The following is a 57,671-nucleotide window of genomic DNA, read 5'->3' as shown; positions in this document are numbered from 1 at the left end:
CCGGAGGAAATGCCGCCCAAAACACCACCGGCATTGTTGGAAAGGAAGCCTTCTGGCGTCATCTCATCCCGGTGCTCTGTCCCTTTCTGCTCGATGCAATCAAAACCGGCACCAATCTCCACACCCTTGACCGCGTTGATGCTCATCAGGGCGTGAGCAAGATCGGCATCCAGACGATCAAAAATCGGCTCACCAAGACCTGGAGGGACCCCCTCCGCAACCACATTGATGCGGGCGCCAATCGAATCCCCTTCTTTACGCAAAGCATCCATGTAGGCTTCCATCTCGGAGACCTTGTCTGCATCCGGACAAAAGAACGGATTCTGGTGAACCTGCTCCCAATCCAGCTTGTCTGCCTTGATCGGCCCTAACTGGGAAAGATAACCCCGCACTTTGATCCCGAGGCGCTGCTCAAGAAACTTCCGGGCGACGGCGCCGGCAGCAACCCGCATGGCGGTTTCCCTGGCGGAAGAGCGACCACCCCCACGATAATCCCGGGCACCGTACTTGTGGTGATAGGTGTAGTCTGCGTGAGCAGGACGGAACTGGGCAGCAATCTTGGAATAGTCCTTGGAACGCTGGTCGGTGTTTTCGATAATCAGACCAATCGGTGTGCCCGTGGTTTTGCCCTCAAACACACCAGACAGAATCCGAACCTCGTCCGCTTCACGACGCTGGGTCGTATGCCGGGAGGTACCGGGTTTGCGGCGATCCAGATCTCGCTGCATATCTTCTTCCGACAGCTCCAGGCCCGGAGGGCAACCGTCGATAATGCAGCCCAGGGCCGCGCCGTGACTCTCACCAAAGGTGGTGACGGTGAACAGCTTTCCGAATGTATTTCCCGACATAATTCAGCACTTTATACAGGTTTTGTAATTTGAAATCTTAGCTTCTTCGGGCCTGCCATTCACGCAGATCCCGGGCAGTGACCAGGAATACCCCATCACCACCGTTCTCGAATTCCAGCCAGGTTAACGGCAAATCCGGATAGGCATCATCCATGGCACCCCAGGAATTGCCAACCTCCACAATCAGGAGTCCGTCGTCGGTAAGGTAATCGGCAGCCTGGGCAACAATGCGGTGCGCAATGTCCAGCCCGTCGTCTCCGGCGGCCAGACCCAATTCGGGCTCATGGTGATACTCGGCCGGCATGTCTGCCAGATCTTCCGCATCGACATAAGGCGGATTACTGACGATCACGTCGTAGCGGCCTTCAATATTGTCGAAAACATCCGACTGAATCGCGCGCACGCGGCTCTCCAGTCCATGAAGTTCAATATTGGACTCTGCTACGGCTAGGGCATCCGCGGAAATATCAGACAGATCCACTTCCGCCTCATCAAAAACGGTCGCCGCGCCAATACCGATACAGCCGCTGCCGGTACACAAATCCAGAATTCGTTGAACCTGCGTTGAGCCCAACCAGGGCTGGAGGCCGTTCTCCAGCAGTTCGCCGATTGGTGAACGGGGGACCAGAACGCGCTCATCAACGTTGAACGGCATTCCCATAAACCAGGCTTCACCAAGCAGGTAAGCAATCGGAATACGCTCGTTGACCCGACGCTCCACCCGCTCGAGAATCAGTTCCCGCTCTGAACGTGTCAGTCGCGCATCCAGGAACAGATTGTTATTTTCCAGCGGCAGATGCAGGCTGCGCAATACCAGCTGAACGGCCTCATCCCAGACGTTATCAGTGCCATGGCCAAAGTAGATTGGCGAAGCCGCAAAACGGGAAACTGTGAACCGGAGCAGGTCACGGATGGAGTGCAGGTCGTCAACGGGACTGGTCAAAACTTAGCTTCCTGATCTGGCTAATGGTGCGCGGCATTATACGCGCATTGCGGCGCGGGCTGCAGCTCTTGTGGCTCAGAGAGCCAGTGGGCCGGAGCTGCTGCGGCTTTGTTCAAACCGGTCCAGAGCGGCCAACATCCGCTCCCGGCCCAGTTGTATCAGCTCCGGGGCCTTGTGATAGTCGTAGCTTCTGCAGGCATTCTTGGGAATGTTAACCAACAGATCCGGTGGGTAGCCGGCAATCTTGTACTGCACTAACGCGCTTTGCATGGTCTCGATGGTCAGGTTCATTACGTCGAATTTGCCAATGCCCAGCTTGTCCCAGTCAATGGTCTCGTGCTCGTCACGATGCCTGGACCGCCCCGATTCGTCTTCACGCTTTTTCTCGGGTGCTGTTTTCTTTGCCATTTCCCGGCTTATTTTCTGTTCCGGCGACTCGCCCCTTTCCGGTTTTCGGGAACCCAGCGTTTTCAGGGTATCCCAATCAAACCAGCGGGACGCCTTTTCGCGAATGGCATCGACCCATTCCTCCATATCGCTACTGGTTTCTTCCGGAGCAAACGCAGCGTCTGGAATGCGCCTTTGTTGATCATCCTCACCGCTCAGGTTAACGGCCATCACCAGATCTGCATGGGCTGAGATGGTGGGAATAATAGGCAATGGATTGAGCAGTGCGCCATCCACCAGTACCCGGCCGTTGAGCACCAGAGGCGTCACCACGCTGGGTATGGCAATGGAGGCGCGGATAGCCTGGTCCAGCGGGCCTTCCTGAAACCAGATTTCCTTGTGGGCCAGAAGATCTGTTGCTACGGCGGTGTAAGCAATGGGCAGATCCTCAATACGCGTATCGCCCAGAATATCCCGCACCACCGAAAAGACTTTCTCTCCACGAATAGCGCCGACGGAAGTGAAGGTCACATCCAGCAACCGCAAGACATCAAACTGGCCGAGCCCGGTCACCCAGTCCTTGTAGTCTTTCATCTTGCCGGCACCGTACATGCCACCGATCAGGGCGCCCATGGAGCAGCCGGAGATGGCAACAATCTCGTACCCCCGCTCCTGCAGGACTTCAATCGCGCCAATATGGGCGTACCCACGCGCCCCACCGCTCCCAAGGGTCAGCGCAACGGTTTTGCCCTTGCCCGGCAACGGCTCCATGCGTTCGGTGCTGGCCGGCGCTGATGCCGGAGAAATGCCAGAACTGCTCACCACCGACGTGACGCCGTCCTGTGCGGCTGCCGTGCTTCCGGAAGTTTCCTTTTCCGGGCTGTCCTTATCTGCCATTTCCCTACCTCTTGATAACCAGAACCTCAACCCGGTTACCCTGCCGGGCCGGGTCATTCATCTGGACGGCCGGCCCAACCGGAACAATGCGTATCTGACTTCCCGATATCCCCGATTTACCCAGCAGCGCGGCCAGGCTTTCCGCCGCAGCGCGAGAGCGCTCCAAAGCCGCTTCGATCGGCTCGTCCTGCTCGAGATCGGTGAACGAGGCCAGCACCACTTCCGCATCATCGCCAGCCCAGTCATTCAGGGTTCGCCGATCATCCGCTGACCACTCAAAACGAAACGTCACTCCGCCGGACCAGGGGATCACCAAAGGCCCCTGAATCGGGCCAGCTCCAATGGTATACCCGGGAATGGCCGCACCGAAACCAACATTCAGATGCTCAACCCAGACATACTCCCTCAGGTTACCTCTTGTCACAGTGTAGACAAGGGTCAGCCATTGCTGTCCGTCCTCAGCCGTTGTCGCCGCAACCAGGTAATCCTGGGTGGCGTCCCGTCCCAGCAGTCGGGATTGCTGGAAAATCTGGTTGGCCCAGACATTACTGCGGCCACAGGCGATGCCGGCACACTCAAACAGAATCTTTGCGCCACCAGCAGACAATTGCTGGAAGTAATGGGCCCTCGCAGCCTGACGTGTGGCGTCACGAGAGATTTCAAACAGCTGACCCTGACCCTGCACCGGCAAGCGAGCCATGGACTCGGAGCGGATTTCATCACGAATTTCCCGAACCGGACTAAAAAGCACCAGGTGGCCAGCAGACTGTATCTCGACCGTGGATTCAAGCGTTGATTGCGGAAAAGGGGCTGGCGCGTCTTCAGGCCACGCCGCCATTGCAGGAATGGACAAACATAACGACATAAGGCCGGCCAGCGCACCGACCATCGAGGAATTACCACGATCAATCATGTAAGAGAAACCTGTTAATCGCTTCGGCAACGGGAGTCACCTCCCCGTCAAGATGACAATGATGCCCACCGGGCACATCGACTGTTTCAAGGTTGGGGACCAGATCGGCACGACTATCGAGCCCGCCGCGGGAAACCAGCAACCCTTCTTCTGCCCTTACGAATAAAGTGGGTGTCTGGATGGCCGACAAAGACGCCCTCACCTGTTCTTCGGTCATCATCAACGGTGTCGGGTGGCGTAAACGGGCATCCGTGCGCCATATAAACCCGCCAGTTTCCGTGCGCATGTTCCTGGGCACCAGCGTTCTTGCCGCCTCGGGGCTCAGGGGGCTCAGCCCGCCCTCACGGATTCGGGCCGCGCTCTGAATATCCGGATAGACCGCCGGAGCAGCCGAACCAGCCCTGCGTTTCTGTAATGCCCGCCGCAACTGAGGGATCGTCTCACGTGCTGGCCGACTGAGCGCGCCCAGACTGTCAATCATCACCAGTCTGCGCACCCGTTCCGGGAATGCGGCGGCGTAAAGTGCGCAGACGATCCCGCCCAGAGAATGCCCCACAAGATCCAGAGGGTAACGTTCGTTTTCAGGAAAATGCCGTTCCACGAGTTCGGAAAGATCGCCGACGTAGTCCATTAGCCAATAGCTGTAACCCGGCGGCCGGTGGCCCGAGTGTCCGTGCCCTGCCATATCCACCGCATGTACCGTGGTGTTCTCGGCCAACAACGGCGCCAGTCGGGCAAAGGACATGGCGTTGTCGAGCCAGCCGTGCAGAAGGATAGCCGGTGGTCGAGAGCTTTCCTCGCTGGAGTTCGGCCAGGTCAGACCCGAAAGAGTTATGTTATCCAGGGGCCAGTGCATTTCATGGCAACCGGCCTGTGGTTCTGGAACGCTACCGGGTAACGAGGTCTCCGTCATTCGGTAGCGGCCTTACATGGTGTGAGTGGGACGATCGGAACTCAGCGAGCCGGCCAGGTAGGATTCAATCTTGGTGCGGGCAGTTTCGTCATCGCCATTGAACTGGACGCCGATGCCTGCGGCACGGTTTCCCTGAGCGCCCTTGGGGGTAATCCAGATGACCTTGGCAGCAACTGGAATTTTCTCCGGCTCATCCATCAGGTTAAGCAGCAGAAATACCTCATCGCCCAACTGATATTGCTTCTGAGTAGGAATAAACAGGCCTCCCTGACGGATATAGGGCATGTACGCCGCATAGAGAACCGCCTTGTCCTTGATCGTCAGGGTTAGAATACCGCTGCGTGCTCCGAATCCGGGCCCCATATCAAATACCTTTTACGCAAATTTACTGATATTTCGCAATGATAGCAGTTGAACCTGAACAACGCTCACGTTGTCTGCCGCTTCCGGGGCATCAACTCCCGCCAGGCCAGTAGAAGCTGGGTGGCTTCAAGCTCCGGGCTGGCATTATATACGCCCGCGCTCCGGCTTTCCCGAACCCGGTCCAGCAACTGATGAGCGCGCCACGGCGGGTTGGACCTGGCCAGATAGCCCAACATGTCTGCCGTCTCCGGGTCCTGAACCTCGCCCCCGGCACTGCACCGAGCCAGGTCGGCAGCCCAGCTTTCAAACAACCATAATGTATCGTCCAGCCCCAGCGTTTTGAAGCGGCGGGTGGCATCCCCCACCGTCATCTGGCCTTTCATGAACTGCCGAAATGCTTCAAAAGCTTCATCCCTCTGTGGAAGAAACTCACCGGTGGCATACTCCAGCGCCAGCCTGGGGGCGTTCCCCGCCAGCATCAGGCTTTTGGCCAGGGTTTCCGGCAACGGACGGGCTGATTCCTCTAATTCTCTTACCCGGGCAGCCAGCCATCGCCCGGCATCCTCGGTATCCGGTAACGGTATGGTCAGGGCCTGGCAGCGGGATCGTATGGTGGGGAGTACCGGCCGCCCGCTTTCCTGAAGCAGCAACAGGGTCACATCCGGCAAGGGCTCTTCCAGGGTTTTCAGCAGGGCATTGGCGGCGTTTATGTTGAGCTGATCCGCCCGGTCGACAATGGCCACCTTACGGTGCGCAACCTGGGGCGACGCCACGGCAAACGTCGAAAGCGCGCGAATCTGATCCACCTTTACCATCCGGGACTTCTCCGGCGCATACACACGGACATCAGGATGACTGTTCGCCGCAATCAACTGACACTGGCGGCACTGACCACAGGGTACCGGTGCTCCGATGTCGAGTCCGACCGGCTGGTCGCACAATAGCAACCCCGCAACGGCTTCTGCCCAAGCCCTTTTCCCGACACCACGCTCACCTACGACGAGCAGCGCGTGGGGCAACCGATCCTGGGCAAGGCGTTGCTGAACCGTGCTCCAGGCGCGGCCGAGCCAGGGCATGTCCTTCGCAATATCAGTCATGTCGGAGCGTCCGTGAAGCGGGTTCAGGTTTACGGCGCAACTGCCGTTTCATCGTTTTCAATAGCCGGGTAAGCCTGCGCGCTTCGTGCGCGGAAGCTTCCTGAGTTGAGACCGTATAGTAATGGCTGTTTACCGCCCGGGCAAAAAGACGGGCGGACGATTCAACTTCCGGGCGCGCCTCCGACAAGCGTTCTGCCAGTGTCGCCGGGGTTTCACCGGTACGGACTGGCACTCCCACCTGCTCACACAGCCGATGCCAGGCCACAACTACCCGGCCGAAAGCATCCTTGCGGGCGCCCCGGCGAACCGACAGAGCCGAGACAACACCTGCAATGAGCAGTGCAGCACCAACCACACCAGCCGTCAGGTAACCCAGCTCCTTGAGCCCGAAACCACCTGGCAACCGGGACATCAGATCCATCTGGCTCTGGCCCTGGTAACCCACCACCCAACGCTGCCAGTTATAATTGATGCGATCGAGCTGGAGCGACGCCCATTGCAGAACCGCGATATTGCCGTAGCGCTGGGGCGAGGTCAGATCATTTTCGAGGAAAGAGCCCTCATCGGCGACCGCATCCCGCAAGCCGGATTCGATCCGGCTTGGCGCAATGGCAGCTGTCGGATCCACCCTCACCCAGCCCTGACCTTCCAGCCAGACCTCCACCCAGGCGTGGGCATCGTACTGACGGACAATGAGGTAATCCCCACCAGCCCCGGCGTCGCCGCCCTGATAGCCGACCACAATTCGGGCCGGAATCCCGGCTGCCCTGAAAACAAAGGTCGCCGCACCGGCATAGTGAGCACAAAAGCCCCGTTTTTCATCGAACAGCAGCGCGTCAATACCGTCGTCCGGCATGGTGGGGGGGCGCAACGTATAAAAGTAGGCTTGCTCCCGAAAACGCCGGAGCAACGTGTTGACGACCTCGGAATGGGACAGGCCTGCAGACATTTCGCGCGCCAGCTCCCTGGCCCGGGGGTTGCCGGACGAAGGAAGCTGGAGATAGCGCCGCGCTTCTGCCGGGGAAAGGGCCTCAGCCGGCTCTGGCTCAGAGGAAACCTGGGCCAGACGATAACGCACCGGGCTGTCGGCCGGGCGCTGAAACCGGAACAAATCCTCCGGCGTGCTTACCACGTTGCCCGAGACCGCTACCGAATTTTCCAGAGAGAACGCCCAGCGCTCATCTGTCGGCTCCATCAGGATATCGTATTCATTACTTTGCAACGGCCCGACACCACCGTCGTTGTCTACCCTGGCTGGCCGCCGGAAACCGTCGGGGTCGCTCTGGCGCCAGGTTTCATCATCCAGATAGTCGAGAATCAGACCCCGCCAGTAACGCTCCCGATACGGTGGCGACTCGCCCCCGAAGGTTACCCGGAACGCCCTTTCACTACTCTGGGCCAGATTGGAAATGTCGCCTGGTCGCATGGTATCGGAAATCCCACTGCGGGCCTGGCCGGACACCAACGGAACACTCCAGAGCGGCGCCATGCGTGGGAAAAAGACAAACAGAAGGACAACCACTGGCAGCGTTTTCAGTAGCAGCAAACCCAGGCGCTTCCAGCCAGCCCTGAGACTACCGGGTAGATCCGGTGCATTGAGAATCTGGAGGCCCACCATCAGGCACCCAATGGCGGCGAACGTCAGCAATGCCCAGGCAATGTCCTGTTTGAACAGGAAGTTCACGGCCGCAAGGTAAACCTGAATAAAAAACAACACATAGAAATCCCTGGCGGACCGGGTTTCGAGCCATTTCAACCCAACGGCCAACACAAAGAACGAAGCGGCGGTATCCACGGTGAACCGCCCCTGCACTGTGGCCGCATAAACACTAATCAAAGTCACCATGATTCCTGTGCGGAGCAGTCGCCCTGGCAGTTTCACGCGGCCCTTTTGTGCCAACCAGCGCCAGCCCGCCAGCACAGCACAGGCCGCGATGAGCCACCAGGGCAGCCGATCCCATTGGGGAACCAGCAGCAGTGCAAAACTGGCAATCAACCACAAAAGCGCGTTACCGGGGATGGCTTCGATGGATGCCTGTTCTGCCGGTTTTGCGGAGAAAACTCTGGCTATGGTCGATCTCATCCAGACACTCCCGCTTTCGCATTTTCGGCCTGACGGGTACCAAAAGGCTGACCACCGGGATCCCTTGGCGGTTGCTCGCCCCACACCGCTAGCGCGCGCAGGCAACGCTCTCCATGCAGGGAGCCAGTGTCCGGCTCAATGGTATCGCCGGGCAAACTGAGACCGAACCTTGCGTTTTTCTGAACCCGGTCTGCCACCATCCAGGCCAGATAACTCAGCCGCAACTCGGTATCAACACCCGGAAAGGCATGAAAATCCAGCCAGTGCGGACTGCCCTGCTCGCCCTGCCAGTCGGCCACAATCATCTGGCCTGAGCGGGCAAAGCGTTTCCACATGACCCGCTGACTCATATCGCCTTCACGCCAGGGCCGAAGGTCGGCATTGTCCTGGCCGGCCACAGGCGCAGACGACGCGGCCTCGCTACCATCCTGCACGGTTCCGGCAGCATCGGGTGCCGCCAAAGGCCTGGGAAAGGCCACTCCGGCAGACGAAGGACGCAACCAGGACCAGGCCTTTAAAAGCCCGAACGGAAAACGGGTTTCGATACGGATCCGATCCGGACGAAGATAGCCGCGATGGGCAGACGGCACTGGCAGCAACACGTCCCGGGATTCACCCGCCGAAACATGCACGCTCTCAACCGATGAATCCTCAACCGACAGGCTCAGGCCAAGGCCTGGATCCTTACCTGCAGTCACCCGCAGTACAAACGGAATGTCGTCACCCGCCCGACCTTCACCGAGACGGACCAGGGCAACAGAAAGACCGGACAGATTTCTGTGGGTCTGGTGCATGGCTCCCACAAACAAGGCTCCGAGAATAAACGTAAGCAGATAGATAAGGCTGTTCTGGTAATTGATCCCGGTAATCAGCATGACCAACAGCAACAAGCCGTACACCACGCCGGCCGCGGTGGGCAGAATGAAGATGTTCTTCTGACTGAGGGTCTGGCTGTCTGCTCTCGGAATTCGGCGATTGATCCATCGTCGCCAACGGGCGTTTAAAGAATTTCGCATCATGCTCCTGCGACTGGGTTCAGGCCCAAAAGTTCAAGGAATGTGGTTGCAAGTAATCCGGACATAAAACCACAAAAATAATGGTTCCTTAACTATTTACCCTCGAGCACCGGATTCTGATCACACACCAGGCACTTTACGGTTGAAAAACTGTCGGACAAACCGAATACTCAAAAGTAATAGTATGAAGCGTATTGACTGAAGCAGTACACTCAGCAGCGCCTCTTTTGAACCGATTCAGCATGAGGCAATCCCAAATGCGTCGCAAACTGCTTGCAGCCGCAATCACGGCCACCACTCTCACACCGGCCTGGGCCGGCGTGCAAACCATGACGTCCGACGAGATGGTAGAAACCTACGTGGAGGATTCCGCCGTTATTGTTGTCCCGCGCCAACAACAGAAGTCAGAGGCGGATCGGGAAAAGATCATCCGCGCCCTCACCATCTCGCCGGGCGAGCCCGTTCTGAGCGAAGCTGAAGAGGAAGCGTATCGGGAAGCTCTTCAGCGTTATCTGGATGAGGGCAAGAAAGATGCGCTCTCCGATGCCGAAGAGGAGTTCCTGCGCAGAGCCCTGCTGCTTCCGGTCGACGAACTGGCCAGAGCACAGCCACCTGCGGACTTCACCCCGAGGACACTGCCCATTATCTTTGGTCAGCAACCGGAAATTCCGGACGAGCCCTTCACCCAGACTTTCCTGAATGATCAATTGGGCATTGGCTTCGATGGCCAGAATCTGAATTTCAGTATCGGTAATCCCCCGGGCATTGATCAGATCCAGATCCCCGAAGCAATCAACGAAGGCCCGATTACATTGACCCCCCGCCCGGGCGGAGGGTTTGACCTTTCCATTAAGGTGCCCGACCAGTAATTACCCAATCCCTGAAACGAAAAGCGGCGACCAGAACGGTCGCCGTTTTTTTGTCTGCTGATTCGGTCAGACAAAAAAACGCCCCGCGGTGCGGGGCGCTATCACCACTTTAAGGTGTCAGGTCAACTTACTGGTGACCATAAACCTTCATAGTGGTGTTGGTCACAGCCAGGTTGTCTACACGGAAAGAACCGATAGACTCACCGCCGATCTCAACCGCGCCAACACCGATGTCAGCTACGAACTGAGGAATGGTGATCTCCAGAGCGTCGCCACCGGTGGCGGCAGAGGTGCCCTTGCCAACAGTGATCTGCGCTTGGGCGAACATGCTTGCTGCATCAACTGGTCCACCGCTCTCGAAGTAAGTAGCGCCGTAAACGGTGAGGTCACGTACGTTCACACCCAGGAAGTCCACGTCCATATCCATGTCAGTCACGTTGAAGCCAACGTTCATGATCAGGTTGTCAGTGGCGGTATCCACACGGATGTTCAGCAGGCCGAGGTTACCCTCGATACCGATGTTGCTGGCCAGCAGAGTGGAGTCACCGCTGCCGTCAGTGGCGTTCAGAGAGGCAGAACCAACAGCCATGGCGAAGTCGATCGGAGCGCCAGAGATGCTGTGAACATCAATGAACGCGTCACCGTCGGCTTCTACGTCGATGTCGATAACCAGGTCATCCAGCATGCCGGATACGCCAGTTACCGCGCCGTTGGCATCACGCTCAACGGAGCCGCCACCGATGGAGATGTCGTTAACTGCCAGGTAACCTTCGTCAGTGTAGCGGAACTCACCGATGGAAACTTCGGTTTCCAGTTCGATGGTCACACCGGCCTGACCGGTCACGTTACCCATGGTGGTGTCGTCAAGCGCTTTCAGATCAGCTTGAGCGGCAAAAGGAGCTGCAGCAACGGCCGTTGCCAGTGCGATTTTTTTCAGGCCTTTCATAACGTTCTCCTAATTGGAACAGTTTGTTGTTATTTCCATCTCATGCAGACTGTTTGGTGTACTTTTGTATCTGCACGGCTACAGAGTACTGCAGAGGTAACTGAATGTTCCGTGACCACCTTCACGTAATCGATACTTGGATTGTCGGACACAAACCACTATTCAGCCGGCTCTTCATCGACATTGATGTTGAAGATCTTGTTCTCCATCTCCACAACCACCTGCTCGCCAAAAAACGCTTTACCTTCATCAATGGTAAAAGGCACCAGTTGGGCCAGCGTTGGTCCGAAGATATGCTCCATCTCGACCACCAGTACCCGGTCCGCCTCCGACTCTTTATTGGGATTGGCCGTTGTGTAGAACACTGCGGTCGCGCCGATCTTGCCTTTCTTTACCAGTGCAACGAGCGAACGCCGGAGTACCTCAAGGGCAACATCCGCCGGCATTTCCTCAATCTGCTTGATCCGAATCGTTTTGGTCTTGTCTCCAGTGTCGGTTACCACGGCAAACGGTTTTACCCCGCCAGTCACCACGATCCGGTTTTCAAGGTCATCGACCCCCTTCTGGTACATCCGCTCAAACTGCTCCTGAATCATCTCCTTGATTTCAGTTTCAGACGGCTGCTGGGCATTGGCGTATCCGGGTGCCATCAGCAGGGGAACCAGAAACATCAGGAAGGTCATCAAACGGGATTTTAGCTGTGTCATACCTACTCCACTTTCCTCTGAAAGCTCGCGCAACAGGAGCGCACGGCTTTTACATTGTTTTTATGCTGGGGGTGCCCTGCTATCTCGGTTAGAATAGCCACCGGCTTTTTCTCCCCGTCCCAACAGGACGCTATTTCATTAGATCAGTGCCGCCGCAAACGCTACAACGCTGTTTTTGTGGCCTGTTTATCATTTCAGCAAGATTCCGGAGGACCCTTGGGCCGGGCAACAACGCGGGAACTTACCCGGGCGACCTACCACCAGCTTATGATGCATGCCTGCCGGGCACCCGATTTCGTCTTTCTGGGTAGCACAGGCGATAGCGCCCGTCGCGGCACCTTATGTGGCTTCTCGGCCATGGCCGTGTGCTCGCAGGAACTGACTGGTGACAGTTCGGCCCCCATTGATACCGCCAGTCTAGCCCGGGAAATGGAAGAGCGGGCCGCACCATTTCAGGTAGAGCGCGGTACCGACCCGAATCATCTCCCTGGTGGCTGGATCGGCTATCTGGGGTACGAGCTGGGCTACGCCCGGGAGCGGCGACTGGCTCAACTGCGCCACGCCTCCACTGTTCCGTTAATGCATGCCGGGCTCTATCTCTGGACCGCTAGTTTTGACCGGAATAGCGGCCGCTACTGGCTCTGGATTCACCCGGCATGCCCTGCTTCGATTCAGGACCAGATTGAACAATGGCTGTCGGCCCCGGCAAACCACCAGATGCACTGGCATATGAAAGCCCCGTTCGCTCCGGCGCAAACGCCAGAAGAATTCAAATCGGGTGTCGAAGCCGTCAAGCGCTACATAGAAACTGGCGATTGTTATCAGGCCAATCTGTCCCAGGCATTCACTGGCCGATTTTGCGGTGATCCATGGCTGGCCTTCGAGAAGCTTACGGGCGCCAACCCGACGCCCTACAGCGCCTTCCTGAGAGCCGGGGACGGCTCGATTCTTTCCATATCACCAGAGCGGTTTCTGAAAATAGATCAAGGCATCGTCGAGACCAGCCCCATCAAAGGTACACGCCCCCGGGGCTCCTCGCCGGAATCCGATATCAAATTGGCGAATGAACTTCAGGCATCCGAGAAAGATCGAGCCGAAAACCTGATGATTGTGGATCTGTTACGGAATGATCTCAGCTTACACGCTGAGGCCGGAAGTGTTCAGGTGGAGCAACTGTTTGCCCTGGAGTCCTACGCCAATGTCCACCACCTGGTCAGCCATATCAAGGCCCGGTTGAAGCCGAAAGTCAGCCCGCTTCAGGCGTTGTTTGATGCCTTTCCTGGCGGCTCCATCACCGGCGCTCCGAAAATCCGGGCGATGGAAATCATTCGCGAACTGGAACCACACTGGCGAGGGCCCTACTGTGGCTCTGTCTTCTATTACGGACTTGATGGCCGGCTGGACAGCAACATCGCCATACGAACGCTGCTCTGTGAGGCCGACGGAACCATTCGGTGCTGGGGCGGGGGTGGCATTGTGACGGATTCGGACCCGGAAGCGGAGTATCAGGAAACACTCACCAAGGTCAAACCGCTGATGGATTTTCTGGAAAAGCTGAAGCTCTGATCTGCGCCGCCGCCTTGCAGCCGCAGCGCAGATCAGCGATTCGAAAGATCAGGCGCTGTGAATCGCGCTCGCCTTCAAAAATTCCTGTTTCAGATCGTCAAAATTGTGCACCGCCGGGAACTGCGGGAACTCATCAATAACGTTCTGGGGCGCGTGGAACAGAATGCCCGCCTCTGCCTGGCCGAGCATGGTGGTATCGTTGTAGGAGTCACCAGCGGCAATCACCCGGTAGTTCAACAACTGGAATGCACGCACAGACTGGCGTTTCGGATCCCGCTGACGCAGCAGGTAATTGGTGATCTGGCCACTCTCCGCCACTTCCAGTTTGTGACACAACAACGCCGGATAACCGAGCTTCTTCATCAGCGGCATGGCGAACTCGTAAAAGGTATCCGACAGAATCACCACCTGGAAACGCTCACGCAGCCAGTCGAGGAATTCCCGGGCGCCCGGCAGCGGGTCCAGAGTACCGATGACTTCCTGGATTTCCGGCAGCCCATAGCCGTGCTGATCCAGAATACGCAGGCGCTGCTTCATCAAGACATCGTAATCAGGGATATCCCGGGTGGTTGCCTTGAGTTCTTCAATGCCGGTTTTTTCTGCAAAGGCGATCCAGATTTCCGGGATGAGTACGCCCTCAAGGTCAAGACATGCGAGTTCCACAACGGTCTCCTGAACGATAAATAAAAAGATGAGGCACCTGCGCCCCGGTTGGTGGGCGTATGATATGAAAAAGCGCGGCCAAATGCATCGTGTATCCGGTGTTGCCCATCTTTGATGGCATAAAGATATAGATCCTCATTCCTTCAGGGCATTAAAGGTTTGCTGCTAAGCTAGCCACACAAGTTATTGGTACAGACTGGATGATTATGACTGATATCGACTCTCTCCGGGCCGAACTGGATGGTCAAAGCCCCAGGGCGATCCTGAAAGCCGCCCTCGCCCACTATGGCAACATTGCCATTTCGTTCAGTGGCGCCGAGGACGTCGTGCTGATCGAAATGGCTCACAAACTGACCGACAATCTCAGGGTGTTTACCCTGGATACCGGCCGACTGCACGCGGAAACCTACGAGTTTGTCGATCGGGTGCGAAAACACTACGGCATCGATATTGAAGTCCTGTTCCCGGATGCCAAAGAAGTTCAGGACATGGTCAACCGCAAAGGCCTGTTCAGTTTTTACGAAGAGGGTCATTCGGAATGCTGTGGTATCCGAAAGGTTAACCCGCTGCGCCGTAAGCTTGCCACGCTGGATGCCTGGGTTACAGGCCAGCGTCGGGACCAGAGCCCCGGTACCCGGAATGAAGTGCCGGTGGTCCAGCTGGACACCGCCTTCTCAACTGATGCAAAACCACTGATAAAATTTAACCCGCTGGCAAACTGGAGTTCCAAAGAAGTCTGGGATTACATCCGCATGTCTGAGGCGCCCTATAACCGGCTACACGAGCAGGGCTTCGTCAGTATTGGTTGCCAGCCTTGCACCCGCCCGGTGCTCCCTGGCCAGCACGAGCGCGAAGGACGCTGGTGGTGGGAAGAAGCCACACACAAGGAATGTGGTCTGCATGCCGGCAACCTGATCGGCAAGTCTGGCTGAACGGCCCGAAGCTGCGCCCACAAAAAAGCCCGCGTCGCCTTAACGGCCCGCGGGCTTTTCATTGGCCCCAACCTCAGTAGGTTGGTAGCTCGATATCCTTGAACAGCTCCTGAATCTCGGAACGGCTACCCTGGTGGGCCACGGCTTCATCCACCTTTTGCTTGGTGAGATGGGGCGCGAACCGTTCCATGAAGTCGTACATATAGCCCCGCAGGAAGGTGCCTTTACGGAAGCCAATACGGGTGACCGAGGGCCTGAACAGCTTGCTGGCATCCAGCGCAACGAGATCGGTATCCACCTTGGGATCGAACGCCATACTGGCAATAATGCCGACACCCAGCCCCAACCGCACGTAGGTCTTAATGACATCGGCATCAGCTGCAGTGAACACCACTTTCGGGGTCAGTCCCCGTGACTGGAATGCCTCATCCAGCTTGGACCGACCGGTGAACCCGAATACGTAGGTAACCAGAGAGTACTCTGCCAGTTCTTCAAGCGTCAGTTCCTGACCTTTTGCCAGAGGGTGATCCTTGGGAACGATCACGCAGCGGTTCCATTTATAGCAGGGCATCATGATCAGATCGTTGAACAGGTCCATGCCTTCAGTGGCAATGGCAAAATCCACCGCCCCGTTGGCGGCCATCTCTGAAATCTGCATGGGTGTGCCCTGGTGCATGTGCAAGGACACATCCGGATACTCCTCAATAAAGCCCCGGATGACCGGCGGCAAGGCGTAACGCGCCTGGGTGTGGGTGGTCGCGATGCTCAGGTCGCCTTTGCGCTGATTACTGAACTCCTGGGCAATCTTCTTGATGCCCTCTACCCGACGCAGAATCTCCCCGGCCTCCCGGATAATGATCTCGCCGCCCGGGGTAATGCGGGTCAGGTGCTTGCCGCTGCGGGCAAAAACCTCGAGCCCCAGCTCGTCTTCGAGCAAACGAATCTGTTTGGAGATGCCCGGCTGTGAGGTGAACAGACTCTGGGCGGTGGCGGACACGTTGAGGTCGTGGTGCGCAACTTCCCAGATATAACGCAGCTGTTGTAATTTCATTAATTCTGTCGCTCCCTGGATTTCCGGCCCTGAGTCAGTGCCTCAGGCTCAACTCGTGAACGCTGGTGGATTCATAACCGGATAATACGCATAAAGGATCAATTTTTCATTCTTTTTTGGTATACAAGGCAATCTGTATTCAGTGTAGACCAAATCTCTGGTTTCGCTGGCCCGACAACACCTTGCGTCAACACAGCCCTTGACTTGTGTGTGACAAAGCACACAATCGCTAATCAAACGTGCCCAGATCCCGGGAAGCCATGCTGCTGACAACCAAATTCCTCCGGCCAACACCCGATTCCAGAGCCGTTCAACGTCAACGGCTGGACGCCCTGCTGCAACCGGAATCCGGCAAACGACTGAATCTGGTTATTGCTCCGGCGGGTTATGGCAAGACCACACTGGTCAGCCAGTGGTGCGCCGGCAACAGCATGCCCACCGCCTGGCTCTCACTGGACGAGCAGGACGACAAGCCAAGGCAATTCTGGCAGTACGTTATCGGTGCCTTCGAGCATGCCGGCCTGATCGGACTGGAAGACTGTAAGAAACTGCTGGCCAGGCAGGATGACGACGAACTCACACCCGCCATTACCGGCCTTTTGAATGTTCTCGCGGCAGATGGCAATGCCTGGTCTCTGGTGGTGGATGACTACCACGTTATCAGTAACGACACCCTTCATCGCCAACTCGCGTGGTTTCTGGACTATCTGCCACCCGGTATCCTGGTGACCCTGGCGTCACGAACTGAGCCACCGCTGCCACTGGCCCGCTGGCGCGTCCGCCGCCAGGTTCAGGACATCCACCCCGGTCTGCTGGCGTTTTCCGAAGAGGAATGTCAGGAATTCTTCTGCAGTACGATGGCCATGGAGCTGTCCGAGGACGACATTCGGTCGATATGCCGTAAAACCGAAGGCTGGGTCGCCGCCATGCAGCTCTCAGCATTGGCCGGCAAGAAAGAAGCCGTCCTGCCCGGTCAGGCCCTGGGCTCACCGGACAGCCGACTGATTTCCGATTATGTCCTTACAGAAGTGCTTGAGCAGCTTCCCGAAGATCTGACGGACTTCCTGCTGGAAACGGCTTGTTGTCCGCGCTTATGCGCCCCTTTGTGCAATTCCGTCAGGCAACGCCAGGACAGTCAGGAAAAGCTGTCCAGCCTTCTGTCCCAGAATCTCTTTCTGATCCCGCTGGACAACAGCAACGAGTGGTTCCGTTACCACGACCTGTTTCGGGAAGCCCTGTTACAGCGAATCCAGAGTGCCGCCCCCTCCCATGCCTCGGAACTGCAATCCCGAGCCATTGACTGGCTACTGCGCCATGGCCATGTCCAGGAAGGGATTGTCCAGATTGTCCGGCGCAACGATACAGACCATCTGGCGGCGGTTCTGGCGGAACACGGCAACAACCTGATTCATGGCGGCTATCACCTTCCTGTACTTGAATGGCTGGATGCTATCCCTGCTCACAAGATTCAGGACAGCCCACAACTGCAGATGCTCAGGATCTGGGGGCTGTTTTTCGCAAACCGGGTTGAAAGCCTTGACCCGCTTCTGCTGGAAGTTGAGGACCTGCTGGACCGCCGCGTTGCCGATTCCCACCCGGACGCGGAAGGCGCACTGGCGTTGCACAGCGAGATTTCCCTGGTGAGATCCTACCTGGCCCGCACCCGCAACGATGAGAAAAACGCCTCGGATCTTACCCGACAGGTACTCAAGGACATTGATCAGATCAGCATTCCCCTGAAGTCCGTCACCTATTACGGGTTGGGCCTGGATTATTTCGGCAAGGGCGAACTCAATGATGCCGAGGAGGCTCTGGAGTCTGCCGTTCATTATGGCCAGGTAGAACGCAAAGCCAGTACGGTTCTGTCATCCGGCGGTCTGCTCGCCTGGATTCAATACCACCGTGGCGATACCGATCTTGCTCTTGAGACGACTGGGCGAGTACGACAATGGGTAGACGAACACTATTCCGACCCCAGCCAGCCGAGATTGATCTCCTGCTGGCAAAACAGTGCATTGACAGAAATCTATCGCGAGCGAAACCAGATCAGCACCGCCGACGGATACCTGGCCCCCCTGCTCGATCATGTACGAAAGGGTACCGAACCGGGCCAGCATGTGGTGATCCAGTACGTACGGGGACACCTCGCCTTTACCCGGGGTGACCTGGAAACGGCGGTTGAGGCACTGGAAGATGCCGTGACAACCGGCCGGCGCCGGAGGGAACACATCGTCTTCGAGCCGCCTGCCGCGTCCGCCTTGTTGGCACGCTGCTACCTGGCCTCCGGCCACGCCGACAAGGCCCGCGCCTGTTTGCAACCCGCTCTGGACGAACCAGCGACCAATCCGCTTAACCGGGAGCAGAACCAGATTGCCCTGGCCCGGGTGCAGAATGCACTGGGCGAATATCAGCAAGCCCAGGACACCCTGTCCGCTCTGATTCCAACGGCGGAACGCAACGCCCACAACCGGCATCTGGTGGAGATTCTTCTGGTGTACGCCGAGGCGCTGGCCCACGAGGGCCGTGCCGACGAGTCCGATGCCATGCTGGAGAAGGCATTGGACCGGGCCGAAAACGCGGGTTTTCTGCGCCTGTTCGCGGAAGAGAGCACTGCCCTGCGGGACATGCTTCTGGATTTTCCCAGACTACGCACCCCGGGCCGGTGGAACCGGGAGTTGCTCGCAATGCTTCGGGAACTTGCTGCAGAGCAGCCTGGCGAACCGTCTTCCAATGGTGCCCAGGAAACCAGTCGTACCAACGAGACTGCCCGTTCGGGGGGTGAGGCTGCAAATGTTCTGGCGGAACCGTTGAGCCAGCGTGAGCAAGAAGTGCTTGTGCTGATCCATCAGGGACTGTCCAACAAAGAAATCGCTGAACGCATGTCCGTTGCCCCGGCAACCGTGAAGGCGCACATCAGGAATCTGTACGGCAAGCTCGGAGTGAGCCGGCGCACCGAGGCGCTGGCGAAAGCAAGGGAGGTGGGGTTGCTGGAGGATGTCGCCAAAACGTGACAGACCGCACATTTGACCTCAATTAAGCCTGGTCACTACGCCCTTTGGACGATCCGTTTACGCCCCTTTAAGCCCTATCATTTAACCATGGTGAGGTTAACGCCTTACCTCGAAATCTGAAATTCAGGCCTTCAGACTTCTTGTTCCGCGTTGTTTCGACGCCCGGGTTCGTTAAGAACCCCTTCCATGAGAGCCACCCCTTGCGGGCTGGCTCTTTTTTTATGGGTCAATTTACAGGCATGAGAGAAATCTAGTGTTCAATGATGCGGCGAAACGGCGGGAGTGCATCCAATAGCAACTGCCCGTAGCGTCGAGCCACAATCCTGCGGTCCAGAATGGTCACCCGCCCCGTGTCCTGTTCCGTTCGCAGCAGGCGGCCAACGGCCTGCACCAGTTTGACAGAAGCGTCCGGCACTGTGATTTCCATAAAGGGATTGCCCCCACGTTGGGTCACCCACTCGGCCAGACTGGCTTCAATGGGGTCATCCGGTACCGAAAAGGGCAATCGGGTGATCACCACGTGGTGCAGATAGCGCCCCGGCAGGTCAATGCCCTCTGCAAAGCTGGCCACACCAAACAGTACACTGGGCTTACCTTCGTCAACCCGGCTGCAATGCACCCTGAGCACCTCATTCTTGGCCATATCGTCCTGGGTCAGGATAAGTTCCGGGTACTCAGGCGCCAGCGCATCACGAACCTGCTGCATCTGACGGCGCGACGTAAACAGCACCAGTGTCGCCTTTTCTCCGGCCCAGAGCTCCGGTAAACGCTTGACCAAGGCATCGGCGAAACCATCGTCGGTAGGCATCGCGACCATGGCCGGCACTTCCACCGTCGCCATTTCGGCGTACCGGAAAGAACTGGGCACTACCAGATAACGGCTGGCCTCAGGCAATCCGGCTCGTGAACGAAGGCGATCAAAGCGCCCGAGCGCCGTCAGCGTGGCGCTGGTGAGCACCGCTCCGTAAGCCCTCGACCACAATCTCGAATAAAGCAGGTTATCGGCCAGTACCGGCGAGCTGAACAAGGTAATCTCTTCAGCATGGTCCCAGCGCTGGCGCACTGCCCACCTTGCCGCCGGTGGGCCTTTACGGGCAGGAGCTTCGACCACCGGCTCCTCTTCATCACTGACGATGGCGACACCTTCGCTCCAGGCAATCCACAACCGCAGCTGATCTTCCGCCCTGGCATGAAAGGAACCTACTACCGGGTACCAGGAATCTGCTGTGTCCCGGTCCAGCTCCGGATCCTTGCGCTCATCGAATGCGCTCTGGAGTTCATCGACCAATGTTCCGAGGTGCCGACAAAGCCCTGCCGTGGCGATTCGTGTTTCCCCAGCCAGTTCGGCCAGCTTCTCGGGCAAGGCACCATCCGGATACCGCCACTGGGCACTGCGGCGCTCTTCGTTAAATTCCCAGCCGGTATTCTGCTCAACCTCTTCGTACAAGCGAGTGAGTGCCAGATCCAGATCCCGACCCGCGGCACTGATCTTTTCAACCGCTTTGGCGGCCTGGGAGCCCGCTGGAAGCCAGGGCTGCATCTTCACCAGCGCCTGGGAAAGCTGTTTCAGCCATTGCCGGGTGGAGTTCAACGGCACCGACGCGGCGAAATGGTTCAGGGCCTTGTCGGGCAGATGATGGGCTTCATCGAAGATGAACAGCGCGTTCTCCGGCTCCGGAAGAATGGCGCCACCGCCCAGGGCCAGATCCGCCAGCACCAGGTCGTGATTGGCCACCACCACATCGGCATCGTCCAGATCCTTGCGGGCATCAAAGAACGCACAACTGTCAAAGTAGGCGCAGTGCCGGTTGGTGCACTGGCGATGATCAGTCGTCACCTGACGCCAGATTTCATCGGGAATCTGTTCCGGCCAGTGATCCCGGTCGCCGTCCCAGTCCCGGGAACCATAACTGGCAAGCATGTTTTCAAAGGTGGCCCGGCTACGGGCTTCGTCGTCTACCGGCTGATCCAACAGGAACAACGGCATGGTATCGCTGTCACCATGGCCCTCATCGTGCAGCCTCGCTTCCAGTCGCGACATACACAGGTAACGACCACGGCCTTTGGCAAGAGTCCAGCTGAAATCCAGCTTGCTGTGTTTACGCAGGTCTGGCAGATCTTTCAGAACGATTTGATCCTGAAGCGCCACCGTGGCGGTGGAAATCACCAGAGTCTTGCCAAGGGCTTTCGCCACCGGAATGGCGGCGATGAGGTAGGCCAGCGTTTTACCTGTACCGGTACCAGCCTCCACCACGCAGGTAGCCGGCGGGGAAGTGCGCTGGCCATCGTTATCGGTGATTTCCCCCATATACCGGGCAATCTCCGCAATCATCAAGCGCTGGCCATAACGGGCACGGATATCCTTGCCCGCCAACACATCCCGATAGGCTTGCTGAATCTGCTGTTTAACGTCCTCTGTCAGCGCCATTATCTCGGGCTCACCCAGTCACGTACGGTACCTACACGGAAAAACTGGCCGTTCTTGCTGAGCACCACGCCGTCTTCGGTAATACGTTCTACCAACAGCGGCCCAAAGCCATCTCCCGGCCTCAGGTAATGGCCATTGATCATGACACGACTGGCGGAGGGATCGGATGCAAATATGTGACTGTTAAAGGTCAAATCAGGGACACTCTTCTGAAAAGAAAGGGGTAGTTCCACAAGGTGAGGCACCCTGCCCTGCGGCACCCGTTCCGTCAAGGCAGATTGTGGCAACGGCTGACTTTCGGACCGACTTGGAACAATGACGACAGGTTCGTCCCAGGACTGCTGGTTGACGCCGGACTCATCTGACATGGCATCATCACCTGCCTCAGTGACCACGCCCGTACCTTTTGCCTGAGACAGGTCCTGCCCTCCGGAAACCCGGACCGGATCCGCTATTTCAGTCTCTGGAAGCGGCTCAGGCTCAGGCTGAGCCGCCGGCACATCGGGTACCGGTTCGGACTGTTCCTGGGCTACAGCAGGAGCCTCCTGCACCGTCACGATCTTTGCGTCTCGCTCCGGCCAGAACAACCAGGCAAGCACACCCGCGTTCACTAACAAGGCCAGTGCAATCCACACCACGGCCGATACCGGCTTACGTTTGGGGCGGTATACCATCTGTACCGGTTGTCCGAGATCAGGCGCTTTGCCCTGTCGGCGCTCCGCTTCGGATTTTCGGAGCGCATCGAGAATATACGACATACGCTACCCGCTCCTGGCCATCACCGACGAAACCAGACGTGGAATATTCTCGGCCAGATCGTTGTTCATCTGGATAATGGTCATGGCGCCTGCAATACCATCCACAGTGAGCCCACGTTTTTCCTGATACCAGCGCACCTGGTCCGTCATCTCCATACGCTTCACCCGGGCTGCCTCCTGCCCACCACTGCTCAGACGCTCTGCAAGCTCCATCATCCGGGCACCGATCCATAACTGCTGGCCAGAGTCATCGCCGTAGAAACCATCGCCGGTCATGAATTCAGGAATTCGCCAAAGTACCCTGAAATCACCGTACCAGTATTCCTCAATCTCGCGAAACGGCACTTGTTGGCTGCCCACCGGCGTCGCAATCATGGCCAGCTCACCATCCAGCTGTTCCACAACTACCTGGCGGGTACGACCGCGTTCATCCCTTAACTGAAGGATGGCCGGCCGATTGATAAACTCCAGGCTTCTCCGACTGCCCTGGCGTTCAAGGCAGGCCAGCCCTACCGTTGCGGCGTAATCACAGGCGATCGGGTTGGCCGACGGTTCATAATTCTTGCCCCACAGATCAAACAAAGCGCCGAAGGCCTCAGCCAACGACTGGGTGTGCTGGTTGAACACGAACCCCTGCGATGTTGGCTCCGGTGCCACGATTTCCGGCTGGTCAGAATCTGATACCGTTTGCGGCTCAGGCTCTGCCTCCCGTTCAATCACACCTGCAACGGACCGTTCGGCCTTGGGCTCGGCGAGTGCCGGGGTGGGTGAACCAGGAAGTTCAAGCAGCCACAAGGTGCCAATGATGGCCAGTATGACCGAGGCGACAACCAACCATACATGACTGCCCCGGCTTCGGAACGTCCCGCCGGCCGGGGCCATCGCCAGCCCGCCATTGACCTCTTTTGCCGCTTTGCGAATGTGGGTGACGGAGATCAGATGATCTCCCTCCGCATAGGCGCCGAGCAGTGCCCGGTCGCTGATCAGATTGATAAGCCGGGGTACGCCCTGACTTTCCCGATACAGTCTACGGACCGCCCCGGGGGTAAAAATATCACCCCGCATACCGGCAACATTAAGCCGGTACTGCAGATAGGCAGGCAATTCCTGCCGGTCTATTGCATCCAGGTGGTAGCGTGCCGTGACCCTTTGATTAAGCTGGCGAAGTTCCGGCAGAGCCAGGATCTCCTGCAATTCCGGCTGGCCAAGCAGAACAATCTGCAGCAGTTTCTTTTCCGAGGTTTCCAGGTTGGTCAGCAGGCGCAGCTGTTCGAGCACCTCAGCGGAGAGGTTCTGGGCCTCATCAATAATCAACACCTTGTGCCGGCCCGCAGCGTGGGCTTTCAACAAATCCTGGTTGATGCTGTCGACCAGGGTTTTGATACTGGCATCAGGTTGATGCGCTATTTCCAGTTCATCACAAACGGACGACAACAGTTCCCTGGCGGACAGGCGCGGATTCAGGACCAACGCAATATCCACATGTGCCGGCGCGTTTTCTATGAAGCAGCGACAAACCGTGGTTTTACCGGTGCCCACCTCGCCAGTGATCACAATGAAACCGCCCTGCCCCTGCACACCGTACATCAGGTGCGCCAGTGCTTCCTTGTGGCGATCGCTGAGGTAGAGATATCGGGGGTCGGGAGCGATTGAAAATGGCGGCTCACGAAAGCCGAAGAAATCGTAGTACATGGTTCCTCAGGGCCTGGCCGGGGTATCACCGCTTACCAGTTTGAGTTCCGCTGCGCGCCGGTTTTGCTGTTTCAGGCGGCGAACGCAACGCTCCAGGGTTTTCGAGATCCGTGCGTGGGAGCGGATCATGGATATCTTGGGCCAGGTCGCCCGCTCACCTTCCAGAATCATCTCACGAACATACTCAGGGCTCGGGTTGGCAAGCATACGCCGAAAATGTCGCAGGGAATAGTTTGGTGCGATGGTCACATCGCCGGAGTATCGCTGAGCCATAATGGTATACATCTGGCCGGAAAGCTGCCGCAGGATCTCTGGCCGAACACGTTTTCGAAGGTAATCGAATACGCCTTGCCCGTGGAACTGTATCTCGGATTTCAGCAAGTGGGACGGCAGATTGGTCAGCGACAGTTTTTCATCCTGGCCACGATCCGTCAGAAACGGCACCACGTGAGGGTTGGTCTGGCTGACAATGGTGAAATTTACATCATAAAGGTGCATCAGTCGTTCAATAGGCAGATCGCTCACAACAGAGCCGTCCACAAACTTGAGCCGCGGCATGTAGGGCAGCGAATTACCGTTAAGATCTTTTTTCATCAGCGTTACTGGCGGGAAAATACCCGGTACAGCCGCACTGGCCAGGGCGGCACTCCACACCAACAGGTACGGTGACGTGTAACCGCACAGCAAGCGGGCTTTCTGATGCGCCTGCACCGGAGACACACTGATATTAATACTGCGCCCCGTGCGCTGGTAGGCTTCCTCAAAGGTATAGTCGCCAATATTCTCCCGCAGGCATCGGCGCAATGTGTCCTGGTCCATCAGACCGGTTCCGCGCATGGCGCTTAACAACCCCCGCCATTTCCATGCTTTCAGGTTATGGCTTTCAGGCACCAGCATTTCAGGAATTTCAGCATCGGTATGAACCCCCAGAATGCCGGCGATAATGGCGCCGATGCTGGAGCCGGCAATCACCTGCGGCAAAAGGCCTTTCTCCCAGAGCGCCTTGATAACCCCAAAATGGAACATGCCCAGACTGGCGCCACCACTCAACAGTAAGGTGGGCCGCCCGTAGCTTGTCAGGGTGTCGCGGAAAAACTGCAGTTTGTCATACACCGGGAAACCAGGGACCGGGTGGTCACACAGGTAATCCAGCGACTCACAGACCTGAGTGATGTATTCTTCAATCAGGTGTTTGGTACCGACGCGGGAGCGGGTGTACAGCGCCGGATTCCCCATGTTGCCAAGGTCGTGATGCAACCCTTCCCTGAGCGCGCGCTTCAGGCGCTCGAAGTCATTCTGTTGGCGATACTGCTTGAGATTGGACAGGCGATCATAGATCAGCTCGTAATGGTAAAGATCGGAGGCAAAATCCTCTTTCCATTCGGCATTGCCCTCAAGAAAATCCAGCTCCAGTGCGGCCGCTTTCCACTGTTCATAATTCGTGGCCTGCGCCAGCATTTTTCGGAAACGGGTTATTCTCGGGTCCTTGATCACCTGTCGCCTCCCGGCTTGTACACTCAGAAATCGTCGAGCATCAGATCGTCATCATCACTCGCGAAAGGATCTTCGGTGATCTTACCATCGTTAATCAGGAATTCACGACGCTGAAGGAAGGCATTGCGCATAAACGTGTACCGATCCCCGGAAATGAAATTCTCCGCCGGGATCAGGTCTGCTCGCTTATCCACAATCTGGAGCATTCGCAGGTAATACCATTCGGGGTTCTCGACCGAGTCCCACGCCGAAGGCAGCATGAACCCGTCCGCCGCCATACCCGTGAAATACCGGGGCGTGGACGGCCCAAGCAACGGCAGCATCAGGTAAGGACCGGAATCCACTCCCCAGGTTGCCAGGGTCTGGCCGAAATCCTCTGGCCGCTCGGGCAGCTCGAAGGCGTTGGCAACATCAAAGAAACCACCAAGGCCGAAAACCGTGTTGTAGGTAAAACGGCCAACCGCCACAACCGCAGACTCACCCTTCAGCTGCAGAAGGCTGTTGGTGAAGTTACGGATTTCGGTCAGGTTATTGAAAAAATTGGTAATCCCCCGGTCCACCAGATCTGGTGTGACGGTGCGATAGCCCTTGGCTACCGGCCGGAGAAACCACCGGTCAATAGCATCATTAAAGGCGAAGACCTTTCGGTTCCAGTTTTCATAGGGATCGCCGGTTTCAACCGGCATAGTCTGTTCACCCGGGGGCTCCTGGAGATTCTGGGCCGTGGCCGGATTAAAGACCGCCAGGGCCGGGAAAACTGCGATGACCATCCAGGATGACCAGCGCCGGGACTTACGCTCTTTCATGTCGCTCTCTTGGGTTGTTTAACCTGTTCAATTTCGTCAACAATACCTGCGCTTTATTATTATTTTTCAACCTTCCGGAGGAAATCCGATGTCAGTACCGGGAAATCCCGTCAGCTCCCTCGCCATGGCACTGCGATGGGGTGATATGGATGCATACGGCCACGCCAATAACACAGTTTACTTTCGTTTCTTTGAAGAAGCCCGGATTGTCTGGCTTGCCTCACTGGAACTCGGTGGTGCCGAAGACGCCACCGGGCCGGTCATTATAAAGACCAGCGCCACATTCCTGAAGGAGCTGACGCACCCCGCCACTGTGGTGGTGGAAACTTACGCGGACAAGGCCGGAAATACCAGCCTGGACACTTACCACCTTTTGAAAGACAAGGATACCGGAGATATCTACGCGGAAGGCTATGCGAAAATCGTCTGGACGGACCGGGCGACACGCAAATCCACCCCGCTGCCAGACACCCTGCGGGCGCTGGCAGCGAGATAAACAGACTCAGCGATGGCGAACCACCACGCTGCCAATGGAATAGCCGGCGCCGAATGAGCAGATTACGCCCAGATCGCCGGCTTTCAGATCGTCCTTGTATTTGTGGAACGCGATTATGGACCCTGCGGAACTGGTGTTGGCGTATTCGTCCAGAATCACCGGAGCCTCTTCCACACTGGCATCACGGCCCAGCACCTTGCGCGCGATCAGCTGATTCATGTTCAGATTGGCCTGATGCAGCCACATCCGGGTGAGATTACCCGGGCTGAGGGAAAGGGATTCCAGATGGCCCTGAATGGTCTCGGCCACCAGGGGTGAGACTTCCTTGAATACCTTCCGGCCCTGCTGGATAAACAGTTTGTCTGGCTTGCCAATGCCGGATTCATCGGCACGATTGAGGAAGCCGAAGTTGTTCCGGATGTTATTGGAAAACTTGGTTTTCAGGCGAGTACCCAGAATTTCAAAACCCTGGCCGGCTTTAGTGTCTTCCTCACGCTCAACCAGTATCGCCGTGCAGGCATCACCGAAGATAAAGTGGCTGTCCCGATCCCTGAAATTCAAGTGGCCGGAGCAGATTTCCGGGCTGACCACCAGCACCGAACGTGCTGCACCATTTTCGACCGAGTTGACTGCCGCCTGCAGGCCGAAAGTGGCAGAACTGCACGCCACGTTCATATCGTAGGCAAAGCCTTCAATACCCAGGGCTTCCTGCACTTCAATGGCGATGGCCGGATACGGCCTTTGCAGGTTGGAACAGGCAACAATGACGGCATCGACATCGGCCGCCGTTTTGCCCGCCTGGGCCAGGGCTTCCTTGCTTGCAGCGACGGCCATATCGCACTGAACCGACGGTTCATCGTTGCTACGCTCGGGGATAGAGGGTGTCATCCGGTGGGGATCAAGAATACCTTCCCGATCAATAACATGCCGGCGCTTGATGCCAGAGGCTTTTTCAATAAAGGCAGAGGACGAGGGTTGCAGGGCAGCGACCTCACCACGGGCAATTTCGTCGGCATGCTCGCTGTTGAACAGCTCCACGTACTGATTGAACGCTTCAACCAGTTCATCATTCTCGATAATGGCGGGCGGCGTATACAGGCCGGTTCCGCTGATGACGGCTTTAATCACAATAACCCCACGTCACAATTATAAAAACGGTTTCTGACATCACAATGTCAGAAATACTAACACAGTCCGGCGGAATTGCCCGTGGGACTATCGTCCAGTGGCCCTGTTATGGTGCATCCGGCAAGGTTATATGCGGGTCTTTTCCCATTGTTTATCCAGCCGCTTCGCCGAAACCGTCATTACCGTGCCCAGTTGTTGGGCAAAAAACGACACCCGGAACTCCTCCAGCATCCATCGGTAGGTTTCCAGTTCGGGGTCTCGCACGCCCTGCCGCTTCTGCTGCTCCAGTTTGGCGGCATACCGGGCCCATAATGGCTCAATGGTGTGAAGAAATTCCCGCTCACGCCCCATTTCCCGCGCCATTTTTTCCAACCGGATGTCCGCCGCTTCAAAGTAGGTGCCGAACCGTTCCAGCCACTGAGCCGGGGTATTGACCAGGAATCCCGGGTACACCAGATGTTGCAACTGGAATTTGAGGTCGGCCATGCTTGCCGCCAGCGCCAGATTGATCTTGCCCTTGAGCTGTTTCGCGACTTTCTGGTAGCCGTTCATAGCCTGAAACAGACGCTCGTCAGCAGCTTCCAGAGCAGGAATGAAGTCCCCCCGGTGGCGGTCGAACAGCTCTGCGAACGCCTGTTCGGTTCTGGGCAGTTGATCCGCCAGAAAATGCTGCATAACCGTCGACAACACCAGATCATCCAGCAGTCCCTTTGCCTGGCCGATCGGTGCAAACATCAACGCAGACTGCTTGAACCGGGGCAGCTTTCGTTCAAGATCCGCCAGGGTATTGCCGAACCGGTTCACAATCAGCCGCGCAACGCCGCGACGATGGGTATCCTCTGCGGTGAGCTTGTCCAGACAACGAGAAGCCCGCACCTTATTACCCAGATCTTCCAGAGCCGGGTAAACCGTGACCTGCATACCGCCTTTTTCTGTTTGAACCTGCTCCGGGAAGGTGCCGAATTGCCAGTCGGTGTATTCACCCGCCTGTTTTTTCCCGGGTTCATCTCTCGTCGCCGAGGCCAGCGCTTCTTCGGCCCGGCCCTCCAGTCTGGCCTGGAGCTCATCGGTGTCTCGGCTTTCGGCGATGACCTTGCCTTTATCGCCGGTCACCCTCAGGTTCATCCTCAGGTGGCGGGGCAGTTCCTCCTCCGGCCAGGCATCCGGATCAATCTGGACCCCGGTCATTCGTCGCAGCTGTTCACCCAGTTTGATCGCCAGAGGCTCGTTGCCCGGCTGCAGGTTGGCCAGAGCCGCGTCGACAAAGTCCGGCACCGGCACAAAATTCCGGCGCAACGCTTTCGGCAATCCCTTGACCAGGGCAATGCATTTTTCCCGAAGCAACCCTGGCACCAGCCACTCCAGACGCCGGGCGGGGATCTGTCGCAAAGCCATCAAGGGCACGTTGAGGGTGACACCGTCGCGCTCACTGGTGGGTTCAAACTCATAACTCAGAGGGTATTTCACCCCCTCCCATTCCAGGTAGTCGGGGTACTGCTGGGCCGAGGTCTCATCCAGAGGCCTTTGCAGAACGTCGGCCTCTGTCAGCTCCAGCTTCTTCAATTCTTCGGCAGATAATCCTTTCCACCAGGATTCAAAATGTCGGCCACTAACGATATCCGATGGCAGTCTCTGGTCGTAGAAAGCCACCAAAACTTCATCATCCACCAGAAGATCCCGCCGCCGGGTTTTCTTCTCCAGATTCTCGACGGTATCCAGCATTTCGCGGTTACGGGCAATGAACGGCGCCCTGGACTGAAAATCCCCCTCAACCAGGGCACGGCGAATAAACAAATTCCGGCACTCGGCGGGGTCTACCTTGGCGTAGGGAATACGGCGCTTGGGGACCACATCCAGGCCATAAAGTGTGACCTTCTCGTACCCCATCACCTGGGCACGCTTCTGCTCCCAGTGGGGTTCAAAATAGTGGTGCTTTACCACGTGGCCTGCCAGCGGCTCCACCCATTCGGGCTGAATGGCCGCCACCATTCGGGCAAACACCTTGCTGGTTTCGACGATCTCGGCCGCCACAATCCACTTGGGTGCCGTCTTGCCGACTTTGGAGCCCGGGAAAATCATCACCTTCCGGTTTCGGGTGGCCAGATACTCCCGCTTTTCCACTTTCACCGCCACCTGGCCAAGCAAGCCGGCCAGAATGGCTTTATGCACTGCGTCGTAGTTGGCCGGCTGGTTATTCAATGTCAGCTTCTGTTCCCGGCAGATCAGGGTGAGCTGGCGGTGAATGTCCCGCCACTCACGCATTCGCATCCAGCTCAGGAAAGTTTTCTGGCACAGTTTCTTGAGCTGGTTCTGGGACAATTCCTGGCGCTGCTCTTCGAACCAGTTCCAGATATTCAGCAGGGTAGCGAAATCCGATTCCTTATCGTTGAACGGTGCGTGAGCCTGGTCGGCCGCCTGCTGCTTGTCCTGTGGGCGTTCCCTGGGGTCCTGAACGCTCAGGCCGGCAATCACAATCAACACTTCCGCCAGACTGCCCTGCTCTGCTGAGGTCACCAGCATACGGGCTAACCGGGGATCCAGTGGCAATCGGGCCATGGTGCGCCCGAGCCTGGTGACACGCCTTTTGTCGTCGACGGCGCTGAGTTCTTCCAACAGTTTGTATCCATCGTTGACCTGGCGACGGTCCGGCGCCTCAAGAAACGGAAAATGCCGGATCTCACCCAGCCCGGATGTCGCCATTTGCAGGATAACGGAGGCCAGGTTAGTTCTCAGGATTTCGGGATCGGTGTATTCCGGGCGGTTCAAAAAGTCCGTTTCGTCGTACAGACGGAAACAGATCCCCGGCGCCACACGGCCACACCGGCCTGCCCGCTGGTTGGCACTGGCCTGGGAAATCGGTTCAATTGGCAGTCGCTGTATTTTCGAGCGCACACTGTACCGGCTGATGCGCGCAACGCCGGTATCAATCACGTAGCGAATACCGGGCACGGTCAGCGAGGTCTCAGCCACGTTGGTGGACAACACAATCCGCCGTCCCTTGTGGCCCTGAAACACCCGGTTCTGTTCCTGGTTACTCAGGCGGGAATACAACGGCAACACTTCGGTATGACGCAGGTCAGCGTGGCGCAGCACCTTGCTCACGGCCCGGATCTCCCGCTCGCCTGGCAGAAAAACCAGTACATCCCCCGGAGGCTGCTTTTCCTGCCGTTCATGCTGTTCAATCTCGTCCAACGCCGAGAGGACACCGTCGGTCCAGCCCTGATCCCTGTCGTCCTCGTCCCCAACCAGGGGTCGATATCGAATATCTACCGGAAAGGTACGACCGCTGACTTCGATCACCGGGGCTTCGTTGAAAAACTCGCTGAAACGCTCCACCTCGATGGTGGCCGATGTAATGATGACTTTCAGATCCGGACGCTTCGGCAACAGTTGCTTGAGATAGCCGAGCAGAAAATCAATATTCAGGCTGCGCTCGTGGGCCTCATCGATAATCAGCGTGTCATAGCGATCCAGAAAACGGTCATGCTGCACTTCTGCCAGCAGGATGCCGTCGGTCATTACCTTGACCCGGGACGATTCCGAGGTGTTGTCGGTAAACCGCACCTGGTACCCGACCTGCTGGCCTACCGTCTCACCCAGTTCTTCGGCAATCCGGCTGGAAACACTGCGCGCGGCGATACGCCGGGGCTGGGTATGGCCAATAAGCCCGCGGATGCCGCGCCCCAGGTTCAGGCAAATCTTCGGAATCTGAGTGGTTTTACCGGACCCGGTCTCACCAGCAATGATCACCACCTGATGGTTTTTAATGGCATCACTGATGTCCTCGACGCGATCGCTGACCGGCAACCCTGCGGGAAAGGTCGCAGGCTTGTGCAATGCCTGACGCTTACGCACCTTGTCGAGCCCCTGATCCAGCCATTGCGCCATCTTTTCCAGGTCCTTGTTACCAGGGTTACCCTTGCAACGGCTTACACGGCGAATGATGCGGGCGGCCTCCTGCTGGTTACAGGCGTCCAGCTGGCTCATCATCGCTTTGACAGCGGCCCGGGAATCAACGGGAATTTCGGAACGAGTGTTGTCAGTCATTAACAGCTGCAGGCTCATCAAAAGATAGGTGGAACGTCAGGGCGAAACAGTCTAACGAAAACCGGAGCCAAGAAACACAAAGACCCCGCCGAAGCAGGGTCTTTGGTTGGTATGCGGGCCTCGCCTGTTACTTGGCGTTGGCCTCGTCCCGCAGCTCACGGCGCAGGATCTTGCCTACGTTGCTCTTTGGCAGTTCATCACGGAACTCAAAGTGCTTGGGTACCTTGTAGGCGGTCAGACGCTCCCGACAGAACTCCTTGATTTCGTTAGCGGTTACACCTTCTTTGGTGGGCACTACATAAACCTTCACCGCTTCACCGCTCTTGGCATCGGGAATACCCACGGCCGCACACTCCACCACTTTCGGGTGCGTGGTCACGACATCTTCGATTTCATTCGGGAACACGTTGAAACCGGATACGATGATCATGTCTTTCTTGCGATCCACAATCCGGATGTAACCGTCTTCCTGAATCAGCGCCACATCACCGGTTTTCAGGAAACCGTCATCGGTGAACGACTTCTGGGTATCATCGGGACGCTGCCAGTAACCGCGCATCACCTGCGGGCCTTTCACGCACAGTTCGCCCGGCTCGCCGACCGGTGTTTCGTTGCCGTCGTCATCAATGGTTTTAACCACAGTGGACGGAATCGGCAGACCAATGGTGCCGATCTGGATGGCGCTGCGGGGATTGAAGGTAACCACCGGAGAAGTCTCGGTCATGCCGTAGCCTTCGCTGATTTCGCAACCCGTCACACGCTGCCACATTTTAGCGGTATCGCTGGTCAGGGCCATACCACCAGAGGCAGTCAGCTTGAGGCCAGAGAAGTCCAGATCCTGGAAGTCCTCGTTGTTGCACAGGGCCACAAACAAGGTATTCAGGCCAATAAAGGCAGAGAACTTCTGCTTCTGCAGCTCTTTAACGAAGCCAGGGATATCACGCGGGTTCGGAATCAGAACGTTATGGGCACCTGCTTCCAGCATAATGCCGCAGTTCAGGGTGAAGGAGTAAATGTGGTACAGGGGCAGCGGCGCAATCACCACTTCCTTGCCCTCTTCCACCTGATCTTCCAGCATCGGCCGGACTTGCGTCAGGTTGGCCACCAGGTTGGCGTGAGTCAGCATGGCACCCTTCGCAACACCAGTGGTACCGCCGGTGTACTGCAGCACGGCCAGGTCATCCAGCTTGATATCGACCGGGGTAAACTTTTCACGGGCACCGGCGCTGAGTACCGCCGGCAGCTTATGAGCACCCGGAATGTTGAACGCCGGAACCATCTTCTTGAGGTGCTTCACCGCGGCATTCATCAGGGTACGCTTGATGGGAGAATGCATATCGGCAATCTCGGTCACGATCACGTGCTCAATGCCGGTATGGGGCAAAACCTTCTCCGCGTTGTCCGCCATATTAGCCAGAACAACCAGTGCCTTTGCGCCAGAATCGTTAAACTGGTGCTCCATCTCACGAGTGGTGTACAGGGGGTTGGTGTTCACCACAATCAGGCCAGCGCGCATGGCCCCGAACACAACCACCGGATACTGGGTTACGTTCGGCATCTGCACCGCAATGCGGTCGCCCGGTTTCAGGTCAGTTTTGTTCTGCAGCCAGGCCGCGAAGTTACGGCTTTGAGTATCAAGATCCCGATAGGTCAGGGTAACACCAACTGCTGTAAACGCAGGCTTGTCTGCAAACTTCTGTACCGCCTGCTCAAAAACATCCACCATGTTCTTGTATTTATTGAGATCGATTTCCCGGGGGATGCCAGCTGGGTATTTGTCTTGATAGAACTGCTCAAAATCCATCACCATCTCCTGTCTGATTGGCGCGGTGGGGTACTACCGGATGGGTTCAGAAGCCCCCTGATTGTAATGTTTTGCCAAGACCGATCGCTCGGGAAAATCAACCCGACGAAAGTATCAGCCTCAAAAAAGTGGGGAGAGAATAGCAGTTTTGTTAACGATGAGGTAGTTTTCAGATCAGCAAACGGTACAACCGTACTCGAACACTGAATCACCGGAGCCTGTGATGAGCGACACCCTGGATACGCTGGAAAACATTACCTACGACGAACTTAACGAGGGCGATTCAGCCACCTTCACACGCACCCTCACCGAAGATGAGCTGGTGCTGTTTGCTGCGGTATCCGGGGACGTAAACCCGGTGCACCTGGATTCCGAGTTTGCCGCAGAATCCATGTTCCGGGAGCGCATCGCTCATGGTATGTGGAGTGGCTCACTGATTTCTGCCGCCCTGGCCACGGTCATGCCCGGCCCCGGCACCATCTACCTGGAACAGAGCCTGTCGTTCAAACGACCGGTCAAGCTGGACGACACACTGACCGTCACCTTGTCGGTGCTTCGCAAGGAACCTAAAAACCGTGTCTCTTTTGGCTGCGATGTGCGCAATCAGAACGGTGATCAGGTGGTTACCGGCGAGGCCAAGGTGATTGCCCCCACCGAAAAGATTTCGTTGCAAAAACCCCGCTTGCCGAAAATCACCATCGAAAGCTGAGTTTCGGCTGGCATTACCCCGGAAGGAAATCGATGGGGAATCGTACCTTCCGGGTTTCCACATTGGCTGCCCCGAAATTGAACATCTGTACGCGCAAAGCAATGCGCTTCTCCAGCATCGGGTGATCCAGTTCAGAACCCACCACGTCACAGGCTGAGACACTGCCATCCGGCTCAATCACCAGTTCCAGGGTAACCTTACCCTCAAGGGTTGGATCCTGCCTTAACTCCCGCTGGTACAGGGAATAGAGCACGCTCTTCTGGGCATCAAATACCTGCCGGATATTGCTCATGGCACGCTCGCCCACTGACGGCCGGGCGGGTTCCGGCTGGCTTGCCACCTGAGGCGCGGTTTCCCGGGGAGCGGCTACGTCACTGGTTTCATGCTTAGCCAGTTCGACTTCCCGAACTGGCCCTTCGCGGGTTTCAACACCGCCGCTGCCTTGCAGTACCGAATCATTCGGCGTTTCCGGTGCCAGGCCAACCGCCTGACTGTTATTGACATTCGCGACACGCTGCACCTCAGGTGCCGGAGTGCCCACAGACGTCAGAGCACTGAGCCGGTCTTTCATGGCAAACAGGCCGGAACGTGAGGCGGTTTCGCGAGCCTGCTCGGTCGTCTGCGGCGCAGGCTCAGGCTTCGATTTCGCTACCCTCGGTTCAGGAGGAATCTGCCGCGGCTCCTCAACCTGCTGCGGTTCCGGCTCTGGCTCTGGCTCTGGCTTGGGTTGCTCAGGTTCTGGCTCCACAACCGGCTCGGGTGGCTCAACCGGCTTGGGTGGCTGTACCAGCTTCGCCAGCCGAGGCGGCAATTGCTCCGCCTGTTCACGCTCAGGTTCCGGTACCTGCAGGCCCGGAATAATGAGGGCAGGAATCAGAAACAGCGCCAGTATCAGCCCGGTTATCAGGCCGAAGCGGCCTGACTCTGCTCTGTCCCTGGACCAGGGCAGCCGGGAAGGTTGCGACAGCTCCCTGCGATCAACCATTACGAACCTCCGACTCCACCGCCAGACGTACCTGCCGGAACTGCTCATCGACACAGGTCTGCATGATCTTTCTCAGCAACCGGTAATCGGTATCTTTCGCTGCCATAATCGTAACTTCAAGACCCTTTTCCGGTACCTCAGCCCAACGGTTCCTTCGGTACGCCAACTCTTCGGACAAGCCGGCAATGCGAGTATCCGTGGCTTCGATGCCGTCCAGGCGCGCCACTTCCCGGCCCTGGACCAGAATGGACTGGCCGACCACCTGTACGGTCAGATTTTCCACGGCTTCCTGTTGGGCGGTCGAACTGGGCAGGGGAACATCCGCAGTGTTCTGCATGACCTTAACATCCGAGGAATTCACCATCAGGAAGAACACCAGGATGGTAAAGATATCCATCAGCGACACCAGATTCAGGCCGCCAGCCTTATGCATCCGACCATAGTGTCGCTGGCGCAGCCGGGCTCGTCTCGACAACTTCACGCGCCTTCTCCTTTGCCTTCCACCGGTCGCGCGGCCAGATTGCGATCCTCACCGGCATCCATCAGAGACACATCCGGAAAAAGTTCTGCTTCCACGACGCTCGCAGCCACCACCGCCTGGTAAGAGCGCACGGTATCCATAACCGACACCAGAGTCTGGTAGTCCACATCTGGTCCGACTTCCAGAATCACGTCCGTCTTGTCGGGCATCCGGGACTTGATCTGCTGCAACAGTTCACTCAGTCGTGAATAGTCCTGCCCCTGCCCGCTAACCGGCATCACATCGATCAGGCCGCGGTCACTGTCCGCCACCTCAATACCGTCCGGTAGCACCGTGACCACCAGCCGGAACGATTCGGCATCCGGCGTCTGGCCAGCTTCCATGCCCGGAAAGTTCAGCTCGATCATCCGGATCTGGCTGAACACCATGCCCAGCAGCAACACCGGTACCAGCACAATCATCAGATTGAGAAAGGCGGTAATGTCGAGGTCTGCGGAGGCCGTCAGCCTGCGATGTCGACGTCTCATGTTCGGCTACTCCTGATCAGATCCTGGAATGCCGGCACAATCAGGCGGCCGCCGCCGGTCGGTTTGCGGGCTCTGACAACATGTTAAGGAGCTTGACCCCCGCCATTTCAAAACTGTCGACAATCTCGTTGGTGCGGGTCTGCAGTACCGCGTGGAACAGCAGCAGCGGAATGGCCGACATCAGGCCAAAGGCGGTGGTATTCATGGCCACAGAAATGCTTTCCGATAACAGCGATGCCTTCTGCGCCGGGTCTGCGGCAGCGACAGCGGTGAAAGCCGCAATCAAACCAATGATGGTTCCAAGCAAGCCCAGCAGCGTGGCAATGTTGGCCAGAGTGGCGAGGTACTGTGTGCGCTTTTCCAACCGGGGCAACACTTCCATCAGGCCCTCTTCCATGGCGTATTCGATGTCTTCACGCCGGCTGTTATTGATCAACCGGGCAATACCGGCACCAAGAACCGAGGCAATTGCGCTGTCTGAGCTGGATGCCGCTTTCATGGCGCGCTGGTAATCACGTTTTTGCAGGGCGGGCAGAATGCCGCGCTCAAATGCCACACGGTTTCGACGGCGAACCGCTCCGAGATACAGGAAACGTTCCAGAGTGATCGCCAACCCCAGTGCAAGCACAATGGCAATCGGGTACATGAAGGGACCACCCTCCTGGAAAAAACGGATAACGGTATCAAGCATGGTGTAGTTCTCCATCTACTGCGACGTTAGGGTTGCGACTCGACTGATGCGGCGCCCTGCCCTGCAGAAAGCGTTGGTGTCAGCACAAGGGGGTTAAGGGTTTCGCGGAACTGGCGGTGGTTCTCCAGAACCGGTTGAGTTACCGGATGCAAGAGTTCCGGTGCCTGTTGATTGAGTTCGGTCCTCGGGCGCCGGGGCAGGCTCGGCGTTTGCCAGGGCAATATGTACAGAATTCTCGGATCGTCTTCGCCGGTTCCAGCGGAGAGCCCCCGTACCTGCAGAACGTTCTGTTGGCTCTGCCCTGCCTCACTGATCCCTTCTGCGGAATAGCCGATGGCCGGCCAAAGCAACAGAACAAACAGGGAGAAACCGCAGCACGTTAACCTGGACAGCATCATTCCAGCCTCCGTTCAAGATCTGCGATCCAGCCGGCAACCTGCGAGCCTTCCTCCCCCACCAGGGACTGATATTGCTGGTAATGTTCCAGCGCCTTGTCGAGGTCCAGCAGGTAGAGCTCCGATATCACCGCCAGGTTGTAATGCAGTTCCGCCACCTTCGGCGTCACCTTCAACCCCGCTTCCAGCATCTCGGCGGCTTCCTCAAAGCGCTCCTGCTCTTTAAGAAGCAGTGCCAGATTGTTGCGAACCCTCACGTTGGCAGGATCCGCCGCAACCGCCTGGTGCCAGGCCTCCAGCGCCATCTTCCGGTCACCGGCTTCGTAGGCCTGCCGGCCCTGCCGCTCCCACTCTTTTGACTGTTCCGGCTGATACACTGGCGCCACTTTTTCAGGGGCCGGCGCTTTGGAAGCGCAGCCAGCCAACCCCGCAAGAACCAGAAGAAGTAGAAACCGGAAAACCTGGGGTATCCCTCTCAACCTCATCATGAGCCTCCCTGCTTGGTGTCCGTCGTCCAACTCATCCAGCGAAGCTGTCGGTCGTAGCGCCCGGGGTGCATGGTGGCCAGGGCCTCCAGGCTGCGCTGAATCCACTCATCGAAACCTTCCGTGGGGATACGTTCGTGGTTGCGGGCGTGCAGCGCCATGGCCTCTTCCTCAAGTGGAAACGCTTCCTCTTCCAGGAGCATCTGATATTGCATGGCTTCCATTTCGTTCAGTTCCGCAGGTACTTCAGAGGACATGAGGTCAGACGCCAGTGTTCGATAGAGTTCAGCACGGCGATATAAAACCTCCGAACGTACTCCATCGCCGGCAAAGGACTCTGCCTCCTGGAGATACGCCTGAGCCTGCTGCATGGCGGCCTGCTTTCGTGCAAGTGACTGCTCCAGCGGGTGAACCAGTGCAATGCCGGCAAAACGCTCTGCCGTCTGTGCACCAAAGAACAGTGCCGCATCCGCAGCCCATTTCAGGGTCTCCTCGGAATGCCAATGGCTGGCTCTTTCCCGAGCCAGCAGTTGTTCACGTACGGCAATCACCGAGTCTCCCGATTCGATCAGCCGTTGGCGCATGGTCTGCTGTTGAACATGCTCGTCGGCGGAATCGGGCGTGGGTGCAACCGCCAGCCAGTTTTTGTAGAGCTGGTTTCTGGAAGCGCTGTCACCCTCTGCGTGGAAGATGGCCGCAGCACGCAGTCTGGTGGGCCACGGGTCCACAAGCGTTTCTGAGCGATTCAGCAGCTCCTCCGCTGCTTTTAGACCCTGGCCAGATTCCTGATAGGCAAGAACCAGCTTCTCACTGGTTTCAGGCGTAAGCTCATGACTCGGATAATCCATCCGGAAGCGTTGGAGTTCGTTGATTGCAGCCAGCCAGTCGGATGCCCGAAGCAGGGTATTCGCGGCATCATAGCGAGCCTTGATCGCAATTTCAGAGCCCGGCATAACGCCCTCAACCCTCTGGAAATGCGCCACGGCCAAAGTTGCGTCGCCGGCGCGAGCAGCCTTTTCACCCTGCTGATAGATGGCGGACGCAAGTTGTTCAAGAAGACTGCGCCTTTGGCTTTCTGCATCCGGGCTGGCTTCGTCAGCCAATGGCAAAGCCTGGCGCCACGCACGTTCAGCGAGCCCAAACTCGTTGTTTTTCTGTCGAATACGCGCGGTCACCAACCACGCGGCGTAACGCTCGGTAACCCCCGCCCGCTCCCAGGTCAGTGTAGAACTGGCGTATTGCAGGGCACGCTCGAATTCGCCCAGGTCGTACCAACGGTTGGCAAGGTCGGCACGGAGCCCCGACAGACGCTCATCCGGGCCAAACGCCTCTGCATATTGCTGCTCTTCGTTGCTCAGGACGAGCAGCGTCGCAGTTCTGCTCTCTCCTGATGCCAGCTCAAGATCCTCACGAACAATTCGGATAGCGGCCCAGGCCGAATCCCGGGAATCCCCGTGGCGATGGTCGTAGGCTGCGGCCCGGAAATTCCTGACGGCTTCAGCCCGATCGCCAGCCAGTAACCGAGCATCGCCTGCGAGATGGAGCAGTTCCCCGGCTTGATCCGAGCGAGGTGCAAGCCGCTCGTAATAATGGGCGGCTTTGGCCCAGGCTTCACTGGCGGCAGCCGTTTGGTTCCGGCTACTGAGGTCTGTACCGGTGGCGTAGTAGTGATCAGCGAGGAAGCGGGTGTATTGCGCCCAAAGCCCCTTCTGCTCAGGAGTCATCGTCTGGAATCGGGCCTCTGCCCCCAAACGCTGGACGTAATCATCCCGCGCCGCCAGAGCTTTTGGGGTATTACCGGCTAGTTGCCAGTAGGACACACTCTGGGCCAGGAAATCCGGGCTCGCTGTGTGGCCCGGAAACTCGGACACAAAGGCGTTGTTGACCGACACCGCCCGTTCATAACGGCGTTCCACCGCATGCAGATCCGCAAGCCGGTCGTATAACAGATGCTGCCATGCTGATGACTCACGACAATCCAGCCAGTCGGCAAGGGTCCGGGCATCACTCTGGCGGGACGCCATCAAAGCCAGCACCCGGAAGGTGTCCTCCAGCATATCCATGGACTGCGCCGGCGGGTTGGCCAGCGTGGATTGGTCTGGCAATTGCTGATCCAGTACCGCCATGAATGTCGCTGCCGCGCGGGTCCAGGCGGGCTCACCCTGTTTAAACTGACTCCAGCCGAGCATGTAGCGGGCTTTGGCGGCAAGCTCCTGATGGCTGTCGTGCTCCAACAACTGTCGGTAACCGGCCTCTGCCTCCGCGTAGCGGCCGGCAGAGAACGCGGCTTCCGCAATTCGAAAACGGGCTTCGGGCACGAGTTCAGAGTTCGGATAAAGGCCAACGAGCTGTTTCAGTCTTGCGATGGACTGCTCGGGTTGCCCGGTCAGCGCGTGAGCCTTGGCCATCTGGTACAGCAACTCGTCGAGACGCCCGGAAAAGGACCCTTTAGCCAGAATGCTTTCGTAGCTCTCGAGCACTTCTTCATAGATGGCCGCTTCCCGCTGTTCAGGAAAACCGACGTCCTCTCCCGACCGGTCACGGATATTGTTAAGCCGGTTCAGGGCATCAATCCGTACTTCAGGCTCGTCCGAGGACTCAAACAGCTTCTGATAACGGCGAGCCACTTCCAGAGGCGAAATCGCCGGCAGTGGCCGGCTCTCAAATTTCAGAAACACCGGGCGCATATCCCCCAGGGTTTCACCATCCCGCCCCAACTCCACGCGGAACGATTCCTGCGCAGAAACCGGCGCATGGGCCAACGCCATAATCATGACAAGGGATGCCGCAAAGGACTTCGGAGCAAAAGGCAGATTCACTGTGCACCCTCCCCGAGATTTTCCAGAGCCAGATACTCGTAGAGATGGGCGATTTGCTGCTCGGTTTTGTCCAGCGCGTGAGTCATGCGCTGGGTCTGCTTTTTAACAAACGCCAGTGCCAGTGCATCCAGTTCTCGCGCAGCCTGCTCCCGGAGACTAAGGGTCTTGTAACGTAAATCCTTGGTGGCGTCTCTCAATGCACCAGCGTCGTCCAGAACCGTTTCCAGGCGCTCAGGCATTTGGACGACCTGCTGATTCAGCGCGTTCATGCGGCGGCTGGCTGCTGCCAGGGACTGTTTGAGCTGGCGCAGTTCTGCGGCCTGGGCTGGCGTCGCCGCCTGCTCCGCCAACTGATCCAACCTCGTTTCCAGCTCCCTCTGCTGTTGCTCAACAGCCGCGGTTTGTGACGCCGGAGCCCTTGAATCGGCTGATCTCACAAAGCCCTCAAGCGCCTGGATGAAAACCTGCAGGTTGTACTTGCTCGCATCCAGTGTTGCGACCATCTCATCGAGGCGCGCCACCCTCCGCACCGCTGTCTGGGCGCCGGGTTCTTCCATAAAGCGGAGAAGATACGCCATTCGTGGTTGGGTCAGCGTCCGGTTATCGGCCAGAAACCACTGAATGTCGTCACTCCGGGCATCCTGAACCAGGGTTTTGTAGGCACCGTCTACCTTGATCCTCTCGGACAACTTGCCCAGGGTTACCCGCTCTCCCTCATACGCAGCATTGGCGGCGAGCCAGGATTCTCCCGCCTGGCCCGGATACCCGGAAAGATCGTAACCACGGCCCATGCCAATCCAGGCATCTGAAACGCCGGGGAATGCCAGCGGAAACTTCTTGGCCCGGTGCCAGCTCTGCATGGCAGCCCGGTGATTACCTTTGCGCGACAGCGCAAGCCCGTGAAGGTAAAGGGCCTGAGGTGTGTGATAACTTTCCAGAGAGACCTTCTCCAGAAAATCGATCGCTTTGTCGTAATCATCGCTACCCAGCGCCAGATATCCGGCCCGGAGATTGAGTTGATCGAGCAGTGCCCGGTTCCGATTCGCGTCGGCGTCTTTGGCAGCCATGGCCATGGCAACCCGGAGTGAAACCAGAGCCCGTGACGAATCGAGATCATCACGGGCGAAATCCGCCGCCAGGTTCATGTAGCCCACAGCCGCCCAGTAGCCATCTTCCATACGCGCGAGGTATTGACCGGCCGCGTCGGTCTTCGCTTGTATTCTGGCCAGCTCCGCCAGACCAAGAAGCGCTTTTTGAACCACTTCGCCATAGCCGGTTCGACGCGCCTGCTGGTACCAGTTCTCCGCACCGGTGAGATCGCCTTCTTCCTGTGCCATTTCAGCCAGAGCCAATGCCGCTTCGCCACGGTGAGACGCACCGTTATATACACCCTCAAACCCAGCCCTGGCCTTGTCGTGCTGCCCCGACGCCAGCATAAGCCGGGCCTGGAGGTAATCGGCCGATTCGCCTTCAAGCTTCATGGCCAATCCGACAACCGACGAAGCCTCACCGGTATCCAGCGCAAAGCGAACCACGCCGGTTGCCAACGAGTTATCCATGGCAGTTGCTACCGGCGCGGCAACACCTGCCAGCATCGCTGCCATGACACCAATACTGGTTCGGAGGAACAGAGACATGCGCCCATTCATGGCCGGTTATTTCCACTCAACAAATGAGACTTCCGGTTCATAGTCCGGTGCCTTGGCGTTCAGCGTCATCTGCAGGCGCAAAGTGCCGGGCTGTTTCCGGAAATCGTGGACGATCTCCCGGCGCACGAAACGATTGTTGGCCGCCCGGGCGTTGATCACTGCCTTGAGAGTGTGTCTTCCGTCCACGAGGTTGCCGATAAACAGTTGATGTACGCCGCCCTGGCCCAGTGAGCTCCGTTCGTTTTCTGTGTAAAGATGAGCGGTAACCGGCTGCTCATTGACGAACAGTTCTACCGAATCCAGCTCAAGGGCTTGCCTGTTCGCCAAAGACAGAAAAACCGCCACCCGGGTATTCACCGGGTGCAGCAGTTTCTGCTCGAGGGCATGCACACTTGCGGTATGCCGGGTAATGTCAGCGTTCAGACGCTCGATCTGCTCATCGAGCGACGATGCGTGGGAGGTTGCCGCCATCGCAGCCATGATCATTCCGGATATACAAAGCCCCCTGATCCCTGGGGCAATCCGGCACTTTTGTGGTTTTTGTCTGCCGAACATCACTTTCCTGCCTTGCCGGGCCGCGCTGGTGCGCGGCTCAGGTAACATTTCGAAATAAAGAGTAACACCCGCTAACAACCAAGAACGGTATCCATTTCACCAAATGAGCATTTGGCCGGGTATCGGCAACGAAAAGTGTCGACTAATTTGACAGAAATAAAGGAAAGGGAGACTGATTACAAAGGACCGACCGGCCCCATGACGATGCAAGCTATTGATATTAATACTTTATACAGGGGCATGGCCCCGGATTTGCTCTACCAGAGTTGGCGGGAGCGCCTTTCAGGCAACCCCCGCTTGAATATGCCGAGCTTTGCCGATGCCCTCAACCGCATCGGCTTTTTTTTACTTACTCAACTGCCTCATGGCCGATTCGAGCCCCTCAATGGTCAAAGGGTACATATGATTATTGACCAATTGCTGGGTAATGCCCAGCGAACCACCCGATCCCCAGTAGCTTTCCGGTAACGGGTTGAGCCACACCACCTTCCGGAAATGCTCGGTCACACGCTGGAACCAGGTCGCGCCTGCTTCCTCATTCCAGTGCTCGATAGAGCCACCGGGATGCGTGATCTCATAGGGTGCCATGGTGGCATCCCCCACAAAGATCACCTTATAGTCCGGCGTATATTTGTGCAGGATGTCCCAGGTACTGAGCGTCTCGTTCATGCGCCGGATGTTGTTCTTCCACACGCTTTCATAGATGAAATTGTGGAAGTAGAAATACTCCATGTGCTTGAACTCGAGACGTGCTGCGGAGAACAGCTCTTCACACACCCGAACGTGAGGATCCATGGAACCGCCCACATCAAAGAAAATCAGAACCTTCACGGCATTGTGCCGCTCGGGAACCATTTTCAGGTCCAGATATCCGGCATTGCGGGCCGTTGAGCGGATGGTGTCATCCATGTCGAGCTGGTCTGCGGCACCCTGTCGGGCAAATTTACGCAACCGGCGCAGGGCCACCTTGATGTTGCGGATGCCGAGGGTGATGCTGTCGTCCAGATCACGGAACTCACGCTTTTCCCAGACTTTAACCGCCCGGCCGTGGCGCCCCTTGTTCTGGCCGATACGGAAACCTTCCGGGTTGTAACCGTTGGCACCAAACGGTGAGGTTCCGCCGGTACCAATCCATTTGTTACCACCGGCGTGACGCTCCTTCTGCTCTTCCATGCGCTTTTTGAAGGTTTCGATCAACTCTTCCAGCCCGCCGAGAGACTCGATCTTGGCTTTCTCTTCATCGGTCAGGTGTTTCTCGAATTCGGCGCGCAGCCAATCGTCCGGAATCAGCGCCTCGAGCAGATCATCGAGATTCTCGATGCCTTCGAAATAGACCTGGAAGGCGCGATCAAACTTGTCAAAGTGCCGCTCATCCTTAACCAGGCACACCCTGGCCAAGTAATAGAACTCCTCCATGTCTGCAAATGCCAGGCGCTGCTGAATGGCCTCCAGCAGGTCCAGGAATTCCCGCAGACTGGCCGGCACCTTGGCCCGCCGTACTTCGAGGAAAAAATCAATCAACATAAAGCAGGGCTCTTGTCGGTGATCAGTTTCGGCGACGCGCCATGAAAGCCAGCTTCTGCAGCAAATGAACGTCCTGCTCATTCTTCACCAGGGCACCATAGAGCGGTGGCAGAGCCGAGCTGGAGTCTTTCTCCTGCAGGGCTTTGGCAGAGAGCTCATCCGCCATCAGCAACTTGAGCCAGTCGATCAGCTCGGATGTCGACGGCTTCTTCTTGAGCCCCGGCACCTTGCGAACGTCAAAAAACACTTCCAGCGCATCCCGCACCACCTGCTGCTGAATTCCCGGGAAGTGAACATCCACGATGTTCTTCATGGTGTCGTGATCCGGGAAGCTGATGTAGTGGAAGAAGCAGCGGCGCAGGAAGGCATCTGGCAGCTCTTTCTCGTTGTTACTGGTGATGACCACAATCGGGCGTTTCTTCGCTTTCACAAACTCCTGGGTTTCGTAAACGAAAAACTCCATTCGATCCAGTTCCAGCAACAGGTCGTTCGGGAACTCGATATCCGCCTTGTCAATTTCGTCGATCAGCAGCACCACCTGCTCGTCCGCCTCAAAGGCTTCCCAGAGCTTGCCCTTCACAATGTAGTTGCGAATGTCTTTGACCTTCTCGTCTCCGAGTTGGGAATCCCGAAGGCGGGACACCGCATCATATTCGTACAGGCCTTGCTGGGCCTTGGTGGTCGACTTGATGTGCCAGGGAATCAGAGTCATTCCCAGCGCCGCGGCCATTTCCTCCGCCAGCAGGGTTTTACCGGTGCCGGGTTCACCCTTGATCAACAACGGACGCTGCAGCGCGATCGCTGCATTGACTGCCATTTGCAGGTCATCGGTGGCTACGTATTTATCGGTGCCGGTAAACTTCATGTGTCTGATTCCTGTTGGTTACTTTTTCGGATTCTCTTTCTTGTCCGCCGGTTTGGATTTTTCGTCCTCCGGAGACTCTTCATCATAATCGGGCAAATCGTCGAATTCGGAGAGGTCGAAGTCTTCCAGACCAAACTCGTCCTCATCAATGTCGAACTCCGACTCGCTGATCTCATCAGCTTCAGAAGGATCTGGCTCCGCCTCGGCGCCAACCGTATCGTCTGCCAAGGGGATGTCATCCTCTTCCGGTTCCAGTTCAGCCGATGGCAGCTCTTCCGTTACTTCGGGTACGGCCTCATCCGGAATCTCGTCCGGTTCGCTGTCAGCTTGCGAGAGTTCCGGAATGTCTTCAGGTTCCGGCTCTTCGGCAGACGCCAGCTCTGGCTCTTTTTCCGGGACAGGTTCAGCCTCCGCTTCCACCGACTCTGACGCTGCCGGAGGCTCCGGCTCAACCACTGGTGGCTCCTCAGATTCTTCAGCCAGGTCTTCCAGGGTTTCACGCTCAGCCGCTGCCGCCTGCTCCTGTTCTGCCCTCGCTTTTTTCTGACGCCATGCAAACAAACCAAGGCCCACGATAGCAACCAGCAAGGCTGCGCCAGCACCCCAGGCCCAAACCGGGATACCCAGAAGGGTACCCTTCTCCGGCTCCGTGTCAGCGATCGGCTGTTCGACCGGCGCTTCGGGCTCCGGCTCAACGACCGGTGCTGGCTCTGGCTCTGGTTCCGGCTCAGATTCCTGAACCGGGGCTTCGACCGGAGGCTCAGCTTCCACTGGCGGCTCCGGTTCTGAAGAGTTGGCTCCGCCATCAAAATCCGGCAGCGACTCCGCCTGTTCAGACAGGTCTGGCACCATGGGTTCGGTCACCACCTCCAGAGGAGGCTCTTTCCCTGGCACGGTAAACGTCGTCATGGCGCTGAATTTGCGGGAGAAAGTTCCGCCATCCGCCACCACATCAACCTGATAGCGGCCAGGTGCAGGCAATCTGGGTACGGTGTCCCGATATACGCCGTCTTCCGGCGGGGTATCGGGAGACAAAACCTTGGTACCTTGCCGACCATCACTCGCGGTTATCGACAGGCTAACGTCCATGACCGAGAGAAAGTCTGACCCGGTAATCTTTTCGGCTTCCTCAAAAAAAGCCACTTCAATGGCCAGAGGCTGCTCTTCGGTAAACTCAGCGGGAATCGGATTCACGGCCATGCGCAGATCACTGACCACCGTCACGCGGCTCCCCTGGCCAAGATCTCCAATGATACGCCAGCGGCCCGAGACCGGTTCAGTAACGGTGATCAGATCATAGCCCGGCTCAGATGCCCAACGGACATTATCCGGAGCGCTCTCCCGGGTGAACGGCTCACCACCAGGCTGTGCAAGTGCCAACGGCTCTTCCCCAGAAGCATCCTGTCCTGAGAAGATCAGTGCCGTAAACTCGCTGATGCCATCATCAACGGCAAAGCCATCGCCCTCAATGGGAACCTGTTCCTGCGGCACTGCGGTATTCAGCGCATTGGCAAACGCCAGATTCAACGCCTCGGCAGATTGCGCCAGCTGGAAACTGCCACCGGTTTCCCGGGCGAGGTTACGAAGAAACCGGATGTCCGCTTTCTCAGACAGACCAACCGTATGAATCGTGGCGCCCTTGTCTTTCAGCGCTGGCAACAAGGAATCGACTATGCGTTTTTCCTCAGCCTGACTTGCGTCGTCACCGCCTGGCACGTCGACCTTGCCATCGCTGAGGACAATAAGATGGGTGTTCTCGAGGGTACCGCCAGACAACCAGTCGTTGGCGGCTTTCTCCATCGCCAAACCGAGGTTCGTATGCAGAGCTACCGAATTGATCTGCTCGGAACGCTCAATAGCAGTGTCGCGCCAGGACTGGTCAACCACACCGTAGGGCACCAGCATGTTAACGTACTGCCCGAAAGTCCAGAGACCGGCACTGGCACCTTCCGGCAATGTCCGGGCCAGCAGACGAACCGCTGGGCGGCGGAGATTCTGTGGATCGGTTTCCTTCATGGAGCCGGAAATATCCACCACAATGCGCACATCTGCATTGCCGGGCAGAGACAGTGCCGGGTCCTGCGCACCTGCTTGCCAAGAAATCAGCAGCAAAGCTGCAGCCACCCAAATGCGTTTGAACCCGTTCATTGAACTGCGCCCTTATCTTTTGTAGTTCTCAGAAATCGTCTATTTGCGAACCAGTCGGTACCGAACCAGATCAAGTATCCATACCAGTAGCATAACAATCGCGGCGATGCTGAAATTGAACAGCGCGCGACCGGCGGCATCGGTGTCGCCAAGAATCAGCTCATAGCCCGCAAACAGCCAGGCCGGTATCCACCAGCCGGCCACGTCTGGCGATTCCACGGGGGTCAGCACCAGCACCACAAGCGCAGACAAAAGCAGTGTCCGCAGACCGTAAAAGGGCAATACCCGGAACAGTGATTTCATCATGTAGAAAAACACAACGAAAGCGACTGCATAGGCCGCCCAGAAAACTCCATAAGCGAGTGAAGCGTCTGTATCCATCATTACAGAATCCAGTGAATAATGTGTTCTTCCCAATCCTCTTCCGGCACAGAATCTTCCGACACCACGTTTCCCCGCACCGAAACACGGGCTTGATGAACGGTATCAGGATCTCCGCTGCGAAGCGGGTGCCAGTCCGGCAGAGGCCTTCCCTCGGCGAGGGTCCGGTACGCACAGGTGTATGGTAACCAGTGGTAGCTGAGAACCGTATCGGCGGTCAGTACCGTACACCCCGGTACCTTTTTCAATCGTTGCTCATAGACCGTACAGCCACAGGTATCCAGGTCCATGTAACGGCATACAAGATCGGTGTGATACACCTCCCCCGTATCCTCATCCTCCAGCTTTTGTAAACAGCACTTACCGCAGCCATCACACAGGGACTCCCATTCCGGCTGCGTCATATCCGCCAGTCGTTTACGCTGCCAGAAGGGAATCTGCGCAATCATTTCCGGTGCTGCTCAATCTTGCGCTTGAAGTCGACGATGTAGGTGTCCTGCTCTTCCGGCATCTGCAGGAAAAAGTCCTTTTCCTCAATTGCCGCCAACACTTCCTTTCCGGTTGTGCGCGCGAGCTTCTTGTCTGGCGTCAACAGCAGATCCATCGAGTGGATGGGCGAGCCAAAGATACCTCTCAGCGCCTCCGGTAAATCGTCCCACTTTTGCCCTCGGCGGACAAAGAGATAGGTGTCGCCTTTCTTGCTGCTGCGAAACACCGATACAAATTCGCGTTCAGTCATTGGTTGAGCAGTTCCTCAATATCTTGCTTTACCGGCGCGATAATTTCCTCGCGCCATCCCTCAAAAAACGTCTGGCCCGCCAGGGTGCCATCCTGGATCAGTTTCTCAATACGTTTACGTGGCGCCAATATTTCCATTGGAATATCAAAGCGTTCGGCTGCATTGCTAAAGTAACGCTTAACCTTCTTGTAAAGCGCTTGCTGATCCCGACTCAGCGGTCTGGGGATGAGCTCAAGCCCGGAATTATCGGTAGCACGGGCGGCCTGCACAAGTTCAACCAACTGCTCGCCATAACGTTTAACGAACCCCCCGGGTACGCCCTGAACATCCCTGATCACCGCAGCAGATGACGGCAAACGCTCAGCAATGGCAATCAGCAAGCCATCGTTCAGGACCCTGTTGCGTGGCCGATCCTGGCGTCGACACTCCTGCTCGCGCCAGGCGACCAGTGCCCGGAGAACCGCTTGCTGTTCCCGGTTCAGGGTCCAGCCGCCCCGGAGTTTCAGATAGTGCTGCTCCGGGTCTTCCTGGGTAGCGGCCTCGTTGGCAAATCGCCGGGACTCATCCGCCAGGGCATGTTCCAGGTTACGCTGCCTGAGGTTGGCCAACACCCATCCGTAAAGTGGCTCAAGAAAACGGATGTCGTCCAGAGCGTAGCGTTCCTGGGCCGGCGTCAGTGGCCGTGACACCCAGTCCGAACGGGTGGCGGATTTGTCGAGCGCCTCTCCGAACAGGGTCTCAACGAGGCGTGCATAACCAACGGAAAATCCGGCACCGGCCAGTGCGGCACCGATCTGCAAATCCAGCACACCCGCTGGCTCCACCTTCAGCCAATGGCGGAATAACTCCAGATCCTCGCTCATGGCATACAACAGTTTTGGCCGGCTTTCATCGGCCAGCATGGCCCGGAACGACCCAGCAGCCTCGGCTACCCCCGGATCCACCAGCCAGAACTGGCCGTCAGCGCCTAACTGCACCAGGCCTGGAATCGGGTAGAAGGTGGAAACCCGTTCAAACTCGGTATCAAGTGCAACCGGAATGCCGGGGTCAAGGCAGCCGAGCCAGTGATCCAGCTGCTCGGGTGTCTCCAGCCAGCGAACGGTATCCGGGGCCGCTGGAACGGTTACGGCCGGGTCGGTGTGGGTCATAGACAGAACCTGAGGACTTATTCAGACAGGGGTTTGCGACCCCGGAATGCATGGGTGAGTGTAAAGCCGTCAACATAGCCCAGCTCACCGCCAACGGGAATGCCATGGGCCAGGCGTGTGATCAGGATATTCTGGCCATCAAGGCGATCAGCAATGTAGTGGGCGGTCGCTTCACCTTCCACCGTGGGGTTGGTGGCCAGGATCAATTCGGTTACGCCTTCACGCCGCACTCTATCAAGCAGACGCTCAATCCCGATCTCCTCCGGGCCCACGCCATCGATGGGCGACAGGTGCCCCATCAATACGAAGTAACTGCCTTTGTAATCGCCGGCCTGCTCAATGGCAAGCAGGTCTGAAGGGCTTTCAACAACACAAAGGGTGCCATTGCGGCGCTCGGGTTTTTCGCATATCTGGCAGATTTCGGTATCCGAAAAATTCTGGCAGCTGTCGCAACGGCGCACGCCGTCCATCGCATGATTCAACGCCGCAGCCAGCCGGGTTCCGCCAGAGCGGCCCCGCTCCAGCAGATGAAAGGCCATGCGCTGGGCCGTTTTCTGGCCAACACCCGGCAGGCATCTCAGGGATTCCACCAATTCATCAACCAGGGGGCTGAATGCCATGACTACTCCTCAAAAAATCGATGGCAGGCCGGCTCAGAACGGCATCTTGAAACCGGGCGGCATCCCCATGCCAGACATCATGCCGGACATTTTGTCTTTCTGGTTTGCTTCTACCCGGCGAACCGCATCGTTCACGGCGGCAGCCAGCAGGTCTTCCAGAATTTCCTTGTCTTCTGACAGCAGAGACGGATCGATATCCACCTTGCGGACATCGTGCCGGCCGTTCATGGTGACTTTCACCAACCCTGCGCCAGATTCACCGGTAACTTCCGCTTTGGCGATCTCTTCCTGAGCCTTCTGCATCTGCTCCTGCATCTGCTGGGCCTTTTTCATCAGGTCGCCCATATTATTCATCATCTGCTTATCTCCTGGCTGTTTCTGCGGGGCGGATACTTTCTTCGACGACCCGCCCTTCAAATCGTTCCACAATACTCTTGACCAGAGGATCCTGTCGGATGGACTCTTCCGCGGCTTTCTGGCGTGCCGCTCGCTGGCGCTCCTCAAAGGCGGCGGGCGTATGCAACCCCGGCACACCCTGCTCTATCTTCAACTGTGTGGCGTCACCGAAGCGTGATCTCAAGGCCGCCAGTATTTTTTCTTCGTGGCGAGCATTGAGCAGCCGCGCATGCCCCTCATCCAGAGTCAGCACAACCGCCTGCCCTTCCATTCTCATGGACGAATAGCTGGCCAGGTTTCCTGGCATGCCGGTAATACCCAGCGAGCGGAAATCACGTTCCCAGACAAACCCGTCGGAGGTAACCGGTTGCTCGGGCTCGGCAGGGGCTGGCTCAGGCTCGTTCACCAGGGTCTGGTCAGCATTTTGCTCTGACTGCACCGTATCAGGGGCCAAAACTGGTTCCGGCGCTGACTCTGGCTCGGATATCGCGCTTGCGTCAGGCTCAATACTGGAATCCGATTGCGGCACCGGCTCTTGCCATTCCGGTGATTCGGCCTGAACGCCGTAGTCCTCTGGCTCCCAGGGTGGCGGGTCATCCACAATGGGTGGCTGTGGCTCGGGTTCAGCTACCGGCTCCGGACTGAGAACCGGCTGAGGCGCGGGCTCGGGTGGCGGTGCCGCGGCGACAGCCTGGGTGGGCGTGGTTTGCGAAACCGGGCCAGGCTCAGGTTCTGACTCCGCCGGGCCACGGTTGCTGTTGCCAGAAGCCAGCGCCGGCGGTTCCCGGCGATCGGTACCCGGTCGAAACGCCAGCATGCGCAGCAAGGTCATTTCAAAGCCCATACGGGCATCCGGCGTCACCGACAGATCTTTCCGGCCAATCAAGGCGGCCTGGTAGAACAACTGGGCATCTTCGGCACTGAGCCGACGGGCCAGTTCCTGCACCTGGGCAGCGTCGCCCATGGCGTTGTCGGCACTGCCCGGCACCACCTGCTCCATGGTGACGCGATGGAACAGGGAAAGCATGTCGGACAGAATCACGCCGTAATCCGGCGCAAAATCCGAGATCCGGTTAATCTCAGACAGCAGCCCGGGGCCATCACGCTCAACCAACGCGTTAACAATGCGCTGGATATCGCGCTGATCGATGGTGCCCAGCATATTGCTGACATCACTGGCAGCCAGGTTCTCGTTGCCGAACGCAATCGCCTGGTCGGTCAGGCTGAGGGCATCCCTCATACTGCCATCGGCCGCCCTCGCCAACAGCCACAGAGCCGGGTCTTCAAACGGGATCTGTTCTTCGGTCAGAACGTGCTTCAGGTGGCCAACAATGTGCTCCGGCGTCATCCGCTTGAGATTGAACTGCAGACACCGGGAAAGCACCGTCACCGGCAGCTTCTGGGGATCGGTGGTGGCCAACAGGAACTTGACGTGTTCAGGAGGCTCTTCCAGGGTTTTCAGAAAGGCGTTGAAGGACTGGTTGGTGAGCATGTGTACCTCATCGATGAGGTACACCTTGTAGCGACCACGCGTGGGTGCGTACTGCACGTTGTCGGTCAGTTCCCGCATGTCATCTACACCGGTGCGGGAGGCAGCATCGATTTCGATCAGATCAACAAAACGGTTCTCCAGGATCTCCTTGCAGCTGTCGCATTCACCGCAGGGATTCGGCGTTATGCCGGTCTCACAGTTCAGACAGCGGGCCAGCAGGCGGCCAATGGTGGTTTTGCCCACGCCCCGGGTGCCGGTAAACAGATAGGCATGGTGCAGGCGCTGGTGTTCCAGGGCGTGAATAAGCGCCTGTAACACATGTTCCTGCCCCACCATGTCTTCAAAGGTACGGGGGCGCCATTTCCGGGCTAAAACCTGATAGCTCATGATCCATCAACTGCTCTGAAAAATGGGAACAACTCTAGCATGGACAGGCAATCAGAAGAAGCATGCGCTTGCGCGACAAACGGGAGAGGAAACAGGCAAAACAAGAGGCTGGATATGGGGGTGACCCCACCAGCGATCCCCCGGCACACACATCCACCGCTTCGGCTGCTCCCTTCCGGGCCTGACCGGGTTCACGGTTTCATGTTGCGGAGGCACCAATGGGGCCACCATAACGGCGTTTCGGGGCATTTCCCTCGAAAGCGGCGCGCATATTAACAGAAGGGTATAAGGACTACAACGGCAAAGGGACTTCGTCCTGCCGGAACCAACAGGCAATGCTGTACCGGGTGCGATTGGCGGGTAACACCTCGTGGGGCACATCCTCACTCAGAAACAGTGCCGCACGCCCTGCCTCCGGCCGCACCAGACCAACCATCTGATCTTCGTTGTCGGGGCTGAACACCCGCAACTCTCCCCCGTCTTGCAGCTGCCATCCTTCATTCAGATAGAGCACCAGGCTGACCACACGGGATGCCCTGCACCGGAAACTGTCCAGGTGGCGCTTGTAGAAATCGCCAGGCTGGTAGGTGGCATAATGCGCTTCATAGCGCTTCAGCCCAAGAAACAGGCGCTGGTTCAGACCAACCCGCAGGGCATCAAAGAACCGGAACAGCTCCGACTGGGCGGCGGTATAGCCATCAAGCCAGGCGATTTTATCCCGGCGGACGCTGCGATCACGGGTCAGATCGGCACCGCGCCCAATCCCTGCTCGCCCCATGGCTTCGGTACGGTCCAGTATCTCTACCTCGTTTCGAAGCGCAGCGATCAGGCCAACGGGCAAATGACCGAGCAGATCCAGCTCAATCCAGGCTTTCTCGCTCAGGCTATCGGCGAGTTCGTCCAACCAGCCATCGGAGACCAACAAAGAATCACAGCGGCCAGCTGCCCCGATAATGTCTCCAGCCACCTTGTCCAACTGGCCCGCGGACTGCTCGAGAAGCGGCTCCGGCATCGGCAAGACCGACGCTACCGGATTTTCTGATTCCATGTTCAGACCCTCACAATTTTGACGTATTGTATTCGGAAACTCGCCGCGCGCACGGTTTTAAATTACTCTGAAGCTACGGAGTTTTACCTAAAGGAAGCAGTTTCTGAATATGTCGGACAGCAGTAGCAAGCCGCCAGCAACCGGAGGCCCGGGCAACTGGTCATTTACCCGCTGGAGTACCATCGGGCAACTGGAGGCACTTGAAGTTCATCACCCGTTGTTCCAGGCCACGTTGTTTCTACAGGGGGCACACCTCACTCATTTCGCGCCAAAGGATGAACGCAACTGGCTCTGGCTCAGTGGACTCGCCCGTTTTCAACCTGGCCGGGCAATTCGCGGTGGCATTCCCGTGTGCTGGCCCTGGTTTGGAGACCCACTCCGGAACCCGCCGGAAATCCGCAAGCGCATAGCGTCATCCTCAGCCCACGGCTTTGCCCGCACCGCTTTATGGCGCCTGGAAGATGTTCAGGAAAGCGCCCATGAGGTAGAAATCAGCCTGTCCCTCAGCGCCAACGACGATTTCCAGGAACACTGGGACGGCCACGCCCTGGCCCTGATCACCTTCAGTTTTTCCATTCGCGGTTGCCAGATCGCCCTGACAACCACCAATCTTTCAAAAGCGCCGCTGGCGTTCAGCCAGGCCCTTCACACTTACCTGCCCACGGACGACATTCAGCGAACCCGCGTGCTGGGCCTGGGAAACAGCCAGTACATCGACACGCTGAAAGACTGGGACTACGTCTCACAGGAAGGGCCAGTGTATTTCGAAGGTGAAGTGGACCGGATATACGAAACCGGCGAAGCACTGACCGTAGTATCACCTTCCGGCAAGCGAAAGCTTACGTCTGTGGGTAGCGATTCAACCGTGGTCTGGAACCCGGGCCCGGGAAAAGCGCAGCGTCTTTCTGATTTTCCAGACTCTGCCTGGCAGAAAATGCTTTGCGTCGAAACAGCCAATGCAGCATCGGATTATCGGGTATTAAATGAAGGCCAGAGCCACACACTGGGCGTATTCATCGGCCGCGCCTGAGCGGCAACTTCTTTGACAAAGGGAGCGGGCATGGGCCTGGCATCGTATCTGAGATCGAAACTGATACCAGCGGAACTGGACGAACAGGTAAACCGCATTCGCAAACCCATCGGCACACTGGGCTACGATCCCTGGGGTTATAACAACGAAGCGGTGAAATACGGCTTTTCCGTTGCCCGGCAAATCTACGAGAAATACTTTCGGGTCAGCGCCTCCGGCGTTGACAACGTGCCTGCAGAGGGCCCGGTGCTGATTATTGCGAACCACTCCGGCCAGTTACCCATCGACGGCCTGCTCATTGGTTACGCCCTCGCCTCACGGGAAAAAAATCCTCGAATTCCCCGCGCCATGATCGAGCGTTTCTTTCCGACGGTGCCGTGGCTTGGCAATCTCCTGAACGAAATCGGCGCCGTGCTCGGAGACCCGGTTAACTGCGCGAAGATGCTCGCCAACAACGAAGCAGTGATTGTGTTTCCGGAAGGCGTTAGAGGCTCCGGCAAGCTCTACCGGGACAGGTATCAACTGAAACGTTTCGGCAACGGTTTTATGCATCTCGCCATGAAGTACAAGGCGCCCATTGTGCCTGTGGGCGTAGTGGGCTGCGAAGAGACCATCCCGGCCATTGCCAACATCAAGCCACTGGCCAATGCCCTGGGCGTACCCTACGTTCCTGTCGCCCTGCCCGTGGTGCTCCCCGCCAAGGTACACCTGAATTTCGGGGAACCCATGTATTTTGATGATACCGAAATCCCTGAAGAACAGGTCACCGAACGGGTAGAGGCTGTGAAAGCCGAGATCAGCCGACTGATTGACAAGGGACTGAGCGAAAGAAAAAGGCTGTTCTGATGAGCAAGCACCAAAGACCCCGCATTCTGATCACCGGTGCTGCCGGTGCGCTGGCCCAGCAGGTGATCCGCCGCCTGCGAGAAAGCTGCGACCTGGTGGCCGTCGATTTCCGGGAACAGGTTTATCTGGGCGACGACATTCCCAGCTACCGCATTGACTTCAACAAGCGGGTCTTTGAAGACCTGTTCCGACGCTACGAGTTTGATGGCGTGATTCATCTGGGCCGCATACTCTCCAGCCAGCTGACCCGCATGCGCCGCTATAACGCCAATGTACTGGGCACCCAGAAGCTACTGGACCTATCCCACAAATACGGCATACGCCGGGTGATTGTGCTCTCCACCTACCACGTCTATGGTGCCGTGGCCTATAACCCGGCGCTGATTGACGAGTCCGCCCCCCTCAAAAGCGCAGGCCTGAGTGCCGACCTGGTGGATTCAGTGGAGCTTGAGAACCTCGCCAACATCTATCTTTGGCGCTACCCGGAACTCAACATCACTATTCTTCGGCCCTGCAACATCGTGGGCCCCGGGGTTCGCAATACCATGAGCACCCTGCTCAGCAGTGAGCGGGCACCCGTATTGGCTGGCTTTTCGCCGATGACGCAGTTCATCCATATCGACGATATGGCAGACGCCATTGTCGCCGCCTGGGCAAAGCCCGTAAAAGGCGTATTCAATGTCGCGCCGCAAGACTGGGTCGCCTACCAGCACGCCTTGAAGCTCTGCGGTTGCAAAACCATACCCATTCCCTCCATTCCACCGAGCGTGCCGAAGGCCATTGCCCGGGTTCTGAACCTGCGCAGCTTCCCTCCGTACCTGATGGCATTCTTCAAATATCCGGTGGTGATTGATGGTCGCGCCTTCGCCCGGGAATTCGGTTTTGAGCCCAAACGGCCATTGAAAGAGATTTTCCGGTATTATCGCGATAACAAAAAACCGGTGTGAAACTCATCGGTAATTTGAGTATTCAAATAGACGAACGGCCCTTTTCGGCGCTACCCTGTACATATTAAATACAGTACCCGGGCACCGGCAGGCCCGGGATTCCCGGTGTTCAAGGAAAGAGCTAATGTTCAGGGATCTCAGCGTGATCAGTCACGGTGCGGCAGCCGCTGTCTTTGCGGTTCTGGCCGTTCTTGTGGCAACCCGTTATCTTCGCCGCGACATTGATCGTGCTCTGTTCCTTGCCGCCATCGTTACCGCCCTGTGGGCCTCCGTTCTGGTTACCCAGAGCCTCTGGGGATCACCCGGGTTCTTCACCCGCTACCTGTTGGAATTGCTCAGAGACACCGCCTGGATACTCCTGCTGTTCGCCATGCTTCGCGACGGCTTTCGCCAGGGCCGATTTGGCAGTCAGATCAAAAAAGTATTGGGTGCGGCGACAGCAATACTGATTATCACCTTACTGGCCCTTGGTACACTGGAATTCGTCCTGAACATAGGCCTGGTCAGTGGTAAGACCAAAGTGATTGGCCAGATCGCCCTGTCACTTCTGGGCCTGTCTCTGGTCGAGCAGATCTGGCGAAACTCTACTGCCTTCGGCCGGTCCAGCATGAAGTACCTGTGCATCGGCGTTGCCACCATCTTCGTCTTTGATTTCTTCATGTATGCCGATGCCCTGCTGTTCGGGCAAGTCGCGGATTCGTTCTGGAATGCCCGCGGTTTTGTGAACGCCGCACTCATGCCCCTGTTTGCCATCAATGTGGTGAACACACGCAAACAACCAGTGGACTTCCAGCTTTCCCGTTCGGCGGTGTTTCACGCCGGCACCCTCATCTTCGCGGGCGGCTATCTGTTACTGCTGGCCATCGGCGGTTACTACGTGCGGGCTCTCGGTGGTGAATGGGGCGAAGCCCTTCAGGTTCTTTTCATCACCGTTTCCCTGGCGTTT

At 57.4% G+C, this 57,671-nt stretch carries 50 protein-coding genes, 1 other RNA gene and 1 pseudogene (1 of these 52 running past the window's edge); 10 read left to right on the top strand and 42 right to left on the bottom strand.

Going from position 1 to position 57,671, the window contains the following annotated elements:
* The 9 genes from aroC to B3Y70_RS17105 form a co-directional block, all read right to left on the bottom strand.
* On the bottom strand, positions 1-848 hold the 5' portion of the coding sequence (aroC, locus tag B3Y70_RS17145; RefSeq protein WP_113880133.1) for a chorismate synthase. It extends 247 nt beyond the left edge of the window; only the first 848 of its 1,095 coding nucleotides appear in the window; the start codon lies at positions 846-848; the stop codon falls past the left edge of the window.
* A gap of 37 nt (positions 849-885) precedes the next feature.
* Positions 886-1,791, bottom strand: a complete 906-nt coding sequence (gene prmB / locus B3Y70_RS17140; RefSeq protein ID WP_113880134.1) for a 50S ribosomal protein L3 N(5)-glutamine methyltransferase — start codon at positions 1,789-1,791, stop codon at positions 886-888.
* Positions 1,792-1,866: 75 nt separating this feature from the next.
* A complete protein-coding gene (locus tag B3Y70_RS17135; RefSeq protein ID WP_114434037.1) occupies positions 1,867-3,075 on the bottom strand; it encodes a patatin-like phospholipase family protein in 1,209 nt (402 codons plus the stop codon).
* Positions 3,076-3,079: 4 nt separating this feature from the next.
* Positions 3,080-3,988, bottom strand: a complete 909-nt coding sequence (locus B3Y70_RS17130; protein WP_114434036.1) for a DUF4892 domain-containing protein — start codon at positions 3,986-3,988, stop codon at positions 3,080-3,082.
* A complete protein-coding gene (locus tag B3Y70_RS17125) occupies positions 3,981-4,901 on the bottom strand; it encodes an alpha/beta fold hydrolase (RefSeq protein WP_114434035.1) in 921 nt (306 codons plus the stop codon). Before B3Y70_RS17125 ends, B3Y70_RS17130 begins: the two co-directional genes overlap by 8 nt.
* 12 nt (positions 4,902-4,913) lie before the next feature.
* Positions 4,914-5,264: a PilZ domain-containing protein gene (locus B3Y70_RS17120; protein WP_273029975.1), complete on the bottom strand. Its 351-nt coding sequence runs from the start codon at positions 5,262-5,264 to the stop codon at positions 4,914-4,916.
* Positions 5,265-5,329: 65 nt separating this feature from the next.
* The gene (gene holB, locus B3Y70_RS17115; RefSeq protein ID WP_273029973.1) at positions 5,330-6,361 is read right to left on the bottom strand and encodes a DNA polymerase III subunit delta'; all 1,032 of its coding nucleotides are present in this window, start codon (positions 6,359-6,361) and stop codon (positions 5,330-5,332) included.
* A complete protein-coding gene (locus tag B3Y70_RS17110; RefSeq protein WP_113880139.1) occupies positions 6,354-8,444 on the bottom strand; it encodes a transglutaminase TgpA family protein in 2,091 nt (696 codons plus the stop codon). The genes holB and B3Y70_RS17110 overlap by 8 nt, the downstream gene beginning before the upstream one ends.
* The gene (locus tag B3Y70_RS17105) at positions 8,441-9,463 is read right to left on the bottom strand and encodes a DUF58 domain-containing protein (protein ID WP_153739928.1); all 1,023 of its coding nucleotides are present in this window, start codon (positions 9,461-9,463) and stop codon (positions 8,441-8,443) included. The genes B3Y70_RS17110 and B3Y70_RS17105 overlap by 4 nt, the downstream gene beginning before the upstream one ends.
* Before the next feature lie 254 nt (positions 9,464-9,717).
* Between B3Y70_RS17105 and B3Y70_RS17100 the strand changes: the two genes are divergently transcribed.
* Positions 9,718-10,329, top strand: coding sequence for a hypothetical protein (locus tag B3Y70_RS17100; RefSeq protein WP_153739929.1), 612 nt, complete (start codon positions 9,718-9,720; stop codon positions 10,327-10,329).
* Between the two features lie 127 nt (positions 10,330-10,456).
* Here B3Y70_RS17100 and B3Y70_RS17095 read toward each other — a convergent pair whose 3' ends face one another.
* Complete coding sequence (locus tag B3Y70_RS17095) at positions 10,457-11,275, bottom strand: DUF6160 family protein (protein WP_153739930.1); 819 nt, start codon at positions 11,273-11,275, stop codon at positions 10,457-10,459.
* A gap of 158 nt (positions 11,276-11,433) precedes the next feature.
* The gene (locus B3Y70_RS17090; RefSeq protein ID WP_153739931.1) at positions 11,434-11,982 is read right to left on the bottom strand and encodes a hypothetical protein; all 549 of its coding nucleotides are present in this window, start codon (positions 11,980-11,982) and stop codon (positions 11,434-11,436) included.
* A 216-nt stretch (positions 11,983-12,198) separates the two neighbouring features.
* Between B3Y70_RS17090 and pabB the strand changes: the two genes are divergently transcribed.
* Positions 12,199-13,548 carry an aminodeoxychorismate synthase component I gene (pabB, locus tag B3Y70_RS17085; RefSeq protein WP_273029967.1) on the top strand — a complete coding sequence of 450 codons (1,350 nt, stop codon included), beginning with the start codon at positions 12,199-12,201 and terminating at the stop codon, positions 13,546-13,548.
* 48 nt (positions 13,549-13,596) lie between these two features.
* On the opposite strand, the gene thrH is transcribed toward pabB, so the two are convergent.
* On the bottom strand, positions 13,597-14,211 hold the full coding sequence (thrH, locus tag B3Y70_RS17080; RefSeq protein ID WP_011785066.1) for a bifunctional phosphoserine phosphatase/homoserine phosphotransferase ThrH: 615 nt from the start codon (positions 14,209-14,211) through the stop codon (positions 13,597-13,599).
* A 206-nt stretch (positions 14,212-14,417) separates the two neighbouring features.
* Between thrH and B3Y70_RS17075 the strand changes: the two genes are divergently transcribed.
* Positions 14,418-15,143 (top strand): phosphoadenylyl-sulfate reductase, encoded by a 726-nt coding sequence (locus B3Y70_RS17075; RefSeq protein ID WP_023010090.1) that lies wholly within the window; start codon positions 14,418-14,420, stop codon positions 15,141-15,143.
* A gap of 73 nt (positions 15,144-15,216) precedes the next feature.
* Here the strand turns inward: B3Y70_RS17075 and cysB are convergent, their stop codons facing one another.
* The gene (gene cysB / locus B3Y70_RS17070) at positions 15,217-16,194 is read right to left on the bottom strand and encodes an HTH-type transcriptional regulator CysB (RefSeq protein ID WP_011785068.1); all 978 of its coding nucleotides are present in this window, start codon (positions 16,192-16,194) and stop codon (positions 15,217-15,219) included.
* A 260-nt stretch (positions 16,195-16,454) separates the two neighbouring features.
* Between cysB and B3Y70_RS17065 the strand changes: the two genes are divergently transcribed.
* Positions 16,455-19,205: a LuxR C-terminal-related transcriptional regulator gene (locus B3Y70_RS17065; protein WP_286894761.1), complete on the top strand. Its 2,751-nt coding sequence runs from the start codon at positions 16,455-16,457 to the stop codon at positions 19,203-19,205.
* Positions 19,206-19,455: 250 nt separating this feature from the next.
* On the opposite strand, the gene dinG is transcribed toward B3Y70_RS17065, so the two are convergent.
* The 5 genes from dinG to B3Y70_RS17040 are packed head-to-tail and all read right to left on the bottom strand — an operon-like array spanning position 19,456 to position 26,383.
* On the bottom strand, positions 19,456-21,633 hold the full coding sequence (gene dinG, locus B3Y70_RS17060) for an ATP-dependent DNA helicase DinG (protein WP_286894764.1): 2,178 nt from the start codon (positions 21,631-21,633) through the stop codon (positions 19,456-19,458).
* Positions 21,633-22,391: a general secretion pathway protein GspB gene (locus B3Y70_RS17055; RefSeq protein WP_286894766.1), complete on the bottom strand. Its 759-nt coding sequence runs from the start codon at positions 22,389-22,391 to the stop codon at positions 21,633-21,635. The genes dinG and B3Y70_RS17055 overlap by 1 nt, the downstream gene beginning before the upstream one ends.
* A 3-nt stretch (positions 22,392-22,394) precedes the next feature.
* Entirely contained in the window at positions 22,395-24,083 is a 1,689-nt protein-coding gene (locus B3Y70_RS17050; protein WP_023010087.1) for an ExeA family protein, read from the bottom strand.
* A 6-nt stretch (positions 24,084-24,089) separates the two neighbouring features.
* On the bottom strand, positions 24,090-25,577 hold the full coding sequence (locus B3Y70_RS17045) for a DUF3336 domain-containing protein (RefSeq protein WP_121206597.1): 1,488 nt from the start codon (positions 25,575-25,577) through the stop codon (positions 24,090-24,092).
* 23 nt (positions 25,578-25,600) lie between these two features.
* Positions 25,601-26,383 carry an MlaA family lipoprotein gene (locus B3Y70_RS17040; RefSeq protein WP_022991148.1) on the bottom strand — a complete coding sequence of 261 codons (783 nt, stop codon included), beginning with the start codon at positions 26,381-26,383 and terminating at the stop codon, positions 25,601-25,603.
* An 88-nt stretch (positions 26,384-26,471) separates the two neighbouring features.
* On the opposite strand from B3Y70_RS17040, the gene B3Y70_RS17035 reads away from it, so the two are divergent.
* Positions 26,472-26,879: an acyl-CoA thioesterase gene (locus tag B3Y70_RS17035; protein ID WP_273029952.1), complete on the top strand. Its 408-nt coding sequence runs from the start codon at positions 26,472-26,474 to the stop codon at positions 26,877-26,879.
* 6 nt (positions 26,880-26,885) lie between these two features.
* Here B3Y70_RS17035 and B3Y70_RS17030 read toward each other — a convergent pair whose 3' ends face one another.
* The 3 genes from B3Y70_RS17030 to B3Y70_RS17020 form a co-directional block, all read right to left on the bottom strand.
* Positions 26,886-28,007 carry a beta-ketoacyl-ACP synthase III gene (locus B3Y70_RS17030; RefSeq protein ID WP_273029950.1) on the bottom strand — a complete coding sequence of 374 codons (1,122 nt, stop codon included), beginning with the start codon at positions 28,005-28,007 and terminating at the stop codon, positions 26,886-26,888.
* A gap of 126 nt (positions 28,008-28,133) precedes the next feature.
* Positions 28,134-32,054 carry an ATP-dependent RNA helicase HrpA gene (hrpA, locus tag B3Y70_RS17025; RefSeq protein WP_273029948.1) on the bottom strand — a complete coding sequence of 1,307 codons (3,921 nt, stop codon included), beginning with the start codon at positions 32,052-32,054 and terminating at the stop codon, positions 28,134-28,136.
* Between the two features lie 127 nt (positions 32,055-32,181).
* On the bottom strand, positions 32,182-33,858 hold the full coding sequence (locus tag B3Y70_RS17020) for a long-chain fatty acid--CoA ligase (protein ID WP_023010083.1): 1,677 nt from the start codon (positions 33,856-33,858) through the stop codon (positions 32,182-32,184).
* A gap of 223 nt (positions 33,859-34,081) precedes the next feature.
* Between B3Y70_RS17020 and B3Y70_RS17015 the strand changes: the two genes are divergently transcribed.
* Positions 34,082-34,567, top strand: coding sequence for a MaoC/PaaZ C-terminal domain-containing protein (locus tag B3Y70_RS17015; protein WP_113880150.1), 486 nt, complete (start codon positions 34,082-34,084; stop codon positions 34,565-34,567).
* Positions 34,568-34,580: 13 nt separating this feature from the next.
* Here B3Y70_RS17015 and B3Y70_RS17010 read toward each other — a convergent pair whose 3' ends face one another.
* The 21 genes from B3Y70_RS17010 to B3Y70_RS16910 all read right to left on the bottom strand — a co-directional run bounded on the left by B3Y70_RS17010 (position 34,581) and on the right by B3Y70_RS16910 (position 53,902).
* Positions 34,581-35,552 (bottom strand): AgmX/PglI C-terminal domain-containing protein, encoded by a 972-nt coding sequence (locus tag B3Y70_RS17010; RefSeq protein WP_273030600.1) that lies wholly within the window; start codon positions 35,550-35,552, stop codon positions 34,581-34,583.
* Complete coding sequence (locus B3Y70_RS17005; protein ID WP_273030598.1) at positions 35,545-36,033, bottom strand: ExbD/TolR family protein; 489 nt, start codon at positions 36,031-36,033, stop codon at positions 35,545-35,547. The genes B3Y70_RS17010 and B3Y70_RS17005 overlap by 8 nt, the downstream gene beginning before the upstream one ends.
* Positions 36,030-36,560, bottom strand: a complete 531-nt coding sequence (locus B3Y70_RS17000) for an ExbD/TolR family protein (protein WP_273030596.1) — start codon at positions 36,558-36,560, stop codon at positions 36,030-36,032. The genes B3Y70_RS17005 and B3Y70_RS17000 overlap by 4 nt, the downstream gene beginning before the upstream one ends.
* A gap of 40 nt (positions 36,561-36,600) precedes the next feature.
* Positions 36,601-37,251, bottom strand: a complete 651-nt coding sequence (locus B3Y70_RS16995) for a MotA/TolQ/ExbB proton channel family protein (protein WP_273030595.1) — start codon at positions 37,249-37,251, stop codon at positions 36,601-36,603.
* Positions 37,252-37,277: 26 nt separating this feature from the next.
* The gene (locus tag B3Y70_RS16990) at positions 37,278-37,649 is read right to left on the bottom strand and encodes a hypothetical protein (RefSeq protein ID WP_273030593.1); all 372 of its coding nucleotides are present in this window, start codon (positions 37,647-37,649) and stop codon (positions 37,278-37,280) included.
* A complete protein-coding gene (locus tag B3Y70_RS16985) occupies positions 37,646-38,134 on the bottom strand; it encodes a tetratricopeptide repeat protein (RefSeq protein ID WP_031210942.1) in 489 nt (162 codons plus the stop codon). The genes B3Y70_RS16990 and B3Y70_RS16985 overlap by 4 nt, the downstream gene beginning before the upstream one ends.
* Positions 38,131-40,950, bottom strand: coding sequence for an outer membrane protein assembly factor BamD (gene bamD / locus B3Y70_RS16980; protein WP_273030590.1), 2,820 nt, complete (start codon positions 40,948-40,950; stop codon positions 38,131-38,133). The genes B3Y70_RS16985 and bamD overlap by 4 nt, the downstream gene beginning before the upstream one ends.
* A complete protein-coding gene (locus B3Y70_RS16975; RefSeq protein ID WP_286894936.1) occupies positions 40,947-42,587 on the bottom strand; it encodes a tetratricopeptide repeat protein in 1,641 nt (546 codons plus the stop codon). The genes bamD and B3Y70_RS16975 overlap by 4 nt, the downstream gene beginning before the upstream one ends.
* Positions 42,588-42,605: 18 nt before the next feature.
* A complete protein-coding gene (locus tag B3Y70_RS16970; protein WP_273030587.1) occupies positions 42,606-43,079 on the bottom strand; it encodes an AraC family transcriptional regulator in 474 nt (157 codons plus the stop codon).
* A gap of 420 nt (positions 43,080-43,499) precedes the next feature.
* Positions 43,500-44,678, bottom strand: a complete 1,179-nt coding sequence (locus B3Y70_RS16965; RefSeq protein ID WP_273030586.1) for a vWA domain-containing protein — start codon at positions 44,676-44,678, stop codon at positions 43,500-43,502.
* Between the two features lie 22 nt (positions 44,679-44,700).
* The gene (locus B3Y70_RS16960; RefSeq protein ID WP_011785090.1) at positions 44,701-45,543 is read right to left on the bottom strand and encodes an AAA family ATPase; all 843 of its coding nucleotides are present in this window, start codon (positions 45,541-45,543) and stop codon (positions 44,701-44,703) included.
* An 18-nt stretch (positions 45,544-45,561) separates the two neighbouring features.
* The gene (locus B3Y70_RS16955; protein ID WP_273030585.1) at positions 45,562-47,655 is read right to left on the bottom strand and encodes a VWA domain-containing protein; all 2,094 of its coding nucleotides are present in this window, start codon (positions 47,653-47,655) and stop codon (positions 45,562-45,564) included.
* A 75-nt stretch (positions 47,656-47,730) separates the two neighbouring features.
* Positions 47,731-48,075: a hypothetical protein gene (locus tag B3Y70_RS16950; RefSeq protein ID WP_011785092.1), complete on the bottom strand. Its 345-nt coding sequence runs from the start codon at positions 48,073-48,075 to the stop codon at positions 47,731-47,733.
* Complete coding sequence (locus B3Y70_RS16945) at positions 48,075-48,521, bottom strand: YcgN family cysteine cluster protein (RefSeq protein ID WP_011785093.1); 447 nt, start codon at positions 48,519-48,521, stop codon at positions 48,075-48,077. Before B3Y70_RS16945 ends, B3Y70_RS16950 begins: the two co-directional genes overlap by 1 nt.
* Positions 48,518-48,811, bottom strand: coding sequence for a YcgL domain-containing protein (locus B3Y70_RS16940; RefSeq protein ID WP_011785094.1), 294 nt, complete (start codon positions 48,809-48,811; stop codon positions 48,518-48,520). The genes B3Y70_RS16945 and B3Y70_RS16940 overlap by 4 nt, the downstream gene beginning before the upstream one ends.
* Positions 48,808-49,959, bottom strand: a complete 1,152-nt coding sequence (locus tag B3Y70_RS16935) for a ribonuclease D (RefSeq protein WP_286894945.1) — start codon at positions 49,957-49,959, stop codon at positions 48,808-48,810. The genes B3Y70_RS16940 and B3Y70_RS16935 overlap by 4 nt, the downstream gene beginning before the upstream one ends.
* Before the next feature lie 17 nt (positions 49,960-49,976).
* The gene (recR, locus tag B3Y70_RS16930) at positions 49,977-50,579 is read right to left on the bottom strand and encodes a recombination mediator RecR (protein ID WP_011785096.1); all 603 of its coding nucleotides are present in this window, start codon (positions 50,577-50,579) and stop codon (positions 49,977-49,979) included.
* Between the two features lie 33 nt (positions 50,580-50,612).
* Positions 50,613-50,936, bottom strand: coding sequence for a YbaB/EbfC family nucleoid-associated protein (locus B3Y70_RS16925; protein WP_011785097.1), 324 nt, complete (start codon positions 50,934-50,936; stop codon positions 50,613-50,615).
* Between the two features lie 4 nt (positions 50,937-50,940).
* Positions 50,941-52,854, bottom strand: coding sequence for a DNA polymerase III subunit gamma/tau (gene dnaX, locus B3Y70_RS16920; RefSeq protein WP_286894949.1), 1,914 nt, complete (start codon positions 52,852-52,854; stop codon positions 50,941-50,943).
* 124 nt (positions 52,855-52,978) lie between these two features.
* An RNA gene (gene ffs / locus B3Y70_RS16915) (signal recognition particle sRNA small type) lies at positions 52,979-53,075 on the bottom strand.
* Positions 53,076-53,146: 71 nt separating this feature from the next.
* On the bottom strand, positions 53,147-53,902 hold the full coding sequence (locus B3Y70_RS16910) for a 2OG-Fe(II) oxygenase (protein ID WP_286894365.1): 756 nt from the start codon (positions 53,900-53,902) through the stop codon (positions 53,147-53,149).
* 109 nt (positions 53,903-54,011) lie between these two features.
* On the opposite strand from B3Y70_RS16910, the gene B3Y70_RS16905 reads away from it, so the two are divergent.
* From B3Y70_RS16905 to B3Y70_RS16890, 4 genes and pseudogenes are all read left to right on the top strand, one after another.
* Complete coding sequence (locus tag B3Y70_RS16905) at positions 54,012-54,932, top strand: D-hexose-6-phosphate mutarotase (RefSeq protein ID WP_286894366.1); 921 nt, start codon at positions 54,012-54,014, stop codon at positions 54,930-54,932.
* Between the two features lie 30 nt (positions 54,933-54,962).
* Positions 54,963-55,778 carry a lysophospholipid acyltransferase family protein gene (locus B3Y70_RS16900; RefSeq protein WP_022991126.1) on the top strand — a complete coding sequence of 272 codons (816 nt, stop codon included), beginning with the start codon at positions 54,963-54,965 and terminating at the stop codon, positions 55,776-55,778.
* Positions 55,778-56,725, top strand: a complete 948-nt coding sequence (locus tag B3Y70_RS16895; protein WP_286894368.1) for an SDR family oxidoreductase — start codon at positions 55,778-55,780, stop codon at positions 56,723-56,725. The genes B3Y70_RS16900 and B3Y70_RS16895 overlap by 1 nt, the downstream gene beginning before the upstream one ends.
* Positions 56,726-56,849: 124 nt before the next feature.
* Positions 56,850-57,671: pseudogene (locus B3Y70_RS16890) on the top strand (PEP-CTERM system histidine kinase PrsK); the annotation flags it as partial.

Source organism: Marinobacter sp. UBA5687, assembly GCF_002420325.1.
GTDB classification, from domain to species: domain Bacteria; phylum Pseudomonadota; class Gammaproteobacteria; order Pseudomonadales; family Oleiphilaceae; genus Marinobacter; species Marinobacter nauticus.
Note: the sequence above shows the minus strand (reverse complement) of the source record. Positions and strands in the feature narration are given on the sequence as shown.

Coding starts and splice junctions, on each gene's coding strand:
- B3Y70_RS17135 (WP_114434037.1), bottom strand. CDS start 3,075: ATGGCAGATAAGGACAGCCCGGAAAAGGAAACTTCCGGAAGCACGGCA.
- B3Y70_RS17130 (WP_114434036.1), bottom strand. CDS start 3,988: ATGATTGATCGTGGTAATTCCTCGATGGTCGGTGCGCTGGCCGGCCTT.
- B3Y70_RS17125 (WP_114434035.1), bottom strand. CDS start 4,901: ATGACGGAGACCTCGTTACCCGGTAGCGTTCCAGAACCACAGGCCGGT.
- B3Y70_RS17120 (WP_273029975.1), bottom strand. CDS start 5,264: ATGGGGCCCGGATTCGGAGCACGCAGCGGTATTCTAACCCTGACGATC.
- holB (WP_273029973.1), bottom strand. CDS start 6,361: ATGACTGATATTGCGAAGGACATGCCCTGGCTCGGCCGCGCCTGGAGC.
- B3Y70_RS17110 (WP_113880139.1), bottom strand. CDS start 8,444: ATGAGATCGACCATAGCCAGAGTTTTCTCCGCAAAACCGGCAGAACAG.
- B3Y70_RS17105 (WP_153739928.1), bottom strand. CDS start 9,463: ATGATGCGAAATTCTTTAAACGCCCGTTGGCGACGATGGATCAATCGC.
- B3Y70_RS17100 (WP_153739929.1), top strand. CDS start 9,718: ATGCGTCGCAAACTGCTTGCAGCCGCAATCACGGCCACCACTCTCACA.
- B3Y70_RS17095 (WP_153739930.1), bottom strand. CDS start 11,275: ATGAAAGGCCTGAAAAAAATCGCACTGGCAACGGCCGTTGCTGCAGCT.
- B3Y70_RS17090 (WP_153739931.1), bottom strand. CDS start 11,982: ATGACACAGCTAAAATCCCGTTTGATGACCTTCCTGATGTTTCTGGTT.
- B3Y70_RS17075 (WP_023010090.1), top strand. CDS start 14,418: ATGACTGATATCGACTCTCTCCGGGCCGAACTGGATGGTCAAAGCCCC.
- cysB (WP_011785068.1), bottom strand. CDS start 16,194: ATGAAATTACAACAGCTGCGTTATATCTGGGAAGTTGCGCACCACGAC.
- B3Y70_RS17065 (WP_286894761.1), top strand. CDS start 16,455: ATGCTGCTGACAACCAAATTCCTCCGGCCAACACCCGATTCCAGAGCC.
- dinG (WP_286894764.1), bottom strand. CDS start 21,633: ATGGCGCTGACAGAGGACGTTAAACAGCAGATTCAGCAAGCCTATCGG.
- B3Y70_RS17055 (WP_286894766.1), bottom strand. CDS start 22,391: ATGTCGTATATTCTCGATGCGCTCCGAAAATCCGAAGCGGAGCGCCGA.
- B3Y70_RS17050 (WP_023010087.1), bottom strand. CDS start 24,083: ATGTACTACGATTTCTTCGGCTTTCGTGAGCCGCCATTTTCAATCGCT.
- B3Y70_RS17040 (WP_022991148.1), bottom strand. CDS start 26,383: ATGAAAGAGCGTAAGTCCCGGCGCTGGTCATCCTGGATGGTCATCGCA.
- B3Y70_RS17035 (WP_273029952.1), top strand. CDS start 26,472: ATGTCAGTACCGGGAAATCCCGTCAGCTCCCTCGCCATGGCACTGCGA.
- hrpA (WP_273029948.1), bottom strand. CDS start 32,054: ATGACTGACAACACTCGTTCCGAAATTCCCGTTGATTCCCGGGCCGCT.
- B3Y70_RS17020 (WP_023010083.1), bottom strand. CDS start 33,858: ATGGATTTTGAGCAGTTCTATCAAGACAAATACCCAGCTGGCATCCCC.
- B3Y70_RS17015 (WP_113880150.1), top strand. CDS start 34,082: ATGAGCGACACCCTGGATACGCTGGAAAACATTACCTACGACGAACTT.
- B3Y70_RS17010 (WP_273030600.1), bottom strand. CDS start 35,552: ATGGTTGATCGCAGGGAGCTGTCGCAACCTTCCCGGCTGCCCTGGTCC.
- B3Y70_RS17000 (WP_273030596.1), bottom strand. CDS start 36,560: ATGAGACGTCGACATCGCAGGCTGACGGCCTCCGCAGACCTCGACATT.
- B3Y70_RS16995 (WP_273030595.1), bottom strand. CDS start 37,251: ATGCTTGATACCGTTATCCGTTTTTTCCAGGAGGGTGGTCCCTTCATG.
- B3Y70_RS16990 (WP_273030593.1), bottom strand. CDS start 37,649: ATGATGCTGTCCAGGTTAACGTGCTGCGGTTTCTCCCTGTTTGTTCTG.
- B3Y70_RS16985 (WP_031210942.1), bottom strand. CDS start 38,134: ATGATGAGGTTGAGAGGGATACCCCAGGTTTTCCGGTTTCTACTTCTT.
- B3Y70_RS16975 (WP_286894936.1), bottom strand. CDS start 42,587: ATGTCTCTGTTCCTCCGAACCAGTATTGGTGTCATGGCAGCGATGCTG.
- B3Y70_RS16970 (WP_273030587.1), bottom strand. CDS start 43,079: ATGGCTGCGATGGCGGCAACCTCCCACGCATCGTCGCTCGATGAGCAG.
- B3Y70_RS16965 (WP_273030586.1), bottom strand. CDS start 44,678: ATGTTGATTGATTTTTTCCTCGAAGTACGGCGGGCCAAGGTGCCGGCC.
- B3Y70_RS16960 (WP_011785090.1), bottom strand. CDS start 45,543: ATGAAGTTTACCGGCACCGATAAATACGTAGCCACCGATGACCTGCAA.
- B3Y70_RS16950 (WP_011785092.1), bottom strand. CDS start 48,075: ATGATGGATACAGACGCTTCACTCGCTTATGGAGTTTTCTGGGCGGCC.
- B3Y70_RS16945 (WP_011785093.1), bottom strand. CDS start 48,521: ATGATTGCGCAGATTCCCTTCTGGCAGCGTAAACGACTGGCGGATATG.
- B3Y70_RS16940 (WP_011785094.1), bottom strand. CDS start 48,811: ATGACTGAACGCGAATTTGTATCGGTGTTTCGCAGCAGCAAGAAAGGC.
- B3Y70_RS16935 (WP_286894945.1), bottom strand. CDS start 49,959: ATGACCCACACCGACCCGGCCGTAACCGTTCCAGCGGCCCCGGATACC.
- recR (WP_011785096.1), bottom strand. CDS start 50,579: ATGGCATTCAGCCCCCTGGTTGATGAATTGGTGGAATCCCTGAGATGC.
- B3Y70_RS16925 (WP_011785097.1), bottom strand. CDS start 50,936: ATGATGAATAATATGGGCGACCTGATGAAAAAGGCCCAGCAGATGCAG.
- dnaX (WP_286894949.1), bottom strand. CDS start 52,854: ATGAGCTATCAGGTTTTAGCCCGGAAATGGCGCCCCCGTACCTTTGAA.
- B3Y70_RS16910 (WP_286894365.1), bottom strand. CDS start 53,902: ATGGAATCAGAAAATCCGGTAGCGTCGGTCTTGCCGATGCCGGAGCCG.
- B3Y70_RS16905 (WP_286894366.1), top strand. CDS start 54,012: ATGTCGGACAGCAGTAGCAAGCCGCCAGCAACCGGAGGCCCGGGCAAC.
- B3Y70_RS16900 (WP_022991126.1), top strand. CDS start 54,963: ATGGGCCTGGCATCGTATCTGAGATCGAAACTGATACCAGCGGAACTG.
- B3Y70_RS16895 (WP_286894368.1), top strand. CDS start 55,778: ATGAGCAAGCACCAAAGACCCCGCATTCTGATCACCGGTGCTGCCGGT.